The sequence below is a fragment of the Polaromonas sp. CT11-55 genome (assembly GCF_047303325.1).
GTDB lineage: Bacteria > Pseudomonadota > Gammaproteobacteria > Burkholderiales > Burkholderiaceae_C > Polaromonas.
Map to the genome: position 1 here is coordinate 226,266 of NZ_JBKBEX010000003.1, position 56,704 is coordinate 282,969.

The window sequence follows — 56,704 nt, forward strand, 5'->3', positions numbered from 1 at the left end:
TGTAAGTTGCCGTCCACTTGCCATATACCCGCTCGTCGTAAACGCCCAGGTAGCGGTAGTGATATGCCACGCTGGCATCGATGCGGACCTTGCCGCCGCCGACATCGACCGAACTCCATGTGATCTCGCCGGGCGAGGGCCATCCTGCGTCCAGCCGCTCGATGCGGGCCTCTCCTCTGGCTCCGGCTTTGACGGGCAGCGTCCAGAGTGAGCCCGATATGACTTTCACCACCACATCGCCAACCCGCAATTGCTCGATACGGCCACCGCTGGCAACGATGTCACCCGATGAATACACGGTGCGCTCACCGCTGCGCTGGCTGACCGTGACGGCAACCGAGTTCTTCTGGCCATAAGCCAGGTCGGTGCTCACCAGCGTGCCGACAAGTTCAGGCACGCCGGGCGACGGCACCTTGGCCGATTCGGTGACCGGGCGGGCCGTCTTCAGCTGCAAAAGCCGGCTTTTTGCCAGGCTGGCAAACACACCGTCGGGGAATTGCGTGAGGTAGGCCTGCAGGTCGGCCGGGGAATTGCTGGACTTGACGCTTTCCCAGTAAGCCAGCTCCATCGCGGCGGTATCAGGACGCACCGGCGCTGGCCGGCCTCGAAAGAAGAACTCGCCTTCGAGTGCGGTGTTTTCCCAGGGAATCTGCTGGTTGTTGCTTTGTTTGCGCACTGCGGTGCGCACCTGCTTGAAGACCTCCTCGACCGGCAGGCCCGGCTGGCGTATCACCCTGGCCAGGTTTTCGGTGTAAAGCCCGTTGCGGCCCGGGCCGTCCGAGGCGACCGAGCCGGGGGCGGTGGCATACGCCACCAGCGAACCGCCAGGCGCGCGCATGCCGGCCAGCCCATCGAGGGCCGAGCGTGACTTCGACGGGAAAGGGTTGTTGCGGCAGGCATCCAGGATCACGAGATTGACGCGGTTGCCGGCGGTCTGCATTTTCTCCAGTACCGTGCTGGCGTTCAGGCCGTCATCTGCGACCTCGTCTTCGTTTCGTATGTCCGAGTCGATCGAGATCAGGAAGTTTTCACCGCGCACCTGCACGCCATGGCCCGCGAAGTAAAACAAACCAACGCCGCCTTCGGCCTTGAGCTTGTCGCCGAACTCGCGCACCAGGCGCCGCATTTCCCGCATGGACGCGTTCTCTGCCTTGATGACGGTGAAGCCGGACTCCTTGAGCACGGACTCCATCAACCGGACATCGTTGACCGGGTTGCGCAAAGGAGAGGCTTTGTAAGCCGCGTTGCCGATCAGCAGGGCCAGTTTCGGCTCGGGAGCTCCTTGTGCCGTCGCGGCCTGGCCCCAAAGAAGCATCGCCATCAGGAGCAAGAGCAGGCGTGGGGTCATGATGAAAAAGTGTGAAGTGAAGACTTGCGGGCTGCGTCCAGTTACCGAAACCTAAGCTCCGTTGCGGCCACATTTTTGGTCGAGGACGTGGGACTGAAGTTTCGCAGTTGCGCGGTCGAAGAGTCCGCCAGTTCCCGACCTGCGCTGTAGGTGGACGTCCATTTGCCATAGATATTGACTGGAGTGGCGTTGAGGGGAGACGGCGAGGTATACCACACCGTCGCATCCACGCGAACCTTTCCCTGGCCAAGGGGCGCGGCCGTCCAGTGGAATGCCCCCTTGACGCTGTAACCGACATCGACTTGTTCCACCGACGCCTGGCCGGAGGCTGCCTGGTCCTTGAGCGGCACGGTCCACAAGGCGCCACCAGTCACGCGCAGCACATGTTCGCCAACACGCAACTGAAGCACCTCGCCCTTGGCGGAGATCACGTCACCGGTGGAGTAAGTTTTGGTGCCGTTGGCCTCGACGGCAGTGGTTGTCACGTCCAGCTTGCGCTTCAGCCCGGAAAAGCTGTCGATCAGGTCCAGCGTGCCCAGCACATTGCCGCCCGCCGTGCCCGGACCGGCCGCCTTTAGCTGTGCAAGCCGGGCTTGTGCCAGGCTGGCAAACAAGCCCGCAGGGTGTTGTGACAGGTAGGCCTGCAGGTCGGCCGGGGAATTGCTGGACTTGACGCTTTCCCAGAAAGCCAGGTCAATGGCGGCCGGGTCCGGTTTGCCGCCCGGGGACTGTCCCCTGAAGAAGAACTCGCCTTCAAGCGCGGTGTTCTCCCAGGGCGTCTGCTTGTTGCCGGTCTCCTTGCGCACTGCGGTGCGCACCTGCTTGAAGACTTCCTCGATGGGCAAACCGGGCTGGCGGATGACTCTGGCCAGGTTTGCGGTGTAGGGGCTGTTGCGGCCGCTGCCGTCCGCCGCGACCGCCCCCGGTGCGGTCGCATAGGCCACCAGCGAACCGCTGGGCGCCTGCATGCCGGCCAACCCCGAAGAGGAGGCTCGCGACTTGACGGGGAAAGGGTTGTTGCGGCAGGCGTCCAGGATCAGGATGTTGACCCGATTGCCGGCGCTTTGCATCTTCTCAAGCACCAGGTTGCCGTTGAGCGCATCGTCCGGCACTTCGTCTTCATTGCGGATGTCCGAGTCGATGGAGACCAGGTAGTTGTCGCCGCGCACCTGCACGCCATGGCCGGAGAAATAGAACAGGCCGATCCCGCCTTCGGCCTTGAGCCGGTCACCGAATTCTCGTACCAGGCGGCGCATCTCGCGCATGGAAGCGTTCTCCGCCTTGATCACGGTAAAGCCCGACTCCTTGAGCACCGACTCCATCAACCGGACGTCGTTGACCGGGTTGCGCAGGGGGGAGGCTTTGTAGGTCGCATTGCCGATCAGCAGGGCCAGGCGCGGCTCGGCTGCGGCCTGCGCGATCGCGGTTTGGCCACAAAGGAGCATGGCCGCCAGGGATAGGAACAGACGCAAGATCATGGCGAAAAAGCTTGAAGTGAGAACCTGCGGGTGGTGGCCGGGGCCTAAGCGAGCCCTAACGAAACTTGAGTTCCGTGGTCATGATGTTGGTGAAAATCGGATACTCGCTTCGCAGCTGTGAGACCGAGGAGTCCGCCAGTTCGCGCCCGGCGCTATAGGTGGATGACCACTTTCCATACATATAGACGCGCGCCGCATTGTGGGGGCTTGGCGAGGAATACCACACCGTTGCGTCCACGCGGACCCTCCCCTGGCCGACGGGTGTGGCCGTCCAACTGAATGTCCCGTAGGCGCTATAGCCGATGTCGATCTGTTCCACCGATGCCTGCCCGGAGGAGGCTTGGTCCTTGAGCGGCACTGTCCACAAGGCGCCGCTTGTCACGCGCAACACGTGTTCGCCAACACGCACCTGGAGAACTTCCCCCTTGTCAGAGATCACGTCACCTGTTGAGTACACCCTTTTGGCGCCACTGGCCCCGGTGGCAGTCACATCCAGCTTGCGCTTCAACCCGCTGAAGCTGTCGGTCAGGTCCAGCGTGCCCAGCAGGTTGCTGCCCGATGCCGATGCGGTGAGCGGGCCGGCCGTCTTCAGCTGTACGAGCCGGCCTTTTGCCAGGTTGGCGAACAGGCCGTTGGGGTACTGCGACAGGTAGGCCTGGAAGTCGGCCGGGTAATTGCTGGTTTTGATGCTTTCCCAGAAAGCCAGGTCCAGCGTCGCGATGTCAGGACGGCTCGACGACGCAGGCTGGCCGTTGAAGGCGAATTGCCCTTCCAGGGCCGTGTTCTCCCAGGGGGTCTGCTGGTTGTTGCTCTGTTTGCGCACCGCGGTGCGCACCTGCTTGAAGACCTCTTCGACCGGCAGGCCGGGCTGGCGTATCGCCCTGGCCAGGTTTTCGGTGTACAGGCCGTTGCGGCCAGGGCCGTCCGAGGCGACCGAGCCGGGCGCGGTGGCATATGCCACCAGCGAGCCGCCGGGCGCGCGCATGCCGGCCAGCCCATCGGGAGCTGCGCGTGACTTCGACGGGAAAGGGTTGTTGCGGCAAGCGTCCAGGATCACGAGGTTGACGCGGTTGCCTGCTGTCTGCATTTTTTCCAGGACCATGCTCGCGTTGAGCCCGTCGTCGGCAACCTCGTCTTCGTTGCGGATGTCGGAGTCGGTGGAGATCAGGAAGTTTTCGCCGCGCACCTGCACGCCATGGCCCGCAAAGTAAAACAGGCCGACGCCGCCGCTTTCCTTGAGCCTGTCGCCGAACTCGCGCACCAGCCGGCGCATGTCGCGCATGGACGCGTTTTCCGCCTTCATTACGGTGAAGCCGGACTCCTTGAGCACGGACTCCATCAACCGGACATCGTTGACCGGATTGCGCAAAGGGGAAGATTTATAAGCGGCGTTACCGATCAGCAAGGCCAGGCGCGGCTCGGGAGTGCCTTGTGCCATGGCGGCCTGGCCCCAAAAAAACATCGCAACCAGGAGCAGGAAGAGGCGTGGGGTCATGTGAAAGGCGTGGAGTGAAAACTTTCGGGCCGCAGGCCGGGTCTCCTGCATTTTCACACAGCTCTTTTGTTTTTGGCGGGGGCTTTGTCGGGTTGGCGCCATCTCTGAGAATCAGCCTCCTCTGATTGGAGGAGGCCTGACCGGCTTCAAGCGCCATACCTACATGCCTGCCTGTCGTCGCGCCCATTCCTAGCGCAACTTGAATTCGGCCGACATGATATTGTTGTTATAAAGAAATTGCCCCTTGAGCTCGGCGGCAGAGGAATCCGGCAACTCCCGTCCGGCGCTGTAGGTGGCCGTCCAGCTGCCGTAAAGATCAGTACGCCTGCCGGATACCGGATTGGGTGTCATGTAGCCCACCTTCGCATCTATCCTGATTTTCCCCTGCGGTAGCGGCGTAGCGACCCAGTTCAATACGCCGGGGGCGCTGAAGCCGGTATCCACCTGCTCCACCGTGGCGCTGCCCGAGCCTTGCCCCTTCAGCGGCACGGTCCACAGCGCGCCCGCGGTAACCCGCAAAACATGTTCACCTACGCGAATCTGGCGAACCTCGCCGGTTCGGGTGATCAGGTCGCCCGATGAGAATGCGATCTGGTTGGGGTCGGGTTGGGTGGCCACAATCGGCGAGCTGTGCTTGGCACCGGTGCGCGTATCCGTCAGCTCCAGAATGCCGAGGATATTGCCCTGCGCCGCCACTGCGCCCACAGACTTCAGTTGTTCGAAGCGGGCCCTGGCCAGTCCGGCAAATGTTCCATCGGGAAATTGCGTCAGGTAGGCCTGCACTTCCGCCGCGTTGTTGCTGTTTTTGACGTTATCCCAGAAGGCCAGGTCAAGGGCCGCCGGATCCGGCTTGCTGCCCACGGACTGTCCCCTGAAGAAGAATTCGCCTTCGAGCGCCGTGTTTTCCCAGGGAATCTGCTGGTTGTTGCTTTGCTTGCGAACCGCGGTGCGCACCTGCTTGAAGACCTCCTCGACCGGCAGGCCCGGCTGGCGGATCGCCCTGGCCAGGTTCTCGGTGTAGAGCCCGTTGCGGCTCGTGCCGTCCGAGGCGACCGAGCCGGGGGCGGTGGCATACGCCACCAGCGAGCCGCCGGGCGCACGCATGCCGGCCAACCCATCGAGCGCCGAGCGCGACTTCGATGCGAAGGGATTGTTGCGGCAGGCATCCAGAATAACGAAGTTGACGCGGTTGCCCGCGGTCTGCATCTTTTCCAGGACGATGTTGGCGTTCAGCGAGTCGTCAGCGACCTCGTCTTCATTGCGTATGTCGGAGTCGGTGGAGACCAGGAAATTCTCGCCACGCACTTGCACGCCATGGCCCGCAAAGTAGAACAAACCGACGCCGCCTTCGGCCTTGAGCTTGTCGCCGAACTCGCGCACCAGGCGCCGCATCTCCCGCATGGACGCGTTTTCCGCCTTCATCACCGTGAAGCCGGACTCCTTGAGCACGGACTCCATCAGCCGGACATCATTGACCGGATTGCGCAAAGGGGAAGACTTATAAGCGGCGTTACCGATCAGCAAGGCCAGGCGCGGCTCAGCCGCATGCGCACCGGCGCCGGCCAGCACTGCCAGGAGCAATACAACCCAAAATTTGTTGAAAGACATGAAAGATCTTGCAATGATGAATGGAGGATGTGCGTGCAGCCTGCTCTGCCAGTCGGTATTTTCACCTCGGCCGCCTGAAACACTCGGGTGAATTTGCGCCTCTGTACTTCGATTGGAGGAGAAGCCCTGGCCATGCGACTCGGCTAATGGTAACGGCGGTGCGTATGGCGCGCAGGCTACGCGTGTGACGGCACCGCGGCCACGGCGCCATCCGGCCCGGCCGGCGCCTGCATGGCGGCGCCGTTGGCGCGAAAGCTGTGCGCGCTGGCCAGCGGCCAGTAGTAGCTGAACACGGTATTCTGTTTTTCCAGCGAGCCCAGCAGCGCGCCGGGCTCCACCTGCATGATGAGGTTGCTGAGCAGACGCACCTCGGTGTCGGTCAGGCGGCGCACGATGTGATGGGCGTTGACTTCGCGCGGATGGCACAGGCCCGCGGCCTGCACCAGCTCCTGCAGCGCATGCAGCGTGCTGCGGTGGAAGTTGCGCACGCGCTCGGCCTTGTCGGGCACCACCAGGGCCTGCTGGCGCACCGGGTCCTGCGTGGTGACGCCCGTCGGACATTTGCCGGTGTGGCAGCTCTGCGCCTGGATGCAGCCCAGCGCCATCATGAAGCCGCGCCCGGCGTTGCACCAGTCGGCGCCCAGCGCCATGAGGCGCACCATGTCGAAGGCGCTGACGACCTTGCCGGCCGCGCCTATGGAGATGCGGCTGCGCAGGTTCACGCCGATCAGCGTGTTGTGCACCAGCAGCAGGCCTTCCTGCAGCGGTGCGCCCACGTGGTCGGTGAACTCCACCGGCGCGGCGCCCGTGCCACCCTCGGCGCCGTCTACCACGATGAAGTCGGGCGTGATGCCGGTCTCCAGCATGGCCTTGACGATGGCAAACCATTCCCAGGGATGGCCTATGCAGAATTTGAAACCTGTGGGCTTGCCACCCGAGAGCTTTCGCAGCCTGGCGATGAAATGCATCATCTCCACCGGCGTGGAAAACGCGCTGTGGCTGGAGGGCGAGATGCAGTCCTTGCCTTGCGGCACGCCGCGCGCCGCGGCGATCTCCGCGGTGACCTTGGGGCCGGGCAGTATGCCGCCGTGGCCGGGCTTGGCGCCCTGGCTCATCTTGAGCTCAACCAGCTTGACCTGCGGGTCGCGCGCGTTGGCGGCGAAACGCTCTTCGCTGAAGCTGCCGTCCTCGTTGCGGCAGCCGAAGTAGCCCGAGCCGATTTCCCAGATCAGGTCGCCGCCGTGCAGCCGGTGGTGCTGCGAGATCGAGCCCTCACCCGTGTCGTGCGCGAAGCCACCCAGCTTGGCGCCCTTGTTGAGCGCCATGATGGCGTTGGCCGAAAGCGAGCCGAAGCTCAGCGCCGAGATGTTGAAGACGCTGGCATGGTAGGGCTGGGTGCAGGGCTCGACCGAAGGCGAGGGGTGGCCGGGCGAGCCACCTATCCAGACGCGGAAGTCGTGCGAGGCCAGTTTGGTCGGCGACATCGAATGGTTGACCCATTCATAACCTTGCGCGCCCACGTCGAGCTGCGTGCCGAAGGGCCGGTTGTCGGGCTCGCCCTTGGCGCGCTGGTAGACCAGCGAACGCTGGGCGCGCGAAAACGGTGTGGCCTCGCTGTCGCTTTCAATGAAGTACTGGCGCATCTCGGGCCGTATGAACTCGAACAGAAAGCGCATATGGCCTATGACCGGGTAGTTGCGCAGCACCGCGTGCCGGGTTTGCCGCAGGTCATGCACGCCCACGCCAACCAGCGCGATGCAGGCCAGCAGGGCCAGCAGGGTCAGCCGGCCCACGCCGAAGAGCGCCAGGCTGAGCAGCGCCAGCAGCACGCCCAGCGCGCACAAGGCCATGAAGGAGTAACGAACCGGGAACCGGGCATCCAGACGCTGGAGGAACATGGTGGCGCTTCCGTGGGGGAGGGCAGAATAACCGCGATGCGGCAGATACACTTTGCATCATAAGAGCCTCGCGTGAGGCTCAGGACTGTTTTTCATGAAGCCCACCCCCAAATCCGCCACCCCTTCAACGGCTTTCCTCGAAGCGGAAGACTTCGACGAACTCGATGCCATCCTCGACGACTTGCGCACCCGCTACGACGAAACGCCGCAGTGGGAGTTTTGCGAAGGTTTTATGGCCGCCGTGATCTGCTCGCGCCGGCCCATCGCCGCCGACGAATACCTGCCCGTGCTGCTGGCCGTGCCCGCCAACGGCGAGGCGCCGGACCCGGAAGGCGGCTCCTTCGCGGACGATGGCCAACGTGAGCGCTTCCTCACGCTGTGGAACCGGCGCTGGCAGGAAGTTGTCGTCGCGCTGGACTCGGAAGTCGACTCGCTGGAAGACGACAACTGCTACCACCCCGAGGTGATGGACATACGCGGCGCCGTGGTCGAGATGGCGCCCGAGGAACGCGCCGCCTTCAAGGGCGAGGACCTGCCGGCTTTTGCCCAGGTCTGGGCGCTGGGCTTTATGTTCGCGGTCGAAAGCTGGCCCGACGAATGGATGGCCCCGCGCGACAAGGACGCTGCCAAATGGCTGGACGGCGCGCTGCAGGCCGTGGTGGCCATGACCGAAGACGACACGGCCGCGCCCGAAGTCTCACCGCTGAGCGAAGACGGCGCGCCCAGCACCAGCATCGCCCGCCTCAATGCTTTTGGCGAGGCCATCTGGGCGGTGTACGACCTGCGCGAGCTGTGGAAGACGCTGGGACCGAAAGTGGAGACCGTGCGCGCCGAGGCTACGCCGGGACGCAACGACCTGTGCCATTGCGGCAGCGGGAAAAAATACAAGAAGTGCCACGGCGCGGGCTGAGGCTTCCCCGCCGCGGTCAAGGCTGCAGCGATAGCAGCAGCTTCTCCACAATCGCATGCGCATAGCGGCTTGCCACTTCCTCGATGAAGCGCGGGAAGTCCACATGCGCGCTGTCGTCCGCGCGGTCCGAGATGGTGCGCACGGCGGCAAAGGGCACACCGTAGTCGTGGCAGACCTGCGCCACGGCCGCGCCCTCCATCTCGACCGCGAGCACCTCATGGCCCGCGCCCGTGAGCGCGGCATGCAGGTCGCGCGACTCGCCGGCGCCTGAGACAAACCGGTCGCCGCTGGCAATCAGTCCAAGGTGCGCGCGCGAGCCCGCAAATGCCGCGCCGGCCCCGCCAATGCCACCATCACCGAGCGCCGCGGACGCCGCGCTGAACAGCAAGGCCGTGAGGGCCGCGTCGCCCTCGAAGCGGCTACGGCCGTACAGCGGCACCTCGTAGCGCGGAAACAGCGGGGAGGCATCGAGGTCGTGCTGCACAAAATCGCTGGCCACCACGACGTCGCCCACATTCACGCCCGCGCCCAGGCCGCCGGCCACACCGGTGAACACCATGCGGCGCACGCCGAAGCGCTCGATCAGCGCGGTCGCCGTGGTGGCGGCCGCCACCTTGCCGATTTTCGACAAGGCCAGCACCACGGGCCGGCCGTGCAGCTCGCCCAGCCAGAAGTCGCGACCGGCGTGCGTCACCTTGCGCGGCCGGTGCAACAACTCCATCAGCCCTTGCTGCTCCTGCAGCAGGGCGCTGAGGATGGCGATGGGGGTTGGGGAGTTTGAGGCGGTCGTGGACGTTGGCATGGCAGGATTGTGCCCACAAAACCCGGACGCAAAAAAGGGCGACTTGCGCCGCCCTTAGAAAACCTTTGCAGGCTCTAAAAAAATTTGCTGGTTGGCTACTTCTTGTAGCTCCGGCATAACAAGCCCTGCAAGCAGGGCAGTTGTAAGCCTTCGCTGAAAGAAATGAAGCCGTGCTTCATTTCTTGTCCCGCAGCTCGCGGCGCAGAATCTTGCCGACCGGTGTCTTGGGCAGCTCGGTGCGGAATTCCACCACCTTGGGCTGCTTGTAGCCGGTCAGGTTGGTCTTGCAGTATTCGCGCACCTGGGCTTCGGTGAGGTCCGGGTTTTTCTTGACGATCACCAGCTTGACGGCTTCGCCGGATTTTTCGTCGGCCACGCCCACGCAGGCGCACTCCATCACGCCGGCCAGCTTGGCCACCACGTCCTCGATCTCATTCGGGTAGACGTTGAAGCCGCTCACCAGGATCATGTCCTTCTTGCGGTCGACGATCCTGAAGAAGCCGTTTTCATCAAGCACACCGATGTCGCCCGACTTGAAGTAGCCGTCCGGCGTCATGACCTTGGCGGTTTCGTCGGGGCGCTGCCAGTAGCCGGCCATGACCTGCGGGCCCTTGATGGCGATCTCGCCGGGCTGGCCCTGCGGCACTTCGTTGCCGTCATCGTCAAGCAGCTTGAACCAGGTGCCGGGAATCGGCACGCCTATGGTGCCGGTGAAGGCCTTGCTGTTGGTCGGGTTGCAACTGGCCGACGGCGAGGTTTCCGAAAGGCCATAACCCTCGCAGATCGGGCAGCCGGTCTTCTCGAGCCAGAGCTTGGCGACCGCGCTTTGCACGGCCATGCCACCGCCCAGCGAGATCTTCAGGTGCGACCAGTCCACCGTATTGAAGTCCGGGTGGTTGGCCAGGCCATTGAACAGCGTGTTGACGGCCGGAAAGCTGTTGACCTTGTGTTTGGAGAGTTCCTTGAGTACCGCGGGCAGGTCGCGCGGATTGGGGATCAGGATGTTCTTGCCGCCGGTGCGCATGCCCAGCATCATGTTCACGGTGAAGGCGAAGATGTGGTACAGCGGCAGTGCGCAGACATAGGTAGGCTGGTTGCCGGCCTGCATGCTGGCCATGGCCGGGCCGTTCCAGGCTTCGGACTGCAGCACGTTGGCGATCACGTTGCGGTGCAGCAGCACCGCGCCCTTGGACACGCCGGTGGTGCCGCCGGTGTATTGCAGCACGGCCACGTCGTCGGGCTTGATGTCGGGGCGCTTGAGTGTCAGGCGCGTGCCCTGTGCCACCGCGTCGTTGAAGCGCACGGCGCCCGGCAGGTTGAATGCCGGCACCATTTTTTTGACGTTGCGCACCACGTAGTTGACCAGCGCGCCCTTGAGCATGCCGAGCTGGTCGCCCATGGCGCACAGCACCACGTGCTTGACCGGGGTGGCTGCGATGCATTGCTCCAGGGTGTTGGCGAAGTTCTCGATGATGACGATGGCCTTGGAGCCCGAATCCTTGAGCTGATGCTCAAGCTCGCGCGGGGTGTACAGCGGATTGACGTTGACCACGACGTAGCCTGCGCGCAGGATGGCCGCCACGGCCACCGGGTATTGCGGCACGTTGGGCATCATGATGGCGACGCGGTCGCCCTTGGCCAGGCCCAGGCTTTGCAGGTAGGCGCCGAAGGCCTGCGAGAGGCTGTCGGTCTGGCCGAAGGTGATGTCCTTGCCCATGAAGCTGTAGGCGACGCGGCTGCCGTGCTTTTTGAAGCTTTCCTCCATCAAGGCCACCAGCGACGGGTACTGCGACGCGTCGATGTCGGTGGGAACGCCCGGCGGGTAGGCCTTGAGCCACGGGCGGTCAATGGTCGCTGCATTCATGTTTGTCTTCTCCATTACGTTTTGCTTACAGCCATGAATTCTCACGGCGCGCCCTCTTCGTGGCTATTGCGTTTTCCCTAGGAATTCCGGGAAATCAGAAGGGGAGTCCCTCTAAAGTGAAAGGGCCCGCGGCACCCGGCCGCGGAAAAGCCCCGGCATCCCGCGTTTTACTCGACGGCCTTGCCCATGTCTTCGATCACCTTCTTGGCATCGCCGAACACCATCATGGTTTTGTCCATGTAGAAGAGTTCGTTGTCCAGGCCCGCGTAGCCGGCTGCCATGGAGCGCTTGTTGACGATGACCGTCTTGGCCTTGTAGGCCTCCAGGATGGGCATGCCGTAAATGGGGCTGCCCTTGACGTGCGCCGCAGGGTTCACCACGTCGTTGGCACCCAGGATGATGGCCACGTCGGCCTGGCCGAACTCGGCATTGATGTCTTCCATTTCATGCACCTGGTCGTAGGGCACTTCGGCCTCGGCCAGCAACACGTTCATGTGGCCCGGCATGCGGCCGGCCACCGGATGGATGGCGTACTTGACGTTGACGCCCTTGTCGATGAGCTTTTGCGCCAGTTCCTTGACCGAGTGCTGCGCGCGCGCCACCGCCAGGCCGTAGCCCGGCACGATGATGACGGTTTCTGCGTTGCCCAGGATGAAGGCCGCATCGTCGGCAGAGCCCGACTTGACGGGACGCTGCTCCTTGGCGCCCGCGGCGGCCGCGCCGGCCTCGCCGCCGAAACCGCCCAGGATCACGTTGAAGAAGGAGCGGTTCATCGCCTTGCACATGATGTACGAGAGGATGGCGCCGGATGAGCCGACCAGCGAGCCGGCAATGATCAGCATGGAATTGTTCAGCGAAAAACCGATACCGGCCGCGGCCCAGCCCGAGTAGCTGTTAAGCATGGAGACCACCACCGGCATGTCGGCACCGCCGATTGGGATGATGATCAGCACGCCCATCACGAAGCTCAGCGCCAGCATCGCGAAAAACGCTGGCCAGCTGCCCGTGAACATGAACACCAGCCCCAGGCCAATGGTCAGCAGTCCCAGCACCAGGTTCAGTTTGTGCTGGCCGGCAAACTGCACCGGCGCGCCCTGGAACAGGCGGAACTTGTAGGTGCCCGACAGCTTGCCGAAGGCGATCACCGAGCCGCTGAAGGTGATGGCGCCGATGGCGGCGCCGAGGAAGAGCTCCAGCCGGTTGCCTGTGGGAATGGCGCTGCCTTTGGCCGCGATGCCAAAGGCATAGGGCTCTGCCACGGCGGCCACGGCGATAAAGACCGCGGCCAGGCCGATCATGCTGTGGAAGAAGGCCACCAGCTCGGGCATCTTGGTCATCTCGACGGTCTTGGCGCGCCAGGCGCCATAGCCCCCGCCGACCACCAGGCCCACCAGGACATAGACCATGCCCAGGGCCTTTCCGCCCGAAATTTCGACGATCAGCGCGGCCGTGGTCAGCATGGCAATGGCCATGCCCACCATGCCGAACAGGTTGCCGCGTATCGAGCTGGTGGGATGCGACAGTCCCTTGAGCGCCTGAATGAAACAAACGGAGGCCACCAGGTACAGCAGCGTGACGAGGTTCATGCTCATTTGGCGGCTCCTTCAGCGGGCGCGGCGGCTTTCTTTTCTTTCTTGCGGAACATCTCCAGCATGCGGCGCGTCACCAGGAAGCCGCCGAAGATGTTGACGGCCGCCAGTGCCACGGCCAGCACGCCCATGGTCTTGCCCAGCGGCGTTTCGGTCAGCGCGGCCGCGAGCATGGCGCCCACGATCACGATGGCCGAAATCGCGTTGGTCACCGCCATCAGCGGCGTGTGCAGGGCCGGCGTGACGGTCCACACCACGTGGTAGCCCACGTAGATGGCCAGTACAAAAATAATCAGGTTGATGAGGGTGGGTGACACTGCTTCCATGATCGCCTATTGAGGAGTTGATGAAGTAACGCGGGGGGTGGCAAAGGCCACTGGAGGGAGCGTCATGTTGCCGCTCATGGAGTAGACACTGCCCTTGACCGCTGTCGCCAGCTGACGCGCCCATGCAACCTGGCCGGGTTTGAGGCGCGCGGGAAGCGTTGAAGCTTCCTCGCCTTGCAAGCCGATAAAGCTTGGCACCACAACCAAATTGACGCTCAAGCTCGTACCACTGGAGCTGCCTACCGCCGCACTGATGGTTTGCATTGCCGAAGGCACAACAAGGCCGTTGCTTTCCAGGGCGGTCAATACGTCGGGCATAGTGCGCTTGAGATAAGGTTCCGCTACCACGGGGACGGACGCCTGGATGCATTCGAGTGCATTAGGGTCTTGCGTCAGGTTTATGGCATGGGACAGCGAGTTACTCGTGCACGTATTGGTCCAATTGATGCGCAACCCACCGCCTTTTGATGAATTCACCTTCAGAATAGCCATGGGTCGACCATCCGACACCAAAACAAAAGTGCGGGTTTCGACAGGTAGCGCACCAGTGTTAATGCCGTTCACCGGATTCTGGCTATCGCTGTTCGTCAGCGCCTTCCAGTTTCCTTCCGGCAGTTCGATGCTGGCCCTGCCCACCTTTACGGTTTCGGCATGCGCGGGAAAAACTGCCGTTGCGGCTGTCAAAACCGCCAGCGAAAGCAGCTTGCGGATCATTTTTTCCTGACCTCGCCGCCTTGCGTCATCAGGCAGGCCGCGACGATGTCGTCTTCCAGGTCGATCTTGAGCTCACCCTCCTTGGTGATGATGAGCTTGAGGAAGTCGAGCAGGTTGCGCGCATAGAGCGCGCTGGCGTCGGCCGCGACCAGGGCCGGCACATTGGTTTCGCCGATCAGCGTCACGCCGTGCTTGACCACGGTCTTGCCGGCTTCGGTCAGCGGGCAGTTGCCGCCTTGCGGCGCGGCCAGGTCAACGATCACGCTGCCGGGCTTCATGGCCTTGACCATCTCTTCGGTGACCAGCACCGGAGCCGCGCGGCCCGGGATCAGTGCCGTGGTGATGACCACGTCGGCCTGCGCCACGCGTTTGGCGACCTCGGCCTTTTGCCGCTCCAGCCAGCTGGGCGGCATGGGCTTGGCATAACCGCCCACGCCGACGGCGGCTTCGCGCTCTTCGTCGGTTTCATAGGGCACGTCGATGAATTTGCCGCCCAGCGACTCGACTTGCTCCTTCACGCTGGGGCGCACGTCGCTGGCCTCGATGACCGCGCCCAGGCGCTTGGCCGTGGCGATGGCCTGCAGGCCGGCGACGCCGACGCCCAGGATCACCACGCGCGCGGCCTTGACCGTGCCGGCCGCCGTCATCAGCATGGGGAAAAAGCGCTGGTAACGGTCGGCGGCCATCATGACGGCCTTGTAGCCGGCGATGTTGGCCTGCGAGGACAGCACGTCCATGCTTTGCGCGCGGCTGGTGCGCGGCGCGGCTTCGAGGGCAAAAGAGGTCAGCTTGCCGGCGGCCAGGCGCTGCAGGCCGGCGGCGTCAAAAGGATTGAGCATGCCGACCAGCACGCCGCCGGCTTTGACCAGTCCCATTTCGCTGTCCAGCGGGCAACGCACCTTGAGCACGATGTCGGCGCTGTAGGCGCCTGCCGCGTCGGTGATCTCGGCGCCGACGGCCGTGTAGGCCTCGTCGGGAACGCTGGCGGCGACGCCGGCGCCCGATTGCACACGGATGGTGTGCCCCTGGGCTTTGAGTTTTTTGGCCGTCTCGGGCGTGATGGCGACGCGTGTTTCTCCGGCCGTGATTTCGGCGGGTACCCCAATCAGCATGGGTCTCTCCTCAGTACGTTGGTATGGGCTTGGTGGACGTCAGCCCGTGGGTGGGCTTGTGCGTGATCTGTCTTCTGCGTGTCTGTATTTGTACCTGTCATGAAGCTTACATGAGATTTTTGCGATTTTTTGTCAGGGCAGTCTATAGTTTTTGCGTGACCCGCGGCCGCCCATAAGAAAAGCCCCGCCAGCCGCCATGCGGCCGACGGGGCTTTCGCAGCCCTTCGTACCCTGTGCTACTTGGCCGTCGGCATCACGAACTCGGCGCCTTTGCCTATGCTTTCGGGCCAGCGCTGCATGATGGATTTCTGCTTGGTGTAAAAGCGCACGCCCTCTTCGCCATAGGCGTGCATATCGCCAAAGAGGCTCTTTTTCCAGCCGCCGAAGCCGTGCCAGGCCATGGGCACGGGAATAGGCACGTTAATGCCGACCATGCCGACCTGGATTCGGCGGCTGAATTCGCGCGCCACATGGCCGTCGCGGGTGAAGCAGCTCACGCCGTTGCCGAACTCATGCGCATTGATGAGCTCCACCGCCTCGGCGAAGTCCTTCACGCGCACGCAGCCCAGCACCGGGCCGAAGATTTCTTCCTTGTAGATACGCATACCGGGCGTGACGTGGTCGAACAGCGTGCCGCCCATCCAGAAGCCCTTGTCGCAGCCGGCACCGGCCTGGGCGCCCTTGAAGCCGCGGCCGTCGACCAGCAGTTTCGCGCCTTCCTTCACGCCGGTGTCGATATAGCCGGTGATGCGCTGGTGCGCGGCCGCGGTGACGATGGGGCCCATCTCGGCGTCGAGCTCCACGCCGTTCTTGACCACCAGCGTTTTGGCGCGCGCCTCCAGCATGGGCACCAGCTTGTCGGCCACATTGCCGACCAGCACCGCCACCGAGATCGCCATGCAGCGCTCGCCGGCCGAGCCGTAGCCCGCGCCTACCAGCGCGTCCACCGCCTGCTCGAGGTCGGCGTCGGGCATGACCACCATGTGGTTCTTCGCGCCGCCCAGGGCCTGCACACGCTTGCCGTGGCGGGCGCCGGTTTCGTAGATGTAGTTGGCGATCGGCGTGGAGCCGACAAAGGACACGGCCTTGACGTCGGGGTGCACCAGCAGCGCGTCGACCGCCTCCTTGTCGCCCTGCACCACGTTGAAGACGCCGTCGGGCAGGCCCGCCTGCTTGAGCAGGTCGGCCATGAACAGGCTGGGGCTGGGATCTATGGGGCTGGGCTTGAGCACAAAACAGTTGCCGGCGGCAATCGCCACCGGGAACATCCACATCGGCACCATCACCGGGAAGTTGAAAGGCGTGATGCCGGCCACCACGCCCAGGGGTTGGCGCAGCGTCCAGTTGTCGATGCCGGTGGAGACCTGGTCGGTGAAGCCGCCCTTGAGCAGCTGCGGGATGCCGCAGGCGAATTCCACGATGTCGATGCCGCGCGAGACCTCGCCCTGCGCGTCGGTGAAGACTTTGCCGTGCTCGGCGGTGATCATGTGGGCCAGCTTGTCCTTGTTCTGGTTGAGCAGCTCCAGGAACTTGAACAGCACGCGCGCGCGGCGCAGCGGCGGCGTGTCGGCCCAGGCCGGGAAGGCCGCCTGCGCGGACGCCACGGCGGCGTCGACCTCGGCCGTGCTGGCCAGTGCGACGTGGCCCGACACCGCGCCGGTCGCGGGGTTGAAGACCTCCTGGCTGCGGCCAGAGGTCGGTGCGGCGACACGGCCGTTGAGGTAGTGGCCAATAGTGGCCTGAGGGGCGGTGGCGGAGGGGGATAAAGACATGGGGAGATCCTCTGGAGGTGGCCTGGCGGCCGGCAGGAGCCCGAAAGGGGCGGCTTGCTGGCAGTCTAGGCCTGCAGGGCCGGATTGATAACTCCCTTGTTTGTGATTACATTGTTCATATTTTTGAACAATTGAAAGCCGGGGCGACCCGGCGCCGATACCCCTGCAACATGTCCTCCGACCAGCTCTCCCCTCTTGTGGCCGACCTGCACCTGCTCACCGTGCTGGCGGCCACCCGCAGCTTCACCGAGACGGCGCGCCGCCTGGGCGTCTCCAAGGCCTCGGCCAGCATGCGCATCAGCGAGCTGGAGCGCGCCGCCGGCGTGATGCTGGTGCGGCGCACCACGCGCTCGGTGGGCCTGACGGAAGCCGGCCAGCAGTTGGTCAACGGCATGCAGCCGGCCTTTGCCCGCATCAGCGAAAGTTATTCGGCCGTGAAGGACCTGGTGGGCACGCCGCGCGGGCTGATACGCGTGACGGCGCCGGTGGCGCTGGGGCGCCAGCACCTGGCGCCCTGCGTGGCGGCCTTCCTCAAGCGCTTTCCCGAGATCCACATCGAGCTCGAGCTGACCGACCGCTTTGTGAATCTGGCCAACGAAGGCTTCGACCTCGCGATACGCCACACCAACACGCCGCCCGACACCCATGTGGCCTGGGTGCTGTGCGAAACGCGCTCCATCCTGCTGGCCAGCCCCGATTACCTGGCGCGGCGCGGCGTGCCCACCCAGCCCGCGGAACTCGCCGGTCACGACTGCCTGCTCTACCTGGGCAACCACAACACGGCCAGCTGGACCTTTATGCGCAACGGCAAACGCAAGTCGCGCGAGCAGGTCGGCGTCAACATCAGCGGCTCGCTCAAGGCCAACAACAGCGAGGTGCTGCGCGAGGCGCTGGTGGCCGGCCTGGGCATAGGACTGCTGCCGGACTTCAGCGTGCCCCCGGGCGGCGGCCCGCAACCGCCCCTGGTCCATGTGCTGCCCGACTGGCAGGTGCAGGGCTTCTTCGGCGAGCGCATCTATGCCCTCAGGCCCTGGTCGGCCCAGGTGCCCAAGGCCGTGCAGTGTTTTGTCGAGCACCTGCGCGAGAGTTTTGCCCGCGGCTTAGGCGCCGCGCAGCCGGCCCCGGCGCCGTGACAACCCGGACGGGGAAAAACACCCGGGAGAACCGTCACGCGCGCCACGGATAATCACCGCCATGAACAATCGATGGAAGCCCAGCGTTACGGTCGCTGCGGTCATAGAAAAAATAATCGACGGCGTCCCCAGATTCCTGCTGGTGGAAGAGGAAACCCGCGACGGCCTCAAGCTCAACAATCCCGCCGGCCACCTGGACCCGGGTGAAAGCCCGGTGCAAGGCTGCGCCCGTGAGACGCTGGAAGAAACCGCCTTCCACTTCAAGCCGATGGCCATCGTCGGCGTCTACTTGTCGCGCTTCGAGCGGGCCGTGCCCGGCCAGGACGAGCCCATGGACATCACCTATTTGCGCTTCGCGTTTTGCGGCGAACTGGGCGACCACGTCCCCGGCCAGGCGCTGGACGAAGGCATTGTGCGCACTGTCTGGCTGACGGCCGACGAGATCCGCGCCAGCGTCCCCATGCACCGCAGCCCCCTGCTGCTGACCTGCCTGGAAGACTACCTGGCCGGCAAGCGCTACCCGCTGGAGCTGGTGACAACGGACCCCAGCGTGCATGCGCCGCCGGGCCAGCGCGGGGCTCAGTAAAGAATCCGTTGCGCCACAGGCGGCGGCGTCCATTGGTACAGCCAGGTTTCCGTCAATGGCTGGCCGTCGATCTGCAAATGCATGCGCAGGTTGATGGGTGCCGTGCTGTCGCCGTCGGGGCGCAGGTCGAACATGGCGCGCCAGCCCTTGATGGCCTCGAGCGGCCGGGCTGATGTCAATTCAACCGTGCCGCGCGAGGCGGTGATCACGGCCTTGACCTGGGCTGCGGCGTTCAGCAAGGCAAAGTCGCCGCCCGCAAAATCGACCGCAAAACGCCGTGAGTAGGCGGTGCGCTTTTGCCCCACCACGCCGCCCAGTCCGGTGCGTGTGGCCACGCAGCGCGCCAGCGGCCCTTGCGCGGCGGGCGGCTGGCCACCCCAGTGCAGCCGGTAGGAAAACAGCAACTCCTGCCCGGGCTGCGGCTTGTCCTTGGGGTTCCAGAAGGCCACGATGTTGTCAAAGGTTTCGTCCACGGTAGGAATCTCCACCAGTTGCACCGCGCCCGCGCCCCAGCCCGCCTTGGGCTCGACCCACAGGCTGGGGCGTTTTTCGTAGAACACGCCGTCGTCCTGGTAGTGGTCAAAGTTCCGGTCGCGCTGCATCAGGCCGAAGCCGCGCGGGTTGTCGTCCTGGAAGGCGTTGAACTGCAGCTGCGCCGGGTTGGTCAAGGGGCGCCACAGCCATTCGCCCGTGCCGCTGTGCATGGCCAGGCCGTCGGTGTCATGGATTTCGCCGCGCCAGTCCCAGCCCATGCGCCTGTCGTTTTCGCCGGTCTGGAACATGCTGGTGCACGGCGCGATGCCCAGGCGGTCTATGGTTTTGCGCGGGTACAGCGCCACGTCCAGGTCCATGATCTGCGTGTCGCCCGGCGTGATCACAAAGCGGTAGGCACCGCTGACGCTCGGCGAGTCCAGCAGGGCGTAGACGGTCAGTGAAGCCGCTCTCGGGTCCGGCTTTTCGAGCCAGTAGCTGATGAAATCAGGAAACTCTTCCGGGAAAGTTTGCGCCGTGTCGATGGCCAGGCCCCGCGCCGACTGGCCGTACTGCCATTCGCCGCCCACCGCGCGAAAGTAGCTCGCGCCCAGGAAGGCCGCCACGTCACGCACCGGATCGGTGTGGAAATTGAGGCGAAAGCCGGCAAAACCGAGGTCGGCGGGCAGTTTGTCGCCGCGCACGCCGCTTTTCCCGTAGTCGAACATGGCCGGGTCATAAGCCAGTTCCTGTGCCTGGCCGTTGCTCACTTCGTGCATGCGCACCGGCGTCTTGAAATACAGGCCCAGGTGGAAAAATTTGGCCACAAAGCGCAGCTTGTCATCGCCCCACAAGGCATGGTCGTCCCGAAAGCGAATGGCCTGGTGCTGGTCCCAGTTCAGGTCCGCAATACCGGACGGCAAGGCCACAGCCCGGGTCTGGTAGGGTTTGGCGGCCAGGTCGCGCGCCTGGCCCTTGAGCGCCGCGTAGTCGAAGGCCTGGGCCTTGCCCACGGGTTTGAGGCCTGCGGCCTGGGCCAGCGACGAAAGCCATGGCAGCCCGGCGACCATGCCGGCAGCCGCGGCGGCCCGTCCGGTGCGGGAAAGAAATTGACGTCGTTGCAAAGTGGCAGCTCCTGCAAGAAGGGGCTTTCCATTGTGCTGGAAACATCCTCGGCGACGCGCTGCGGCCATCGACATTAGTCCGAATGGCTCAGCGAAGCCGGTGGTTTGCCCCCGGCGGGCGCCAGCCTCCCGCCTGCAGCCGTATGGCCAGCAGGGCCGTAAGGCCCGAAACAGACGCAAAAGCTTTCGCCTTTTTACAATGGGGCCATGGGCAACCCGCAAATCAACACACACAGCCACGGCGGCAATCGGCAACGCATCGTCGTCGGCCTGAGCGGCGGCGTGGACTCCGCGGTGACGGCGCACCTGCTCAAGCAGCAGGGCCACGAGGTCATAGGCATCTTCATGAAGAACTGGGAAGATGACGACGACAGCGAGTACTGCTCGTCCAACATCGACTTCGTGGACGCCGCCGCGGTGGCCGACGTGATCGGCATCGAGATAGAGCACGTCAATTTCGCGGCCGACTACAAGGACCGCGTGTTCGCCGAATTCCTTCGCGAATACCAGGCCGGCCGCACGCCCAACCCCGACATCCTGTGCAATGCCGAAATCAAGTTCAAGGCCTTTCTGGACCATGCCATGCGCCTGGGCGCCGAAAAAATCGCCACAGGTCACTATGCACGGGTGCGCAGGAACGAAAGCACCGGCCTGCATGAGCTGCTCAAAGGCCTGGACCCGGCCAAGGACCAGAGCTACTTCCTGCACCGCCTGAACCAGGCGCAGCTGTCAAAGACGCTGTTCCCGGTGGGCGAGCTGCACAAGACCGAGGTGCGCCGCATCGCCGACGAAATCGGCCTGCCCAACGCGAAGAAAAAAGACTCCACCGGCATCTGCTTTATCGGCGAGCGCCCCTTCCGCGATTTCCTCAACCGCTACATCGCCAAGGCGCCCGGTCCCATCAAAAACGACAAGGGCCGCGTGCTCGGCGAACACGTGGGCCTGTCCTTCTACACGCTGGGCCAGCGCCAGGGCCTGGGCATAGGCGGCGTCAAAGCCAAGGGCGCCGACCTCAAGGCCGCGCAGGCGCGCGGGCTGCGCGGCGTGGGCGAACACGAACCCTGGTTTGTGGCACGCAAGGACCTGGAGACCAACACGCTGTGGGTGGTGCAAGGCCATGACCACCCCTGGCTGCAATCGACGGTGCTGACGGCGCAGGACTGCAGCTGGGTGGCCGGCCATGCGCCCGCGCCTGGCGCCATGGCCGCCAAGACGCGCTACCGCCAGGCCGACGCCGCCTGCGAGCTGCGCCAGGCCTTGAGCGACAGCTGCGAGCTGGCGTTTGCCGATGCGCAATGGGCGGTCACGCCCGGGCAGTCGGCCGTGCTCTACCAGGGCGAGGTCTGCCTGGGCGGCGGCGTGATCACCGCCAGCAATGTGCAGAACCAGCCCGCGGCCCCCGTGTCACCCTCCGCCGGTGCGGCGCGTCACAGAGCCGTTTCGACGTAGGTATAGATGTAGTTCGAGCCGCCGTTGACATTGCCCAGCAGGCGCGACGAGCCGAAGATGCCCGAGCGGTGCGATACGCCAAAGCCGATATAGGTTTCCTTGAGCGGCCGGTAGCCGATCAAATCACCCAGGCTCACGTCCAGGGTCGGGTCCAGGAAGTTGAGCATGCGCGAGGCCTGCTTGCCGTTGGCCGCCAGGCTGGAGGACTCGATGTAAGGGGCGCGCTGCGCCATGGATACTCCCACGCCCAGGCCCAGCCGGGTCTTCACGCGGTCGCTCCAGGGGAAGCCTGAATACACGGCCTTCATGAACAAATCGAGCTGCACGCCGTTGGCCTGCAGGCCGCGCTCGTTGTGCTGCGTCAGGCCCACATAGCCGATGAAGTCCAGCGGCCAGCCGTTCACGTTGTTGATAAAAGGCTTGCCGACCTGGATGCCGGTGATGCTGGTGGCATTGGTCTTGGCCGTCGACAGGCACTGCGCCGTGATGATCTTGGCCAGGTGGCAACCGTCCTCGGTGGACTTGCCGTACAGCACCTTGAAGTAGGTGGGTGTGTCGTTCTCGGCCCATTCGCGCTTGTGGCCGCCGAAGTCGTAGGCCGCACCCACATAGACCGCAGGCAGCACGCTTTTTTGCACGATGGGGCTGTCCTTGACCTTGTTGCCCAGGAAGGTTGCCGACACGCCGGCCAGCAGGCGCCAGCGCTCCGTCAGGTCATAAGAGCCGTAAAGGCCCAGGGAAGTCTGCACGCCCGCACCCGGCGCATAGGCGGGACGGCTGGCCGTGGCCTCGCCGGCCTGTACGCCGTAGTAATAGTTGTTGAGCTTGGCGTCGCGAAACGCCACCGTCAGGCTGGGGCGCAGCATCCAGGGGCCGGAGCGCCAGTCATAGGTATAGCCGAGGCGGAGCTCATTGCCCTTGTAGGTGTTGCCGATGTCGTGCACCAGCTCGGCCTGCAGCGTGCCCCAGGGCTGGCGCCAGCGGTAGGCCAGGCCCAGGTCGATGGCGGAGTCGCGCGCCGACATGCCTGCCAGGCTGGCCGGCAGGCGCTCGGTGGGAAAGCCTTCCAGGCGCTGCTCCACAAAAAGGTCCAGCCGCCGCTCGTCGCCATTGAGCAGCTTCACGCCGCCGCGGTTGGCATGCAGGAACAGCCGCTCGCCTTCGTAAAGATAGAGCGGCAGCAAGTCGTAGCGGCTGCCCGCGTCCTTGTAGGGCGAGCGCTCGACACGCATCACAACGCCGAGCCCGGCGCTGCCCGTCGCCGGGAGAATGTCGGTGATCGGCTCGGTATTGCCGCCGGCCAGGGCCGGCGCGGCAGCGCACAGCCCGCCCAGCACAAAGGCGAAACCGCGCAGAGTGCCGCGCGGCAAAGAAGGCAAAGGGAAACGATTTATCATTTTTTTGACGGTATTGGATGACGGCAGCACCCAGGCAGGCGCGGCAAACACTCCGATGCTATCCACGAACAACGCATTTCCCCCGGCCGATTTGTAAGAAAACAGGCACAGATCGGATAGGCCGATGTCTTCATGCGGGGCTTTATCCTCACACGCCGGCTCACACGTACACTGCCTATCGTCGGGTCTCCATTCACTCAACGGAGACTGTTATGCCCAAATTCGTGATCGAACGTGCCATCCCCGGACTCGGCGCCCTCAAGCCAGCCGAGCTGCACTCCATTTCCCAGAAATCGTGCGGCGTGCTGCGCGAACTCGGCCCCGACGTGCAGTGGGTGCAGAGCTACCTGACGGGAGGCAAGATGTACTGCGTCTACAACGCGGCCAGCGAAGAACTCGTGAGGGAACATGCGCGCAGGGGCGGCTTCCCGGCGGACTCCGTCGCGCGGGTCACCGGCGTCATAGACCCCACCACCGCCGAAGCCTGAGGCCCGCCTGTGGACCCGCAAGCCCCGAACGAGATGCCGCCTTTGGGGCTTGCCATCCACCTGCTCGGCCCGCCCCGGGTGGAACGGGACGGCAAGCCCCTGCCGGCGCCGCGCGGCCACAAGGTCTGGGGCCTGCTGGCCTACCTGGTCCGCAGCGAGTCGCCGGTCAGCCGCAAGCAGCTGGCGGGACTGCTGTTCGAGGATGCCGAAGACCCGCTGGCCGCCTTGCGCTGGAACCTCAGTGAACTGCGGCGGCTGCTGGGCAGCGTGGATTTGCGCGGCGACCTGCTGGCGCTTGCGCTGCCGCCCGCGACCTACATCGACCTCGGGGCCGTGCTGTCGGGAAGCTGGGCGCAAGCCTTGTGCGTGCCCGGCCTGGACCGCGAGCTGCTCGAAGGCATGAATTTTTCAGGCAGCCCGGCCTTCGAGGTCTGGCTCGCCACGGAACGCCGCCACCTTCAGGCGGCCGCCGAAGCCGTGCTGCGTGAGTCCGCGCTGGCCCGCATGGCGGCGGGCGCCATGGCCGAAGCCGCCACACTGGCCGGCCGGCTGGTGCGCCATAACCCGCTGGACGAAAACTACCAGGCGCTGCTGGTGCGCAGCCTCGCCGCTTGCGGCGACGGTGTGGGCGCGGCGCGCCAGGCCGCCGCCTGCCGTGAATTGTTCCAGCGCGAACTCGGCGTGCAGCCGGGCGCCACACTGGATGCCGCCCTGCGCACGGCCACCGCGACACCCACCGCGCGGCCGGCAACCGGGCGCGCCGCGGCACTGGCGCAGCTGGAAGCCGGAGAGGCGGCCATAGGCGCAGGCGCGCTCGACGCCGGCCTGCAATGCCTGCGCCGCGCCATCGTCGAGGCCGACGCCACCGGCGACACGGCGCTGCGCGCGCGTGCCCGCGTGGCCCTGGGCGGCGCGTTGGTGCATGCCGCCCGCGGCCGCGACGAGGAGGGCGCCACGGCGCTTCACGAAGCTCTGGAGGTGGGCCGGGACGCCTCGCCGGCAATCGCCGCGGCGGCTTGCCGCGAGCTCGGTTATGTCGAATTCCTGCGCGGCCGCTACGAGCGCACGCTGGCCTGGCTGCAGCGCGCCGCGCCGCTGGCCGGCGGCGACCGCGCCGAGCAGGCGCGCATCGCCACCGTGCACGGCAGTGCGCTCAGCGACACCGCGCATTACGCGGCCGCCATCAACCTGCTGCGCGAAGCCGAGGCGCTGGGCGCCGCGGCCGGCGACCACAAGCAGCTTGCCTATGCGCTGTCCATGCTGGGACGCGCGCTGCTGCTGCACGGTGAGCTGGACGCCGCCGCCGACGCACTGGACCGCTCGGTGGCCCTGGCCCAGCCGGGCTGGACCGCTTTTGTGCCCTGGCCGCAATCGCTGCGGGCCGAGGTCGACCTGCTGCGCGGCGACGTGGAGGCCGCCGCGAACCGTTTCGAACATGCCTTTGCGCTCGGCTGCCAGATCGGCGACCCCTGCTGGGAAGGCATTGCCGGGCGCGGCCTGGGGCGGGTGGCCATGGCGCGCGGAGAACCCCGGCGCGCGGCCGAAATCCTGGTCGACGCGCTGGCGCGCTGCGTTCGCCTGCCCGACGCCTACCTGTGGGGCAAGGGCTATGCGCTCGATGCGCTGTGCGGCGTCGCGGTGGCCGAGGCCATGCCCCAGGCCTCAGCCTGGATTAACGAGTTGCAGGACCTGGCCGCGCGCAGCGGCATGCGAGAGCTCACGGTGCGCGCCTGCCTGCACCGCGGTGCACTGGGCGACGGCGGAAGCACGGCCGCGGCCGGCTTGCTCGCCGGCCAGATCGACAACCCCGCGCTGCACGCCCTCGCCGGGCTTTGACAGCGGCGACGACACACCCCAAGAGCTTGATGATGAATACGAAACCCAAAGAAGCCGTGTTTCACGGCGGAACCCGGCGCTTGCTGCCCGGCCAGGCGCTGCGCCTGCCTCGGCGCGGTGGCGAATTGACGGTGCTGCGCGGCCGGCTCTGGCTCACGCGGGACAAAGATCCCGGCGACCACTTCATCTCTGCCGGCCAGCGCGTTCGCCTTGGCGACCATGAGAACGCGGTGATCGAGCCCGCGCAAAGCACGCGGGGCGTGAGCCTGCACTGGGAGCCCCGCCGCCCGGCCCTGGCCGGCGCCCTGCTGGCCCGGCCCTTGAATGGCGCGGCCTTCCTGGCTTTTGTGGCGGCCCGCGGCTTCGCGGCACTGGCGCGCCAGGCGGCTGCGGCTGCCCGGCGCGCGCGCGGTCATGGCGAAATCAGTGACGGCCATGCCTTGTTCGTCGCGCTGGAAGGTGGCAGGGCGCGGGAGCCGGGCCGGCGCTGCTGAAACTCAGCCTTCCTTGGCCTCGCTGACGGCTTGCCGTTGCGCTTCCCTGTCCGCCAGCAGGTCTACAAAGGCGCGGACCTTGGCGGGACGAAAGCGCGCGGCCGGAAATACCGCGTGGATGCCGCCCGAAGGCAGCTGCCACTGCGGCAAGACCTCGATGAGACGGCCGGCCGCAAGGTCGTCTGCAACCGAATAGTCCGGCAGCACCGAAAGCCCCGCGCCCTGGCATACGGCCTCGCGCACGGCCAGTGTGGCGTCGAGAAAAATCGAAGCCTGCACATTCACGGCCTCGCGATCTGTCTCGTTGAGTGAAAAATTCCAGGCGAGGTGGTCGCGCAAGGCGGTGTTGGCGACGAAGGGGAGACCGGCGATGTCTTGCGGACGCGTGAGCCGCGCTACTTGCGCCTTCATGGCCGGTGGCGCCACAAGCAGCTGCCGGAAAGAGCCGATTTTTCGGGCCTGCAAGCTGGTTTCCGCGAGCCAGCCGACACGGATCGCCAGCTCGAAGTTGCCGGACATCAGGTCCATGGTCTGGTCGCTCAGGACCGCATCGACCTTGCACGCGGGGTAGCGCCGGGTAAAGGCGGCGATGGCCGGCACCACAACGCCGACGCCATAGTCGAAGGGAGCGGTGAGCCGCAGCATGCCGGAGGGCTCCGCCGAAGTTTCGGCCAGGTCGTCGAAGGCATCCCCGGCCTCGCGCAGGATCAACGCGCAACGCAGGTAAAAGGCCTGGCCCAGTTCGGTGGGCTGCACCTTGCGCGTGGTGCGCACCAGCAGCGACGTGCGGAACTCGCGCTCCAGCCGCGCGACCTGCTGGCTGACCACGGCCTTGGTGATGCCCAGCCGATCCGCCGCCGCGGTGAAGGAGCCGGTTTCCACCACCGCCGCGAAGTAGGCCAGGCGTCTCAGGTTTCCCAGCCCTGCGAGGCCGTTGTCGTCGTGATTGTTTGCTTTAAACATACATTGTGTTTATCAGAGATACCTTTAACAGTCAATTGATAGTGCCTACGATCACAACCAGTGAGCCAACAACCCATGACCAAGACCCTGCATTACCTGTTCGACCCGCTGTGCGGCTGGTGCTACGGCGCCACACCGGCGCTCTCGGCATTGAGCGAAGTCCCCGCTGTCCATATCGAATTGCTGCCCACCGGTCTGTTCGCCGGCGAGGGCGCACGGCCCATGAACAGTGAGTTCGCCGCCTATGCCTGGTCCAACGACCAGCGCATTGAGCGCCTGACGGGGCAGCGCTTCAGCGAGCTGTACTGTGAGCGGGTTCTCGGTAATCGCCAGCGGCTGTTTGACAGCGGCCCGGCCACGGTAGCGCTGACTGCGGTGTCATTGACAGCGCCGGACCGGGAACTGGAAGCCCTCAAGGCGATACAAAGTGCGCGCTACGTGGACGGCAAGGACACGACCTCGTTGGCAACGCTGGCCGGCCTTCTGCGCGGGCTCGGCCTTGAACAGGCTGCCGCAAGGGTGGCGCAACCCGATGAGGATCTTCTCCTGGCCAACCGGGCGCGCATCAGCCGCGCACAGGCCTTGATGCGGGAGTTCGGTGCGCGCGGCGTGCCCACCCTGGTGGCCGAATCGGGCGCCAAGCGCTGGGTCGTGAATCACGCCGATTTTTATTCCAACCCAGGCGCGCTGGCCAGCGCGCTCGAGGCGGCCTGAGCCCCATCGCCTTCCCCGCAATCCCTTTCAGTTAACTGTCCAAGAAGAAGGAAAAAACCATGACCACACGAAGAGAAGCAATCAAAACTGTAGCCGGCGCGGCTGTCGCGACGGCCATCCTAGGAGTGAAAGACGCTATGGCTGCCAATACCAATCTGACCTGGAAACACTTTCCCGCCGGAGAGCATGGATTCTTCCGCGCCCCGGTCCTCATCTCCGGCGAGCGTGAGGCCGTCTTGATCGACGGGGGCTTTACGCTTCCCGACGGCAAGGCACTGGCCGAGGCCATCAAGGCCACCGGCAAAAAGCTCACGACCATTTACATCAGCCAGAGCGACCCTGACTACTACTTCAGCCTGGCGCCCATCAAGGCGGCGTTTCCCGAAGCCAAGGTGATTGCCGCACCGGCCACGATCGCGGCCATCAAGGGCAATGTGGAAAAGAAACTGGCGACCTGGGGCCCCCAGCTCAAGGAAAACGGCCCGCAAGCCCTGGCCGACATCGTGATGCCCGAAGCCTTCGACGGCCGGACCCTCACCCTCGAAGGCCAGGCCCTGGAGATCGTCGACGTCGACGGCCTGGCGAATCGCCGCTATATCTGGGTGCCTTCGCTGAATGCCATCTTCGGCGGCGTGCTGCTGTTCTCCGGCGTTCACGTGTGGACCGCCGACACGCAGGGCGCGGAGGCCCGCGCCGCATGGGTGAAGGCACTTGACGCCATGGCCGCGCGCAAACCCGCCGTGGTCGTCCCCGGCCACATGGCTGTCACGGCGGCGGTGGACGCAAGCGCGATCCAATACACACGCGACTACCTCGTGGCTTTCGAGGAAGTGCTGGCCAAGGCCGCCGACAGCGGCGCCCTGATCGCGGCCATGACCCGGCGCTACCCGAACGCCGGCATGGGCGTGGCGCTGCAAATCGGCGCCAAGGTCGCCAAGGGCGAAATGAAGTGGGGTTGAGCCATGATGTCGAACATCGACATCGTCCGCGCACACTATGCCGCATCGGCGAAGGGAAACATCCACGCAATGATGGCCCATGTGTCGCCGCAGGTGCGCTGGACCGAGATGGCGGGCTTTCCCTGCGCGGGCACCTGGGTCGGGCCGCAAGCGGTTGCCGAGAACGTCTTTGCCGTACTGGGCAGGGACTGGATCGGCTACCGCTTCGAACTGCAAAGCCTCATCGACGCTGGCGAGCACATCGTCGGGGTGGGGAGCTACCACGGCACTTACCGCGCCACGGGAAAGGACATGCAGGCCCGTGTCGCCCACATCTGGCATCTGCGGGACGGCAAGGTTGTGGCCTTCGAGCAGTTCACGGACACGCTGCTGGTCCGCCAGGCCATGGGCAGCAACTAGGAAAAAAGAAAAGAAAAAGCCCGCCCTCCTTTCGGAGCGCGGGCTTTAATCAAAAGAACTTTCCGTAGCCAGATCAGAACGGAATGTCGTCATCCATGTCGTCAAAACCGCTGGCCTGCTTGGAGGCCGCTGGGGCCTGGCGCGGTGCGGCTGCTGCCGGCGCGCGCGCGGGGGCCGACTGGCGCGGAGCTTCGTAGCCGCCGCCACCGCCGTCGTCAGCGCCGGGGCCGCCCATGCCCTGGCGGCTGCCCAACATCTGCATCTGGTCTGCGCGGATTTCGGTGGTGTATTTTTCGATGCCGTCCTTGTCGGTCCACTTGCGGGTGCGCAGCGAGCCTTCCACATAAACCTGCGAGCCCTTGCGCAGGTACTGGCCGACGATTTCGGCCAGGCGGCCGTTGAACACCACGCGGTGCCATTCGGTGGCTTCCTTCATTTCGCCGGTCTGCTTGTCTTTCCACCTGTCGGTGGTGGCGATGGTGACGTTGGCGACCTGGTCGCCGCTCGGGAAGCTGCGCATTTCGGGGTCGCGGCCCAGATTGCCGACGACGATGACTTTATTGACGGATGCCATGAGGGGTTCTCCTGAGCTGATCTACAGGGCGGGGCCCTGCTATTTATGAATACCTCACAGTTTAACTGGCCGGCCCGGCAAGGCTTCCTCGCCAGTGGCCGTAACGGGTGCATGGCGCCCGGGCGCCCGCATGGGCCAGGCCACCAGCAGCCAGGCCAGCATCAGGCCGCCACACAGCATAAAAAGCCCCGCCGCGCCATGGGTTTTGGTGACCCAGCCGCCGACCGCGCCGCCGGCAAAAAAGCCCAGCGACTGCAGGGTGTTGTACACCCCCAGCGCAGCGCCGCGCGCATGGGGGGGCGCGACGCGGGAGGCCAGGCTGGGCTGGGTAGCCTCCAGCACATTGAAGCCGCAGAAAAACAGGAACAGCAACGCCGCCAGCAGGCCCAGGCCCTGCGGCGCCGGGCTTGAGGACACCACCCACAGCAGGCCCAGCTGCACCACAAAAACCAGGCCCACAGCCCCCAGGAACACGGCGCGCAGGTAGCCGCGCCGCTCCAGCGGGAACAGTGTCATTCCCATCACCAGGAAGGACGCCAGCACCGCCGGCAGGTAGACCTGCCAGTGGCGGGCCTTGTCGAGGCCGGCCGCCACCAGCAGTGCCGGTATCGCCACCCACATGGCCAGCTGGACCGCATGCAGCACAAAAACGCCGAAGTCCAGCCGCAGCAGGGCCGGGTCCTGGAGGACTTCGAGCACACTGCCGCGCGGACGGTCCGCGTGCTCCACCGGCTCGGGCGGCACCCACCACAGGACCACCGCGATGCCGCCCAAGGCCAGCGCGCCGGTCAGGGAAAACAGGCCGTGCAGGCCGATGGAGGCTGCCAACAGAGGCGCGACGAGCAGCGAGAGGGCGAACATCAGCGCGATGCTGCTGCCCACCAGCGCCATGGCCTTGGTGCGCACCTCATCGCGCGTGGAATCGGCCAGCAGCGCGGTAACGGCCGCCGAAATCGCGCCCGCACCCTGCAGCGCCCGGCCGGCGATCAGCCAGTTCAGGTCGGGCGCCCAGGCCGCGATAAAGCTGCCCAGGGCAAATATGAGCAGGCCGGAAATAATCACCGGTTTGCGGCCCCACCAGTCCGAGGCGATGCCGAAGGGAATCTGCAGCAGGCCCTGGGTCAGTCCGTAAATGCCCATGGCCAGGCCGACGCGCGCCGGGTCGTCGCCGCCCGGGTACCTGGCCGCTTCCAGCGCGAACACCGGCAGTACCAGGAACAGGCCCAGCATGCGCAGCGCAAAAATCGATGCCAGCGAGGCGCTGGCGCGGCGCTCGGTGGCAGTCATGGGATAAGACGGGAGGACGGAGGGCTCGGACAAGGGATAAACAGGCAAAAAAGGCTCAAAACCGGACAAAAGACGGCCCAATCGAGGGCAACCCGGGGCAAATCGGGAATTCGGCCGCCGTGGGTGCGGCAAGCCCCGTTTAGACCGTGAATAGGTTCTAAACGGCTATTGTGCTTGAAACGGTGCTTCGGTCTATGATGGAGAGTTTTGCGGCTGCCACATCTTGAACTCTCCCGACGACAGCAAATACCTCGCCTCCCAGGCCGCAGAAGGCCGTCACGTGGCTGAGCCCCCGGCCCGCTACCTGGCCCAGGTCCTGGCGGCGCAGCGCATCAGCATCCGCGGCGCGCGTACGCACAACCTCAAGAACATCGACCTGGACATCCCGCGCAACCAGCTGGTGGTGATCACCGGGTTGAGCGGCTCGGGCAAATCGTCGCTGGCCTTCGACACGCTGTACGCCGAAGGCCAGCGCCGTTACGTTGAAAGCCTGTCCACCTACGCACGCCAGTTTTTGCAGCTGATGGACAAGCCCGACGTGGACATGATTGAGGGCCTGTCGCCCGCGATCTCCATCGAGCAGAAGGCCACCTCGCACAACCCGCGCTCCACCGTGGGCACGGTGACCGAAATCCACGACTACCTGCGCCTGCTGTTCGCGCGCGCCGGCACGCCGTTCTGCCCTATCCACGACCTGCCGCTGCAGGCGCAAAGCGTCAGCGAGATGGTCGACACCGTGCTGGCCCTGCCGGAAGACACCAAGCTGATGATCCTGGCGCCGGTGGCGCGCGACCGCAAGGGCGAGTTCGTGGACCTGTTCGCCGAAATGCAGTCCCAAGGTTATGTGCGCTTTCGCGTCGACGGCACGGCCTATGAGTTCGACGAACTGCCCAAGCTCAAGAAAACCGAGAAGCACAACATCGACGTGGTGATAGACCGCGTCAAGGTGCGGGCCGACCTGCAGCAGCGCCTGGCCGAAAGCTTCGAGGCCGCGCTGCGCCTGGCCGACGGCAAAGCCATTGGGCTGGAGATGGACACCGGCAAGGAGCATCTGTTCAGCGCGAAGTTCTCCTGCCCGGTCTGCGACTACTCGCTCAGCGAGATGGAGCCGCGGCTGTTCTCCTTCAACTCGCCGGTGGGCGCCTGCCCCACCTGCGACGGCCTGGGCCACATGGAGTTTTTCGACCCGGCGCGCGTCGTGGCCTTCCCTTCGCTCAGCCTGGCCAGCGGCGCCGTCAAGGGCTGGGACAGGCGCAACGGCTATTACTTCTCCATGCTGGAGAGCCTGGCCAAGCACTACAAGTTCAACATCGACACGGCCTTTGAAGACCTGCCCGAGAACGTGCAGCAGGTCGTGCTGCACGGCTCGGGCGACGAGGAAATCAAGTTCAGCTATGTGATGGACTCGGGCAATTTCGCGGGCAAGAAGATCAGCAAGAAGCACCCCTTCGAAGGGGTGATCACCAACTTCGAGCGCCGCTACCGCGAGACCGACTCCGCCGCCGTGCGCGAGGAACTGGCCCGCTACCGCAGCGTGCAGCCCTGCCCCGAGTGCGAAGGCACCCGGCTGCGCACCGAGGCACGCCATGTCTACCTGGTCAGCGCGCCCGAGGGCGGTTCCCAGCCGCAGCGCAAGGCGATCTTCGAGATCAGCCATGCGACGCTGCGCGAGAGTTTTGAGTATTTCAATGTCCTCAAGATGGAGGGCGCCAAGGCCGAAATCGCGGCCAAGGTGGTGCGCGAGATCGGCCTGCGCCTGAAGTTTCTCAACGACGTGGGCCTCAACTACCTGAGCCTGGACCGCAGCGCCGAAACGTTGTCGGGCGGCGAATCGCAGCGCATACGCCTGGCCTCGCAAATAGGCTCGGGCCTGACCGGCGTGATGTATGTGCTGGACGAGCCCAGCATAGGCCTGCACCAGCGCGACAACGACCGCCTGATCGGCACGCTCAAGCATTTGCGCGATATCGGCAACAGCGTGCTGGTGGTCGAGCATGACGAGGACATGATCCGCGCGGCCGACCACGTCATCGACATGGGGCCTGGCGCCGGCATCCACGGCGGGCGCGTCATGGCCCAGGGCACGTTTGACGAGGTCAAAAACAACCCCGACTCGCTGACCGGCAAATACCTGGCGCAGACCTTGAAGATCGCCGTGCCCAAACGCCGCACGCCCTGGTTGCCGACCACCAAGGCGGTGGAAGCCGCCGAGAAGAAAAAAGTCTCGCGCTTTCCGCAAAGCCCGGCCGCCGAACGCCGCGCCGCGCGCGAAGCCATTCACCAGGCCACGCTGGGCGACATGCAGGCGCTGCGTGTCATCAACGCGACCGGCCACAACCTCAAGGGCGTGAGCGTCGAGTTTCCGGTAGGCCTCTTGACCTGCGTGACCGGTGTCTCCGGCTCGGGCAAGTCCACGCTGGTCAACGACACGCTGTATGCCGCCGTGGCCCGCACGCTGTACCGCGCGCATGAAGAGCCCGCCGCACACGAGTCCATCGAAGGCATAGAACACTTCGACAAGGTCATCAACGTCGACCAGTCGCCCATAGGCCGCACGCCGCGCAGCAACCCGGCCACCTACACGGGCCTGTTCACGCCGATACGCGAGCTGATGGCCGAGATGAACACCGCCCGCGAACGCGGCTACGGCGCGGGACGCTTTTCCTTCAACGTCGCCGGCGGGCGCTGCGAAGCCTGCCAGGGCGACGGTGTGGTCAAGGTCGAGATGCACTTTTTGCCCGACGTGTACGTGCCCTGCGACGTCTGCAAGGGCATGCGCTACAACCGCGAGACGCTGGAAGTCCAGTACAAGGGCAAAAACATCGCGCAGATCCTGGACCTCACGGTGGAAGTCGCGGCCGAGTTCTTCAAGGCCGTGCCCACCATCGCGCGCAAGCTGCAGACTTTGCTGGACGTGGGCCTGTCCTACATCAAGCTGGGCCAGGCCGCGACCACACTCTCGGGCGGCGAGGCGCAACGCGTCAAGCTCGCGCTGGAACTGAGCAAACGCGACACCGGCCGCACGCTGTACATCCTCGACGAGCCGACAACAGGCCTGCATTTCGCCGACATCGACCTGTTGCTCAAGGTGCTGCACCAGCTGCGCGACGCGGGCAACACCATTGTCGTGATCGAGCACAACCTGGACGTCATCAAGACCGCCGACTGGCTGGTCGACATGGGCCCCGAGGGAGGGGCCGGCGGCGGCACCGTGGTGGGCGTGGGTACGCCGGAAGACATCGCGGCCAACCCGGCCAGCCATACCGGGCGCTACCTGGCACGCCTGCTCTAGGCTTTTTGTTTGCCATGCTTGGGCGCCTGTAGCGCTCAGGCCGCGCCTTTTTTCTTTTCAACGGATTCCGGTTTTGAACAGCTCCACCTTCTTCACGCAGCGCAAAATCGTTTTCCTGCTGGCCTCGCTGTGCTGCCTGCTCTGGGGCAGCGCCTACCCAGCGATCAAGAACGGCTATGCGCTGTTCCACATCGCCGCCGACGATATTCCCTCCAAGCTGGTGTTCGCGGGCTGGCGCTTTATTTTTGCCGGCCTGGTGCTGCTGGTGTTCGCCCTCATCAGCCGCAAGCCGGTGTTCCAGCTGGATCGCCGGACCTTCGGCCAGGTCACGCTCGTGGGCCTCACGCAGACCAGCCTGCAGTATGTGTTCTTCTACATAGGCCTGGCCTATGCCACCGGCGTGAAGAGTTCCATCATGAACGCGACCGGCACTTTTTTCAGCGTGCTGCTGGCGCACTACATCTACAAAAACGACAGGCTCAGCTTCAACAAGGTACTGGGCTGCCTGGTGGGTTTTGCGGGCGTGATGGTGGTGAACTTCAGCGAAAGCCTCCTGAGCTTCGACTTCACGCTGCTGGGCGAGGGCTTTGTCGTGATCGCCGCCTTTGTGCTCTCGGCCGCCAGCATTTACGGCAAAAAGGTTTCGCAGCGCGTGGACTCGGTGGTGCTGACCGGCTGGCAACTGGCCGTAGGCGGCCTGGCCCTGCTATTGATCGGTTTTGCCACCGGCGGTTCGCTGGCCGGCTTTACCCTCAAGTCCACCTTGCTGATGGTTTACCTCGTGGTGCTGTCGTCGGCCGCGTTTTCTCTGTGGACGATTTTGCTGAAGTACAACCGTGTGAGCATGATCACCGTCTTTAACTTCATGGTGCCGGTTTTCGGGACCCTGTTGTCGGCGGTGTTTTTGGAAGAACGGTTTCTGGAGTGGAAGAATGGAGTCGCGCTGGGCTTGGTTTGCTATGGAATCTGGTTGGTGACCAAGGAGGAGAAAGCCGTTGGCTGACTTGGGTTCTTGCTGCGGCGGTGTGACTTCTTTTTGGTTCTGCCGGCCAAGGCTTGCCCGCCGGGGCGAAACCCGGCCGGCGAGCCTTGGTAAAAACCACTAACGCCCAAGCCGGCGCAAGGCCTGCGCCGCACAGGCCTTAATGGGCGTGATGATGTGATCTCCAGACCTTGAACTTGTCGTAGAGCACGCGCTCCAGGGCCCAGCCCGAGGTCAGGGCTACCACCAAGCCCATGAGCAGCGCATTGAGCAGGGCGTTGTCATGCCCGCTGTAGCCCCAGACCCAGGGCGAGATCATCAGGCCCACGCCCAGCAGGACATTGGCCCAGTCGTCCATGTGGTTGGGCAGGAAGAGATCCTGGGATGCGAGGACGATGACGGCGGCGCCTACGACCACCGAGCACCACGCCGCCGCCGTGGGCAACGCCAGCGCCCATGGCGCGATGCACAGCCAGAGCCCCGCAAAAATCTCCAGCCTGTCCTGCCAACGATTGAGGGTATCCATGACAACCTCCGCAAGTAAAGCCAAGGGAATTTCAGTGTAGAACTCCGGTGGAAATACGCAATGGACGCGGGCAGACCCTGGGAACGTAGATGTCTTTACCCTCCTGGCGCGATCTCCCGCGATGACGCCTGCATCGCCCTCACATCCTCTTGCCCAACATGAAGCTTTCAAGTTCCCCGATGGGAAGCGCCTTGCAAAACAGGTAGCCCTGGTAGCAACCGCAGCCATGGCGAGCCAGGAACTCGCGCTGGGCTTCGGTCTCCACGCCTTCGGCCATGACGCCCAGGCCCAGGCTTTGCGCCAGGCCGATGATGGTGCGGGCGATGGCGGCGTCGTTGGGGTCCGTCAGGACGTCCTTCACAAAACTGCGGTCGATTTTCAGCTGGTCCAGCGGCAGGTGCTTGAGGTAGGAAAGGGCCGAATAGCCCATGCCGAAATCATCAATCGACAGGGTGACGCCGGCTCGTTTGAGAATGCCCATCTTGGCGATCGTGACCTCGATATTCGAGGCCAGCAGGCTTTCGGTCAGTTCCAGTTTCAGCCTGTGGGCGCTGATGCCCGCTTCACTGATCGCGGCCATCACCAGCTCCACAAAATCGGGGTGCCGGAACTGGCGCACGCTCACGTTGACGGCAATGCTGAGGCTGGCGGTCTCCGCGCGCCCGGCCCAGGCGGCCAGCTGCGCGCAGGCCGTTTCCAATACCCATTTTCCGAGCGGCAGGATGAGGCCGCTTTCCTCCGCCTGCGAGATGAATGCATCGGGCGGCACTAGTCCGCGCTGCGGATGCCGCCAACGGACCAGCGCCTCCACGCCGACCATATGGCCTTGGCTGCCCACCTGGGGCTGGTAGTGCAACAGGAATTCCCGGTTGCGCAGGCCCTGGCGCAGTTGCACATTGGTGGCGGCGTTGGCGGTCGCTGCCGCCTGCATCTGCGGGTCAAAAAAGCACAGGGTGTTGCGGCTCGCCGCCTTGGCGCCGTACATCGCCAGATCGGCCTGCTTGAGCAGGTCGCCTATGCTTTCCTGCTGCTGGCTGAAGAAGGTGATGCCGATGCTGCAGGTGGCATGGTGCTCGTGGCCCGCCAGGTCATAGGGTTCGCTCAGTGCCGCCAGGATTTTTTCGCCGACCACCCGGGTTCCCGCGATGGCGGTTGCGGATTTTTCGCCCTGGTCTTCGAGCAGGACCACAAATTCATCACCCCCGAGCCGGGCCACCGTGTCGTTGTGCCGCACGCATGCCTGCAGGCGCGAGGCCACCTTCTGGAGCAGCAGGTCGCCCTTGGCGTGGCCCAGCGTGTCGTTAAGGACCTTGAAGTGGTCGAGGTCAATGAACATCAGCGCGCCTATCCGCGAGTGGCCCGAGCCGCTTGCCAGCGAACTCTGGAGCCTGTCCATCAGCAGCTGGCGGTTGGGTAGTTGGGTCAGCGCGTCATAGAAGGCCAGGTGTTCGATCTCGTCTTTGGCCGCCTTGCGTTCGGTGATGTCGCGAAAGTACACGGCAAGCCCTTCCTCAAAGGGGTAGGCGCGCAACTCCAGCCACTTGCCGAATTCCGCGTAGAACTCTTCAAACTCCACCGGCTGGCCGTTGGCCAGCGCTCGGCTGAGCTCCCGCCGCAGGCGCCCGCCGCGATTCGCGTGGACCGCCTGCCAAAGCGTTTGCCCCAGCAAGTCCCGGCTTTTGCGGCGCAACAGGCGTTCGCTCTCGGGATTCACATAGGTAAAGCGGCCCTCCATGTCCAGTGTGGCAAAGGCATCCGTGATGCTGGCCAGGGTGGTGCTCAGGCGCATGGTCAAGCGCAGGGAGTCCTGCTCGGCGCTTTTTTTGTCGGTGAGATCATGCAGGATTCCCTGTATGCGCACGACCCGGCCGGATGTGTCACGCAGCGCTTCGCCCAGGGAACGCATCCACAGCAGCCGCCCGCCTGCCGCAATCACCTGGGCTTCTTCGTCGAAGGGTGTGCCGTGTTCCATGCACGCCTCGAACGCGCCGGCCATCAGCACGCGGGATTCCGGCGCGTAGAAAGCAAGCGCATCCTCGAACGACGGCACCGCCGCGGGCGCAATCCCAAGCAGGGTTGCCAGTTGGGCGGTCCATGTGAAGCGGCGCGCGGGCAAGTCCACCGCCCACGCGCCGGCCTTCGCGGCCCGTTCGAGCAAGTCCAGCATCTGCGCTGCCGCGTCCGCGGGGTTGTAGCCCAGCTGCACCGGAAGCAGTGAGAGGCGTTTGTCCATGGATCAGCCGGCCCGCCGCGCGGCGGCCCCAAGCGAGTCTTTCTTTTCGATGTGTTTGTTTGCTGCCAGGTGAGCGATGAATGCCATGGGGGTTCCGGTTGTTGCGCCGGTTGCCCTCCAGGACAAATCGACCCAAATATCACAACAGCCTGGCGCGCCCGCGGCTGACATCTATTGACGCCCAACGCGGTAGGACAAGCGCAGCTCAACCCAAGCCCCGCAGCAAAAGTCCCGCGATTCCGGCTTGTTGGTTCGCTGGCGCACAGACGGCGGGAATGCGCAAGGCGCATCTTTGGGCCGCGGTGAAAGTGGCTGAAGTTGGCGAATTGCCAAGCCAAGCGGGCGGCGGGGGCTCGTCCTACAGCCGCCGGCGGCTTTCCCTCAGTGTTTCCTCTGGAATCGCTTCTTACATTGACATTTGTACTTAAGTTTTCAATTAAGGCTGACTGAAAACGAAAGCAGCTCAATATTTAGCAGGAAGTAAACATGGATACAACCCTAGACCAACTCAACGGCTACCCGGACATAGGCGCTTTGCGGCCCGTGCTGCTCTCTATCTGTTCCCGGTTCGGCTCTATCGCCAGGCTGGACATTCTTGCCGCGGGACACGCCGGCAAACGCCAGGCCTTGTGCTTTCTGCGCATGGATTCCGCCGAGCAGGAGCAGCAGCTGATCAGCGAACTCGGCGTCGGCCGTTTTGGCGGAGACCTGGTAGTGATCGTGGACCTTCACGGCCAAGAGACTGCAAGCAACGCGAGCATTGTGGCCCACGCGGCGTGAGCTTCGGGCTTTGCCCGGCCTCCTTCTTTTCTCCCCTTCTTTTTCGTTTGCCGCCTTCAGGCCGATGAACCCATTCATTCCCGTTCAAAAGCAAAAGCAGGCATATGCACAACATCCTCATCGTCTCGGGAACACGCCCCGAAATCATCAAGCTCGCACCGGTCTACCACGCGCTGCGTGAAGCCCCCTGGGCCCGCGTGCAATGGCTGCACACCGGCCAGCACGCGGAAATGGCCCGCCAGATATTTGACTGCTTTGACGTGACACCGGACATCTCGCTCAGGCGCATCGGTGCCAGCCTGGTCGAATTCAGCACGGGCTGCCGGCAACAACTCGACATGGTGATGCAGCAGCAAGCCTGGTCTCTCGTGATCGTGCAGGGCGACACCGAAAGCGCCTTCCAGGGCGGGCTTGCTGCCTTCTACCATCGCGTTCCGCTGGCGCATGTCGAGGCGGGACTTCGCACTTACAACCTGAACCGTCCTTTTCCCGAGGAAGGTTTGAGGCAGATGATCAGCCGCCTCGCGCAGTTCCACTTCGCGCCCACTCAGGGCGCCGAGGCGGCGCTGCAGGCCGAGGGCATTGCCGATTCGAAAATCCATCTCACAGGCAACACCGTGATCGACGCCCAGCGCTGGGCCTGCAAACGCCACGGCATCCGCCGGTCGGTGCCGGGGCGTGGCCATCTGCTGGTGACGGTTCACCGGCGCGAGAACTGGGGTGACGATGTGGCCGAAATCTGCCATGCCGTCGCCGAGATCGCCCGGCAGCGGCCTGAACTGGAAGTGCTGTTTCCGGTGCACCTGAACCCGGTGATCCAGAAGCCCGTCAACGCCATCCTGGGCGGCCTGCCCAATGTCAGGCTGGTGCCGCCGCTGGATTACACGCAGATGCAGCAGGCGCTTGTCGATGCCTGCCTGTTGCTGACCGACTCGGGCGGCCTTCAGGAAGAGGCGCCTACCTTCGGTGTTCCGGTACTGGTATTGCGAGAGGAAACGGAGCGGCCCGAAGCGGTTCAAGCCGGTTGCGCCCTGCTGATCGGTGCGGCGCGCCCGGTGATTGTGCGGGAGACCCTTCGTCTTTTGACGGACACGGCAGCCTACACGCGGATGTCGCAGGCCGGAAACCCCTTCGGCGACGGCAGCGCGTCGCAGCGCATCGTTGCAGCACTGGCGCGCAGCCTGGCTGATGAAGCCGTCGCCCTGCCTGAATTGGCCTGAGCGGCTGTGAATGGAACAAGCCTCATGAAACACTTCCTCTCGCGTACCAGCCTGGCTATTTTTATCAGCCTGGCGGCCGCATTGCCGGCTTTCGCGCAACCGGAAGACGCGCAGGCCCTGGTGCCCGCATTCAAGACCTACCCGGTCGCCGCCGTGATGGCGTCGCTGCTGTTTCTGATCGTGCTGGTCATGATGCTGTACGGCCTGCGGCATTTCATGTTCACCATGAATCGCCTGACCGGCGTGCAGCGCCATCCCTACATCGATATCAGCGTGGCCTCGTGGCCGATGATCACCGTGTTCATCGCGGCCCACAACGAGGAAAAGGTGATCGCAGGCTGCATGGAAGCCTTGCTCAATACCGATTACCCGCACGAGCGGCTCAAGATCATTCCCGTCAACGACCGCTCCCAGGACGGAACGGCCGGCATCATCGACGACTACGTGGAGCGCCACCCTTCGCGCATCTGGCCGTTTCACCGCGTCGGCGGCAAGGCCGGGAAATCCGCGGCGCTGAAGGACGCACTGGCTTTCGCGCAAGGCGACATCGCCATTATTTTTGATGCCGATTACGTGCCCGGCCGGGGCCTGCTCAAACAGTTGGTGGCGCCGTTTTTCGACCCCGAGATTGGCGCCGTGATGGGGCGTGTGGTTCCCGCCAACAGCGGCGTCAATTTGCTGACGCGGCTGCTCGACCTTGAGCGATCGGGCGGCTACCAGGTGGACCAGCAGGCGCGCATGAACATGAACCTGATGCCGCAGTACGGCGGCACCGTGGGCGGGGTGCGCCTGTCGGCCGTGGCGGCCGTGGGCGGCTGGCACGACGACACGCTGGCCGAAGACACCGACATCACCTACCGCCTGATGTTCAACGGCTGGAAAACGGTTTACACCAATCGGTCCGAATGCTACGAGGAGGTGCCGCAGGATTGGAGCGTGCGCATCAAGCAGGTGACGCGATGGGCCAAGGGGCACAACCAGGTGATGTCCCGCTACTGGTGGAAGTTTGCCACCAGCACCTACCTGACCGGTGCCCAGCGCCTCGACGGATTGCTGCTGCTGTTTGTGTTCGTGGTACCGCTCGTGATGCTGTTGGGCTGGTGCCTGGCCCTGGGCCTTTATTTCCTGAATGCGGGTTCCCTGCTGTCGGTCTTGATCCCGGTTTTTGCGCTGATGGTTTACGGCACCCTGGGGAATTTCGCGGCCTTCTTTGAAATCGTGATCGCCGTGCTGATCGACGGCAACCGCAGGCGTCTTCGCCTGCTGCCTTTCAACATGCTGGGTTTCCTGGTGAGCCTGTTCGCGATCTCCGGTGCCGTCTGGAGCCTGCTGCTCGACCGTGTCCTCAGCCGTGAAATGGTCTGGGACAAAACCATCCGCTATCGCGAGGCCCCTCTGAAATGACACCCAATTACCTGACCTACGCCGCTTTCACGGTGGTATGCCTGCTGCTGTTGACCCTGCCGTTTGTTCCGGCATTTCGCGAGTGGCTTTACCCGTCGGATGCGGAGCCGCTGCCGGTGTCCGCCCACTACACCAGCGACATCGACCACTTCGCGCGCCGCCTGCGCGCGGATGCCATGGCAAAACTCGGGGCCGGTCCTTCCACGGGTTATGAGGAATTCGATTTTGTAGCCGACTCGGCGATCGACATGGACTGGCGCCGGGCGGAAAAGCGGTTGATCTCGCGCACCGGTATCGACAGCGCGCAAGCTGTTCAAAGCACGCAGCCGGTCTACGTGGACGGCAATCTGCGGGCCGGGGCCGAGTCCGCTTTTGCGGCCCTGTATGCCTCGGGCGATATCGTGCTGGGGCCGAACAGCGAGATCGGTGACTGGGCGCATGCGGGCGGCGTTGTCCGCCTCGGGGCGAACAGCATAGGGCTCAGGAGAATATCCGCGGGAGGCGCCATTGAACTGGGGACCGAAACCTGGTTCGAACGCCTGCATGCACCGGTGCTGCGTTTTGGCTCGCATGTCAGCACCGTGCCGCAGCCGCAGACTTATGAACAGTCGCCGGCGGGCTACGCCGACCTGCCGGGCGCCATCCGCCAGACGCCCGAGCTCTATCTCATTCGAGGTGACTGCGCGCTGCCTCCCGGCAAGACCTACCAGGGCTCGCTGGTGGTGACCGGGTTTCTCACGGTAGGCGCGGCGACCACCATTTTTGGCGACGTCAAGGCGCGTGACGGCGTGAGCATTGGTCCGCGGGCATCCGTGCGGGGCGCCCTGACCTGCGAGAAGCGGATTTACGTTTTTGCGGATGCGCGTGTCTGGGGTCCGCTTATTTCCGAGAGCGATGTGCTGATAGGCGCCGGTGCCGTGATTGGGCAGCCGCATGCGCAGACGACCGTGAGTGCCGCCAACCTCATTGTGGAAGACGGTGTGACCGTGTACGGAACCTTGTGGGCGCACGAGATCGGCATGGTCAAACCGCTATGAGCTTCAAAAGCTTTTTATGCTCAGGCGCCCTGGTGCTGCTGGCCGGTGCCGCAAGCCTTGCCGCGGCCGCGCCTGCGCTGGTTTTGCAGGGCTACGCCGATGAGGCCGGTGCCATCACCGTCTTGAACGGCGGAAACTCCGTCGATCCCTATTTCGCGATGCAGGCGCTGCTGCTGGCGCATGACAACGGCATGGACGTTTCCGCGCCTGCCGAGAGGTTTGCCGACTGGCTGGTATCCAGGCAAAAGCCCGATGGCACTTTCGACCGGTTTTGCCGGGACGGCGCCGGGCGCTGGGCATCGTGCAACGCGGCGGACGCTGACGACTCCCTGCTTGCCATGTGGATGCGCCTGTTGGAGACCATGCCGGAGAAGCTGGGCAAAAATCCCCTGTGGCTGAAGAGCCACGCTACCAGCAAGGCCGCGCTGGAGCATCTGTTCCAGCCTTCGCGCGGCATCTACATGGTGTCTCCGCTGGTGCTGCACGGGCTGTTCATGGACAACCTGGAAGTCTGGTCGCTCAAGGCGCAGCGCAAGCCAGCCGCGCAGCCCGAGGCGGACAGGCTGGCCAAGGCGATACGCGACACCTTCTGGAATCCCGTTGACAAGCACTTTTTGGTGTCAACCCAGCTGGAACAGCGCTCCGAAAAGCAGGCCTTCTACCCCCACCAGGTGGCGCAGATATTTCCTTTGCTGCTGGACTTTCCGCTGCTGCCGGCCGAGGCCGGCCCCTACTACCGCGCGTGGATGGCGGCGCACCGCGCCGAATGGCTCAGCCAGGGCAAGGCGGACTACCCATGGGGCCTGCTCGCCGTACTCGCGATGCGGCAGGGCGACACCGCCAGCGCGCGCTGCTGGTTGCGGGAGGCGGCGCCTCTGCGCCACTCTTCACGATGGGCTGTGACCGACGAGGCGGCCCTGCAGATAGTGCTCAGCAAAGGCCTCAAGCCGGCGGCCCAAGAAGCCAGCTGCGGGTGACAGCCGTACAAGCTTGCAGACGCTACGGCCAGCCTTTTTTCTTTTCCCTTTTCGAGAGGAGCAAGCATGCTCAACAAGACCCTTTATCTCCCGCTGTGCGCGATGCTTTGTGCCGCACCGGCCTTTTCTCAATCGTTTCCAGCCGGCCAGCAAGGCGCCGCCCCCGTGCTTGCGGCGCCGGTGCCCGCTGACCCCGTGCGAAGCCTGGAGCTGAGCACCGGCGCGCAAAGCCTCAGTGGCGGCTACGGCAACTGGAATGACGTCACCTTGCGAGGCGCCTACGGCGTGTCGCGCCACACGTTTCAGGCCGAAGCCTCCGTCCAGCGCCGCTTCAATGAAGACGGCGCTTTCCTCGGGCTCGGCGACACCTATACCTTCAATGAAGACTGGTACGGCTCGCTTGCCGTGGGCGCGGGCGACGGTGCTTTCTACCTGCCGCGTTACCGGGCCGATGCAACGCTTTACCGCAAATTCCCGCCAGGGCGAAATCTCGTCGGCAACATCGGCATCGGTTACTACAAGGCGCCGGACGGCCACAGCGACCGCAGCGTCTCCCTGGGCGCGGCTTACTACTTCGAGTCCCCCTGGATTGTTGAAGGCGGCGTGCGGCTGAACAGCAGCAACCCCGGCGCTGTGCGGACGCAGCAGCAATTTGCCGCGGTGACCTACGGACGCGACAAGCAGGACCTGGTCACCGCGCGCTATGCCTGGGGTGGCGAGGGCTATCTTGCGATCGGGCCCAACACACAGCTGGTGAACTTTGACAGCCGTGAGGCCAGCATTGCCTGGCGGCACTGGTTGAACCCGCGTACCGGCATATTGGTGGGGGCGAACCGCTATAGCAATCCGCTGTATCGCCGCACCGGCCTGAATGTCGGAATCTTCCACAACTTCTGAAGGCCGCCATGAGCACCCGAGCAAATTCCGTATCGGCCCAGGCCCGCGAGCACGACCGCGTCTTCCATAAAACCTTTGATGCCGCACGCCGAGCGCGAGCGCTTCGGGTCAAGGTGCGGCCGCACCGGGCCATCACGCCGCTGCGGGTGACTCCGTATCTGGCGGCGCAGGCCGTTGTGCTGCCGATACTGCTGTGCGGATTTTTGCTGTGGGCCAAGCCGCTGCTGCTGGATTTCTGGCGCAACTGCATCCTGTTCTGGTCCGCCAGGCTGGATTTGCCGTTCAGCCTGACGGCCCGCGCCAATGAGGCGGGACAGCACCCTTTGCTCATGGGCGTGGTGCCGGAAGGTGCCCCCATGCCCGGCCAGGCCACGCTGGTGGTGACCGCCCTGGTGACGCTTGCCGCGTTCGCACTTTCGCTGAACATGAAGGACGCGAAGCTGCCGCTCAAATACCCGCTGCGCATCGTCTGTGTGCTGCAGTTCATTGCGCTGGCCTATTTCTGGTTCTCGCCGTCCAGCTTTCCCTACAGCATAGGCCGCCATAGCGAGGAGCTCATGACCATAGGATACGGCGTCATGGTGGCGACGCCGGTGATGCTGGCGATGGGCTACTACATCCTGAACCAGAGCCTGCTGACCAAGCTGCTGCATACCGCGCTCATCCTGGCATTCTTCGCGATCCTGGTTCCCCACCAGGTGCTGGCCCAGGCCTTCATCATGCAGCACCTGTCCGTGCTGTTCATGCCCGTGCTCTACATCTGTTTCGGCGCGGTGTTTGACGCACTGATATTTGTGGCGCTGTATTCATGGGCCGTCAGCAACGCGCCCATGAAAGCCACCACTTGATGGCCCGCGCCTAGCCGCCCTTGCCGCGCATGATGGCCGCCGCCACGTCGGACGTGGTTTCGGCATAGCGTTTGAATTCCATGGTGTAGGTCGCGCGGCCCTGGGTCAGCGAGCGCAGGGTGGTGGAATAGCCGAACATCTCCGACAGCGGCACCTCGGCGCGCACCAGCTTGCCGCCGCCGCCCGCGATGTCTTCCATGCCCTGCACCATGCCGCGCCGCGACGAGAGGTCGCCCATCACATTGCCCATGAAGTCCTCGGGCGTTTCCACTTCCACCGCCATCACCGGTTCCAGCAGTACCGGCTTGGCGCGGCGCATGGCCTCCTTGAAAGCCAGCGAGCCGGCCATGCGGAAGGCGTTTTCGTTGGAGTCCACGTCATGGTAGGAGCCGAACACCAGCGTGGCCTTCACATCCACCACTGGGTAACCTGCCAGCACGCCGGCTTTGAGCGTTTCCTGTATGCCTTTGTTGACGGCGGGAATGTACTCGCGCGGGATCACGCCGCCCTTGATGGCGTCGACGAACTCATAACCCTTGCCCGAGGGCTGTGGCTCCAGGTTGAGCACCGCGTGGCCGTACTGCCCGCGTCCGCCCGACTGCTTGATGAACTTGCCTTCGACGTCGTTCACCGCCTGCCGTATGGTTTCGCGGTAGGCGACCTGCGGCTTGCCGACATTGGCCTCGACGCCGAACTCGCGCTTCATGCGGTCCACCAGGATTTCCAGGTGCAGCTCGCCCATGCCCGAGATGATGGTCTGGCCCGACTCCTCGTCCGTGTGCACACGGAAGGACGGGTCCTCCTGCGCCAGGCGGTTCAGCGCGATGCCCATTTTTTCCTGGTCGGCCTGGGTCTTGGGCTCCACTGCCTGCGAGATCACCGGCTCGGGGAACACCATCTTCTCGAGGATGATCACATGGGCCGGGTCGCACAGCGTGTCGCCGGTGGTCGCGTCCTTCAGGCCCACGGCGGCCGCGATGTCGCCGGCGCGCACTTCCTTGACCTCGTTGCGTTCATTGGCGTGCATTTGCAGGATGCGGCCCAGGCGCTCGCGCTTGCCCTTGACGGGGTTGTAGACCGTATCGCCGGCTTTGACCACACCCGAATACACGCGAAAGAAAATCAGCTGCCCGACGTAAGGGTCGGTCATGATCTTGAAGGCCAGCGCCGAGAAGGGCTCGTCGTCGTTCGGGTGGCGCTCGGCCTCGCCCACGTCATCCTCGGTGTGGCCCAAGATGGCGGGCACGTCCGCCGGCGAAGGCATGTAGTCGATCACCGCGTCCAGCATGGCCTGCACGCCCTTGTTCTTGAAGGCGCTGCCGCAGAGCATGGGCACGATCTCGTTGGCGATGGTGCGCTGGCGCAGGCCTTGTTTGATCTCGTCCTCGCTCAGGGGCTCGCCTGCCAGGTATTTGTTCAGGAGGTCGTCGTTGGCTTCAGCGGCCGCCTCGATCATTTTGGTGCGCCATTCATTGGCGGTTTCCAGCAACTCAGCCGGGATGTCGCCGTACTCGAATTTCACGCCCTGGCTGGTGTCGTCCCAGATGATGGCCTTCATCTTGACGAGGTCCACCACGCCCTGGAAATGCTCTTCCGCGCCCACCGGGATCTGCACCGGCACGGCCACACCTTTGAGGCGCTCGCTGATCTGGCGCTGCACGCGGAAAAAGTCGGCGCCCACGCGGTCCATCTTGTTGACGAAGGCCAGGCGCGGCACTTTGTATTTGTTGGCCTGGCGCCAGACGGTTTCCGACTGCGGTTGCACGCCGCCCACGGCGTCGTAGACCATGACGGCACCGTCGAGCACGCGCATGGAGCGCTCAACCTCGATGGTGAAGTCCACGTGGCCGGGCGTGTCGATGATGTTGATGCGGTGCTCGGGGTAGTTGCCCGCCATGCCTTTCCAGAAGGCGGTGGTCGCGGCCGAGGTGATGGTGATGCCGCGCTCCTGCTCCTGCTCCATCCAGTCCATGGTGGCCGTGCCTTCATGGACCTCGCCGATCTTGTAGTTCACACCCGTGTAAAACAGGATGCGCTCGGTCGTGGTGGTCTTGCCGGCGTCGATGTGCGCGCTGATGCCGATATTGCGGTAGCGCTCTATGGGGGTATGGCGGGGCATGGCGGACTCCTTTTTTGCCGGCCCGCATATTGGGAGGGAGTTGTAGCGTGGCCGGGCCGCCAGTTTGCGCCAAAGCGGCGCTTTTTGCATGGCTCATTTGCAGCAGCCATGCTGATGGCAGGCCTGAAACTCAGTCGCCGTGCAGCATTTTCGCCAGGAAGGCAGGCAAAGGTCGGCCATGCCCGTCGATCAGCAGGTATTCGGCCATGGGCCGCACCACCTGCCGCACCGAGGCGCGCGCGCTCATTCTGTCGCGCCAAGCCAGCAGCCGCGGCGTCTCGGCCGTGAGAGGGGCGCTCATGCGCTCGCCGAACAGCATGGCCATGTAGAGCGCGATGTCGGCATTGGAAAAATCCCCGAGCATGTAGTCCTGCGCACCCAGCAGCGGCTCGAGGTAGCGGTAAAAGTCCCGCGCGCCCTGCAGCGCCGCGACGGCCATCGGGTCGTCCAGCCTGTCCTGCAGGCTCATCAATTTGATGACGTGCGGAAAGTAGACCTCGTCCGAGCGATGCTCCAACTGGCGCGCCCGGGCACGCTTGTTGATGCCAGCGAGCCACAGCGCCGGCTCGGGCTTGAGGTCTTCGAGGTATTCCAGGATCTGCGTCGAGTCGAAGATCTCCACGTCGCCGTGCACCAGCACCGGCACCTGATTTTTGGGATTGATGCGCACCACCTCGGGGTCTTTGGGCGAATAGCCCTGTGCCTGCGAGAAAGGCACCATGACGACGTCCAGGCTTATGCCTTTTTCAATGGCGGCGATCTGCACCTTGGCGCCGAACATGCTGAGGCGGGCCGAGTACAGGCGTATGGATGGCGATGCGGAGTTGGGTGTGGAGGGCATGGGTGTGGATGTTTTGTGTGAGGCTAAAAAATTCAGTGCGCGGAAGGCGGCGGCTCACGGTCAAACAGGCCGGGCGCGCCGCCTATTTCGGCGCCTTCGATCAGCAGCATGCGCAGCTTGGTCGACACGCCGCCGGGCGCCGAAAAGCCGCCCGAGCGCGCACCTGAAGCCAGCACGCGGTGGCAGGGCACGATGATCGGAAAAGGGTTGTGGCCCAGCGCCTGGCCCACGGCGCGTGACGCGCCGGGCTCGCCCAGCAGGGTGGCGATCTCGCCGTAGGTCTTGGTCTTGCCTGGCGGGATGTCCTGCGCGGCCGCATAGACGCGCCGGTGGAAGGGCGTCTCGCGGCGCAGGTCCAGCACGCAAAACCGCAGGTCGCGGGCCTTGCCTTCGAACAGTGCCACCATGGCGTCTATGGCTTGCTGCATGGCGGGCGGCGGCGTAGCGGTCTCCAGCAAAGGAAACTGCCTGTGCAGGCGCGACAGCATGCGGCCTTCGGTCTGCTCGGGCAGGCGCACGGCGGCGATGCCGTGTTCGTTCCACACCAGCGCGCACTGCCCTATGGCGGTGGCGAAAAGCGTGAAGCCGTGAGGTTCGCTGTTGGTGGTCATGGGGCGCAAGGAGTCTGCCGCGCAGATTCCTGGATGCTACACGCGCGGGCCGTTCCCAGGACATCTGAGGGGGAATGTAAGAATTAATTTCGTTACCTCTCTTGCATGCTGCTCAAGCTTTTAATTTTTCGCAGACGTACCATGCCTTCTTTTTTGAAGGAACTCACATGGCAACACCGTTCTTCGGCAAGCGAGAAAACGAGACACCGACGGGCCTGCGCAACAGCCCCGGAAACGGCTACAGCAACACCGGCTCGGCCAGCACGCTGCATTCGGCCCCGCTGTCCGGCCAGCAGAACAATGCCGCCAAAGCTGTGAACGAAGTCGCGCCGTCCACCACCGCCGCCAAGGAAGGCGGCAGCAAGCTGACGGTGGGGCCCAACATCAAGCTCAAGGGCGTGGAGATCACCGACTGCGACACCCTCGTCGTCGAAGGCCTGGTGGAGGCCACCATGGATTCGCGCGTGATCCAGATCTCCGAGCAGGGCGCCTTCAAGGGCTCGGCGGAAATCGACGTGGCGGAAATCCGCGGCGAGTTCAACGGCAACCTCACGGTGCGCCAGAAGCTGGTGATTTACTCGACCGGCAAGGTCACGGGCATCATCCGCTACGGCAAGCTGGTGATTGAAGAAGGCGGCCAGCTTTCGGGCGAGATTTTGTTCGGCGCACTGGCTGCGGCAAAACCCGCCAGCGTGGTAAAGCCGGGTTTGCAGGCGGTGTAGGAGACATTTAAACCAAGGACAAGGCCCGGTTCAACCGCGCTATCGAAAAGCCACATCATCTTCGTGCCGTTCGCGGCGGAAGGTGATGCGGCGTTTTCGCGTTCGACCTTCGCTTATAGCCAGCGGAAGGCCAGCGGTATCAGCGCCGAGGCTAGCACCACCTGCAGGCCCAGCGCCAGGCCGGCATAGGCGCCCGCGTCGGCGTTGACCTGCAGCGCGCGCGCCGCCCCCAGGCCGTGTGAGGTCGTGCCCAGCGCGAAACCGCGCGCGGCCCAGCCCGATCTATCACGCGGGATACGCAGCGCATCAAACAGGTATTTGCCGCAGAGCGCGCCAACCAGCCCAGTGATCACGGCAAACACGGCCGCCAGCGCCGGGATGCCGCCTATCTTTTCGGCAATGCCCATGGCCACCGGAGCGGTGACTGACTTGGGCGCGAGTGACAAGGTCACTTCCGACGGCAGGCCCAGCGCCCAGCCCATCAGCAATGCGGAGCCGCTGGCCGCGATGCCGCCGGCCAGCGCCGCCAGCAAGAGCCGGCCCCAGCGCCGCCGCAACTCCTCGCGGCGCAGCCACAGCGGCCAGGCCAGCGCCACTACCGCGGGCCCCAGCAGGAAATGGATGAACTGCGCACCTGCGAAGTAGGTGGGGTAGGGCACGCCGGTGGCCAGCAGCGTGCCAGCCAGGCTCACCACCGTCCACAGTACCGGGTTGGCCCAGGGTGGTTGGCCCAGGCGCGCATAAACCGCTTGCGCCAGCACATAGACCACCAAAGTGGCCGTCAGGCCGAACAGCGGTGTGGCCGACAGGTAGACCCAGAGTTCGACGAATTTAGGCATTTGGCGGCTCCTCCGAAGCCGCGTCACTGCGGTCCCGCAGCAAATGCAGGGTCAGTACGGTGACCAGCAAACCGGCCAATGTGGACACCACCACGGCCAACAAAATGCGCGCGCCGTACTGGCTGACCAGCGAAAGATGGGTCATGACCCCCACGCCGACAGGCACAAAGAGTAACGAAAGGTGCGAGAGCAGAAAGTCTGCGCACACTGACACAGGGCCTCGCACCAGCTCTGAACGCAGGCCCATCAGCAGCAAAACCATGCCGATCACCGGCCCTGGAAACGGCAGGGAAAAGCCGCGCGACAACAGTTCCCCCATGGATTGAAAAACCAGTAACCAGGCCAATCCGCGCAGCGCTGTCATCGCGTCAAACCTTTACGGGGTGTTGGCAAACAGGTCTCCTTGCGGCCATTCCTTGACCGCATTGGCCGCGCCCCACAGCGCCTGGTCTATGTCCTTGAAGAAGGCGCGGCGCTCGGCATGCTCGGGCCTGGAATTGAAGGCCACCACCCAGGCATAACCTTGCCGTGTCCTCAGCGCCAGGGTTTGCAGGCCCGGCTGGCTGCCCGTGTGCCACCAGTTGTCGCCCTTGTCGCTTCTGACCACATGGATGCCCGCCCCGTAGAAGGCGCGCGGGTTGCCTTCTTTGGCGAGCACGGGCTCGCTGCGCATGGCCCGCAGCGATTCCTCATTGAGCAGGCGCTTTCCGCGGGCGCCGTCTATCGCCAGGAAAAATTTCAGGACCTCCGTCGGCGTCGCAAGCCATGCGCCCAGTGCATCCATGTTTTCGACCGAATAGGAGCCGTAGGGGCTGGGCACGTTCGCGTTCGAGACGCCGGGTGCGCCGCGCTGCAGTGGCTCGCCGGGAAATGGGTAGTACTTGGTCTCGCCGGGCCGGCTTTCGGTGCTGCTGGCGGCCTGGAAGCCTTTGCCGATGACGGGCTGCAGAAACTCCCGGCTGCTGAAAGCCCGGTAGGACTCGCCGCTGACGATCTCCACCACCCTCCCCAGCATGCAGTAGCCGGTGTTCGAATAGGCAAAGCGCTCGCCGGGCGTGAAGTCCAGTTTCTCCTGCAGCGAATCGCGGATGATGGCGTCGCAGCTGACGGGCGATACGCCTTGCCGGCGAGCAATCTCCCCCAGCCGCGGCTGGAAGAACGGGTCACCCGAGCGCTCGCGGTCAAAGCCGCCCGAATGCTGCAGCAGGTGGCGGATGCGGATGTCCTTTGCGCGCGGGTCGGCGGGCGAAGCGGGGGCTATACCGGCTTTCTCGAACAGGGGCAGCACCGGGTCGTCCAGTTTCAGTTTTCCGTCCTCCGCGAGCTTGAGCACCATGACGGCCGTCAAGGTCTTGTTGATGCTGCCCATGCGGGTGAGGGTTTGCGGCGTCATGGCCTCCTGTTTGTCCTTGTCGGCATAACCGTAGCCTTTGGCGAGCAGCAGCCTGCCGTCCTTGGCCACGGCCAGGCTGGCGCCGGGAATGTCGTGTTTCCTCATGACCTCCAGCACGGCCTTGTCGAAAGGCTCGAGGTTGGGCAATGAAGAACCTTGTTGGCAAAGCCCCGATTGCGGAAGCCACGCGAGCAAGATGCCTGCGAGGCCGTAAAGAAGCCGTCCAGGTGTGGTGAAAGAAGTGCTGGCGCCGCTGGACCGTGTTGTGTGCATGACCTTGCCCCGGGGTTTTTCGCGCAGTCTACGTGATCCCGATCCGGCCGTGCCCCGGCCCTTGTTTAGAACCGCGGCAAGTCAGGATGCTTGATCTGCCCGGCCCGCACCAGCATTTTTCCGTATTCGGCGCAGCGGTTCAGCGTGGGGATCACCTTGCCTGGGTTGAGCAGGCCCTTGGTGTCGAAGGCGCGCTTGATGCCGAACATCTGCTCATTCTCTTCGGCGGAAAACTGCACGCACATGGAGTTGAGTTTTTCCACGCCCACGCCGTGCTCGCCTGTCACCGTGCCGCCCATGGCGACGCTGGTTTCCAGGATGTCGGCGCCGAAGAGTTCGCAGCGGTGCAGCTGGTCGGGGTCGTTGGCGTCAAACAAAATCAGCGGATGCAGGTTGCCGTCGCCCGCATGGAACACATTGGCGCAGCGCAGCCGGTATTTTTTCTCCATCTCCGCGATCGCGAGCAGGATGTCGGCCAGGCGCTTGCGCGGGATCGTGGAGTCCATGCACATGTAGTCGGGGCTGATGCGGCCGGAGGCCGGGAAGGCGTTCTTGCGGCCGCTCCAGAAGCGCAGGCGTTCGGCCTCGTCGCGGCTCACGGCGATGGCGGTGGCGCCGCAGCGGCACAGCACCTCGCTCATGCGACCAATCTCTTCCTCGACCTCCTCCGGCGTTCCGTCGCTTTCACACAGCAAAATCGCTTCGGCGCTGAGGTCATAACCGGCGTGCACAAAATCCTCCACGGCGGCCGTCATGGGTTTGTCCATCATTTCCAGGCCGGCGGGAATGATGCCGGCGGCAATCACGGCGGCCACCGCATCGCCGGCCTTGCGCAGGTCGTCAAAGCTGGCCATGATGCAGCGCGCCAGCCGGGGTTTGGGCACCAGCTTCACGGTGACTTCGGTGGTCACGGCCAGCATGCCTTCGCTGCCGATGATGATGCTCAGCAAATCGTAGCCGGGGGCGTCGAGCGCGTCGCCGCCGAACTCGACCTCCTCGCCTTCAATCGTGAAGCCTTTGACCTTGAGCACGTTGTGCACCGTCAGGCCGTACTTGAGGCAGTGCACGCCGCCCGAGTTTTCGGCGACGTTGCCGCCTATGGTGCAGGCGATCTGGCTTGAAGGGTCTGGCGCGTAATACAGGCCCAGCGGCGCGGCCGCCTCGGAGATCGCAAGGTTGCGCACACCGCCCTGCACCACGGCAGTACGGCTGGCGGCGTCGAGCTTCAGGATCTTGTTGAATTTGGCCAGCGACAGCGTGACACCCAACTTGTGCGGCATGGCGCCGCCGGAAAGCCCGGTGCCGGCGCCGCGCGCGACCACCGGCACGTCCAGCGCGTGGCAGGCCTTGAGCACGGCTTGCACCTGCGCGTAGGTCTCAGGCAGGGCCACCACCAGCGGCCGCTGGCGGTAGGCGGTCAGGCCGTCGCATTCGTAGGGTGTGGTGTCCTCGTTGTTCCAGAGCAGCGCGTGGGCCGGCAGCACCGCCTGCAGCGCGCGCACCACCTGCGATTGCCGCTCTGACCGCTCAAGCAGGCTGTGTTGTTCGGGTAAGGCGGGGGCGTTCATCGTCTGGCTCCAGGGGTGAAATCAGACTGTAGGGCAAGCGGTCCCCGCCGGGTTGAAGAAATTTAAAGCGGAATGTGAAATGCCGCTGGCTAGGCACCGATCTCAGGATTTGGTGCCTGGGGCCTTGCTGGCGCCGGGAGTGTCGTAGAACTTGACCTTGCCGGTCTTCACGTCGTACATGGCGCCCACGATCATGATCTCGCCCTTTTGCTCCATCTCGCGCAGGATGGGGCTCTTCTCGCGGATGGTCTCCACCGTGAGACGCACATTGCTCTCGGCCACCATCTCGACAAAGGCATAGTTTTTGGAGGTGCGGTCCTTGATGTCGGCGGAGATCAGGTCTGCGGCCGGCTTGATCTTGCCGATAAGGCCGGTCAGGTTGCCGAGCTGGGCGTCGTCGCACGCGCCCTTGATGGCGCCGCAGCTGGTGTGGCCCATGACCACCAGCAGCTTGGCACCCACGACCTTGTGCGCGAATTCCAGGCTGCCCAGGATGTCTTCGTTGACGATGTTGCCCGCCACGCGCGCATTGAAGAGGTCGCCTATGCCCTGGTCGAACACGATTTCGGCCGGCGCGCGCGAGTCGATGCAGGACACCACGCTGGCCAGCGGGAACTGGCCGTCGGCCGTCGCCTTCATTTCCTTGAGGTAGTTCTGGTGGCGCGGCTTGCCGGAGACGAAGCGCGCATTGCCGGCCTTGAAGCGCGACAGGATTTGCGCGGGCGTCACAGCGTCCTGGCAGGCCTTGGCATCCTGGATGGTGCAGAAGGTGCCGGGTTTGACGGATTTGCCGGCCGCTTTGCCCTCGGCGTGAGCCAGGGGTGAAATGGCGAGCATGGAGAGCAGGATGCCGGCCAGACCGGCGGCTAATTGATTTTTTCTCATGAGAATTCCCCTCGTTGAACAAGTTGATTTTTTGACCATGCGCCGCTGGCCGGGTCCTCGTACGGTGCCACGGCCAGCCCATCATAGGCGTGAGCCGGTATGGGCGCAAAACCACTTGTCGGACGCATGGGGTCCGTTAACGCTATCGGCGTACGCAAAATGCGCTACAAGTCAAAAAGGGTTTGCACGCCGGGTAGAGGTGTTCTCATTTATACGCTTTTGGGGCCCTAGTACTGCAACCCGGAAGTATCGAAACATGAAAGCACGTCTTCGCACCCGTGGCCACGTTGCAATCCTTGTGAAGGCGTCCAGCCTTCGCTGCGGCTTGCGCCGTGCCCTGGGCGCGAATCCATCACTTTCATTGCGTTCGCTACTTCCGGGTTGCAGTACTAGCCCAGGCTTTTGCGCAGCCAGTCGGCAAACGCCGCGCATTCCCAGCGGTCCATGGTGCCGGTGCGCCAGCACAGGTAGTGCGCATGCGGGCTGGGGACATTGCCGGCGAAGACGGCGTTGCTGCCCAGCCGCACCAGCGAGCCGTTTTCCAGCCAGGGCGCGCCCAGCTTGAGGCGTATCAGCGCGATACCCATACCGGCCGCGGCAGCGTCGCACATCAGGCCTATGTCGTTGAACTGGGAGCCGTCGGCGGGCTCGGGCCAGTCGAGTTTGTGGGCGGCAAACCAGGTGCGCCAGGGCTCCAGCGGCGAACGCAGCAGGCTTTCGCCTTCCAGGTCTTCGGCCGCCTCAAAAGGACCGTGCTCGCGCACAAAAGCGGGCGAGGCCAGTGGCGCGACTTCGTCCCTGCTCAGGCAGACGTGCTCGAGGTCCGCATAGCGGCCGGTGCCGAAGCGCACGATGAGGTCGGCATCCTCGGCCACCACGTCGAGCAATGGAATGGACACTTGCAGCGTGAGGTCGATCTCGGGATAGGCATCGGTGAACTGGCGCAGGCGTGGAATCAGGATGGAGCGTGCAAAGGTCGGCGTGACCGCCAGGCGCAGCTTGCGCTTGCCGGGCGTGCTGCTTTGGCCGGCCGCACCCGGGAATTTCTGCAGGGTGGCCAGGCCTTCGCGCACATGGGCCAGGTATTCGCTGCCCTCGGTCGTCAGCGAGAAATCCGCGCGCCCGAACAGCTTGGTGCCAATGATCTGCTCGAGCTGCTTGACGCGGTGGCTGACCGCGCTGGGCGTGACGCACAGTTCTTCGGCTGCCTGCGTCACGCTGCGCAGCCGCGCCAGCGCCTCGAAGGTCAGAAGACACTGGATCGGAGGAATACGCGCCGGCGTGGCCATGGTGCTTATTTAAAAATCACGGTCTTGTGGCCGTTGAGCAGCACGCGGTGCTCGCTGTGCCATTTGACGGCGCGCGCCAGCACCTGGCTTTCGGTGTCGCGGCCCATGGCGGTCAGGTCTTCCACGGTCTTGCTGTGGTCGGCGCGCGCCACGTCCTGCTCGATGATGGGGCCTTCGTCGAGGTCGGCCGTCACATAGTGGGCGGTGGCGCCTATCAGCTTCACGCCGCGGTCATGCGCCTGGTAGTAAGGCTTGGCGCCTTTGAAGCTGGGCAGGAAGGAGTGATGGATGTTGATGGCGCGGCCCGAGAGCTTCTGGCACAGCTCGTTGGAGAGCACCTGCATGTAGCGCGCCAGCACCACGAGCTCAGCGCCTTCGGATTCGATGATCTCCAGTTGCTTCGCCTCGGCCTGGGCCTTGGTGGCCGCCGCGACCGGGATGTGGTGAAAGGGGATGTTGTAGCTGGCCGCCAGCTGGTAGAACTCGCGGTGGTTGGAGATGATGGCGCGCACGTCGACCGGCAGCAGGCCCGACTTGCAGCGAAACAGCAGGTCGTTGAGGCAGTGGCCTTCCTTGCTGACCATGATGACGGTGCGCATGGGCTGGGTGGTGGCGTGCAGCTTCCAGTTCATGCCGAAGGGCTGGGCAAAAGCCTTGAGCTGGCTGGAGAGTTCCTCATGGCTCAGCTTGTCGCAAGCAAACTGCACCCGCATGAAAAACAGGCCCGTGTCGTGGTCGTTGTACTGCGCGGCTTCTTCGATGTTGCCGCCGTTGTCCAGCAGAAAGCCGGACACGGCATGAACAATGCCCATACGGTCCGGGCAGGACAGGGTGAGGATATAAGCGTGATTCATAGGGGATGAATTGTCGCAGGTGAGGCCGGCGCCCGCCCCGGTGGGCCGCAATGGCCGCTGTGACGGGGTGTCAACAGTGCCAGAATGCAAGAACTCCCTTTTCAGATGCAGGAAATACGCCATGGCCTATCAGGATTTCAACATGGAGCACCACTGGCTCCCCTTCACGCCCAACCGCAGCTTCAAAAAGGACCCGCGCGTGTTCGTGGCCGCCGACGGCATGCACTTCACCACGCACGACGGCCGGCAGGTCATAGACGGTATTTCCAGCCTGTGGTGCGTGGGCGCCGGCCACAACCGCAAGCCCATCAACGACGCCATCAA

Annotated in this window: 50 protein-coding genes (2 of these 50 only partly in view); 21 read left to right on the forward strand and 29 right to left on the reverse strand. The window is 64.4% G+C overall.

Annotated elements, in window-relative coordinates; genetic code table 11:
* The 5 genes from ACEN8I_RS04645 to ACEN8I_RS04665 form a co-directional block, all read right to left on the reverse strand.
* Window positions 1-1,348: the 5' portion of a caspase family protein gene (locus ACEN8I_RS04645; protein ID WP_413326780.1), read on the reverse strand. Its footprint begins 95 nt before the window's first position; 1,348 of the gene's 1,443 nt are visible here — the first part of the coding sequence; it begins with the start codon at window positions 1,346-1,348; its stop codon lies beyond the left edge, outside the window.
* Between the two features lie 41 nt (window positions 1,349-1,389).
* Window positions 1,390-2,826: a caspase family protein gene (locus ACEN8I_RS04650; RefSeq protein ID WP_413326782.1), complete on the reverse strand. Its 1,437-nt coding sequence runs from the start codon at window positions 2,824-2,826 to the stop codon at window positions 1,390-1,392.
* A 55-nt stretch (window positions 2,827-2,881) separates the two neighbouring features.
* On the reverse strand, window positions 2,882-4,321 hold the full coding sequence (locus ACEN8I_RS04655) for a caspase family protein (protein ID WP_413326784.1): 1,440 nt from the start codon (window positions 4,319-4,321) through the stop codon (window positions 2,882-2,884).
* A 189-nt stretch (window positions 4,322-4,510) separates the two neighbouring features.
* Window positions 4,511-5,890: a caspase family protein gene (locus ACEN8I_RS04660; RefSeq protein WP_413326786.1), complete on the reverse strand. Its 1,380-nt coding sequence runs from the start codon at window positions 5,888-5,890 to the stop codon at window positions 4,511-4,513.
* A gap of 215 nt (window positions 5,891-6,105) precedes the next feature.
* Window positions 6,106-7,827, reverse strand: a complete 1,722-nt coding sequence (locus ACEN8I_RS04665) for an FMN-binding glutamate synthase family protein (RefSeq protein ID WP_413326789.1) — start codon at window positions 7,825-7,827, stop codon at window positions 6,106-6,108.
* A gap of 94 nt (window positions 7,828-7,921) precedes the next feature.
* On the opposite strand from ACEN8I_RS04665, the gene ACEN8I_RS04670 reads away from it, so the two are divergent.
* A complete protein-coding gene (locus ACEN8I_RS04670) occupies window positions 7,922-8,737 on the forward strand; it encodes a UPF0149 family protein (protein ID WP_413326791.1) in 816 nt (271 codons plus the stop codon).
* Window positions 8,738-8,753: 16 nt separating this feature from the next.
* Here ACEN8I_RS04670 and ACEN8I_RS04675 read toward each other — a convergent pair whose 3' ends face one another.
* The 7 genes from ACEN8I_RS04675 to ACEN8I_RS04705 form a co-directional block, all read right to left on the reverse strand.
* Entirely contained in the window at window positions 8,754-9,539 is a 786-nt protein-coding gene (locus tag ACEN8I_RS04675; protein ID WP_413326793.1) for a 5'-methylthioadenosine/adenosylhomocysteine nucleosidase, read from the reverse strand.
* A gap of 175 nt (window positions 9,540-9,714) precedes the next feature.
* The gene (locus ACEN8I_RS04680; RefSeq protein WP_413326795.1) at window positions 9,715-11,403 is read right to left on the reverse strand and encodes a long-chain-fatty-acid--CoA ligase; all 1,689 of its coding nucleotides are present in this window, start codon (window positions 11,401-11,403) and stop codon (window positions 9,715-9,717) included.
* Between the two features lie 167 nt (window positions 11,404-11,570).
* Entirely contained in the window at window positions 11,571-12,995 is a 1,425-nt protein-coding gene (locus ACEN8I_RS04685) for an NAD(P)(+) transhydrogenase (Re/Si-specific) subunit beta (protein WP_413326797.1), read from the reverse strand.
* On the reverse strand, window positions 12,992-13,318 hold the full coding sequence (locus ACEN8I_RS04690) for an NAD(P) transhydrogenase subunit alpha (protein ID WP_413326799.1): 327 nt from the start codon (window positions 13,316-13,318) through the stop codon (window positions 12,992-12,994). The genes ACEN8I_RS04685 and ACEN8I_RS04690 overlap by 4 nt, the downstream gene beginning before the upstream one ends.
* Before the next feature lie 6 nt (window positions 13,319-13,324).
* Complete coding sequence (locus ACEN8I_RS04695; RefSeq protein ID WP_413326801.1) at window positions 13,325-14,032, reverse strand: hypothetical protein; 708 nt, start codon at window positions 14,030-14,032, stop codon at window positions 13,325-13,327.
* A complete protein-coding gene (locus ACEN8I_RS04700) occupies window positions 14,029-15,144 on the reverse strand; it encodes a Re/Si-specific NAD(P)(+) transhydrogenase subunit alpha (RefSeq protein ID WP_413326803.1) in 1,116 nt (371 codons plus the stop codon). Before ACEN8I_RS04700 ends, ACEN8I_RS04695 begins: the two co-directional genes overlap by 4 nt.
* 236 nt (window positions 15,145-15,380) lie before the next feature.
* Window positions 15,381-16,916 carry a CoA-acylating methylmalonate-semialdehyde dehydrogenase gene (locus tag ACEN8I_RS04705; RefSeq protein ID WP_413326805.1) on the reverse strand — a complete coding sequence of 512 codons (1,536 nt, stop codon included), beginning with the start codon at window positions 16,914-16,916 and terminating at the stop codon, window positions 15,381-15,383.
* Window positions 16,917-17,086: 170 nt separating this feature from the next.
* Here ACEN8I_RS04705 and ACEN8I_RS04710 point away from each other — a divergent pair, with 170 nt between their 5' ends.
* Together ACEN8I_RS04710 and ACEN8I_RS04715 are read left to right on the forward strand one after the other, a co-directional pair.
* Window positions 17,087-18,049, forward strand: coding sequence for a LysR family transcriptional regulator (locus ACEN8I_RS04710; RefSeq protein ID WP_413326807.1), 963 nt, complete (start codon window positions 17,087-17,089; stop codon window positions 18,047-18,049).
* A gap of 61 nt (window positions 18,050-18,110) precedes the next feature.
* Window positions 18,111-18,635 (forward strand): NUDIX hydrolase, encoded by a 525-nt coding sequence (locus tag ACEN8I_RS04715; RefSeq protein WP_413326809.1) that lies wholly within the window; start codon window positions 18,111-18,113, stop codon window positions 18,633-18,635.
* On the opposite strand, the gene ACEN8I_RS04720 is transcribed toward ACEN8I_RS04715, so the two are convergent.
* Window positions 18,629-20,230 (reverse strand): glucan biosynthesis protein, encoded by a 1,602-nt coding sequence (locus ACEN8I_RS04720; protein WP_413326811.1) that lies wholly within the window; start codon window positions 20,228-20,230, stop codon window positions 18,629-18,631. The two genes, ACEN8I_RS04715 and ACEN8I_RS04720, sit on opposite strands and share 7 nt — an antisense overlap.
* 207 nt (window positions 20,231-20,437) lie before the next feature.
* Between ACEN8I_RS04720 and mnmA the strand changes: the two genes are divergently transcribed.
* Window positions 20,438-21,679: a tRNA 2-thiouridine(34) synthase MnmA gene (gene mnmA / locus ACEN8I_RS04725; protein ID WP_413326813.1), complete on the forward strand. Its 1,242-nt coding sequence runs from the start codon at window positions 20,438-20,440 to the stop codon at window positions 21,677-21,679.
* Here mnmA and ACEN8I_RS04730 read toward each other — a convergent pair.
* Window positions 21,658-23,142 (reverse strand): MipA/OmpV family protein, encoded by a 1,485-nt coding sequence (locus tag ACEN8I_RS04730; RefSeq protein ID WP_413326815.1) that lies wholly within the window; start codon window positions 23,140-23,142, stop codon window positions 21,658-21,660. The two genes, mnmA and ACEN8I_RS04730, sit on opposite strands and share 22 nt — an antisense overlap.
* A 146-nt stretch (window positions 23,143-23,288) precedes the next feature.
* Here ACEN8I_RS04730 and ACEN8I_RS04735 point away from each other — a divergent pair, with 146 nt between their 5' ends.
* From ACEN8I_RS04735 to ACEN8I_RS04745, 3 genes are read left to right on the forward strand one after another with little or no spacing between them, the layout of a single operon-like run.
* Complete coding sequence (locus ACEN8I_RS04735; protein WP_007869951.1) at window positions 23,289-23,564, forward strand: DUF4242 domain-containing protein; 276 nt, start codon at window positions 23,289-23,291, stop codon at window positions 23,562-23,564.
* 9 nt (window positions 23,565-23,573) lie between these two features.
* Window positions 23,574-25,400 (forward strand): BTAD domain-containing putative transcriptional regulator, encoded by a 1,827-nt coding sequence (locus ACEN8I_RS04740; protein ID WP_413326819.1) that lies wholly within the window; start codon window positions 23,574-23,576, stop codon window positions 25,398-25,400.
* A 32-nt stretch (window positions 25,401-25,432) separates the two neighbouring features.
* Window positions 25,433-25,894 (forward strand): DUF2917 domain-containing protein, encoded by a 462-nt coding sequence (locus ACEN8I_RS04745; RefSeq protein ID WP_413326821.1) that lies wholly within the window; start codon window positions 25,433-25,435, stop codon window positions 25,892-25,894.
* Window positions 25,895-25,897: 3 nt separating this feature from the next.
* On the opposite strand, the gene ACEN8I_RS04750 is transcribed toward ACEN8I_RS04745, so the two are convergent.
* Complete coding sequence (locus tag ACEN8I_RS04750; protein WP_413326822.1) at window positions 25,898-26,857, reverse strand: LysR family transcriptional regulator; 960 nt, start codon at window positions 26,855-26,857, stop codon at window positions 25,898-25,900.
* A gap of 75 nt (window positions 26,858-26,932) precedes the next feature.
* On the opposite strand from ACEN8I_RS04750, the gene ACEN8I_RS04755 reads away from it, so the two are divergent.
* The 3 genes from ACEN8I_RS04755 to ACEN8I_RS04765 are packed head-to-tail and all read left to right on the forward strand — an operon-like array spanning window position 26,933 to window position 28,929.
* A complete protein-coding gene (locus tag ACEN8I_RS04755; RefSeq protein ID WP_413326823.1) occupies window positions 26,933-27,571 on the forward strand; it encodes a DsbA family protein in 639 nt (212 codons plus the stop codon).
* A 59-nt stretch (window positions 27,572-27,630) separates the two neighbouring features.
* The gene (locus tag ACEN8I_RS04760; RefSeq protein WP_413326825.1) at window positions 27,631-28,530 is read left to right on the forward strand and encodes an MBL fold metallo-hydrolase; all 900 of its coding nucleotides are present in this window, start codon (window positions 27,631-27,633) and stop codon (window positions 28,528-28,530) included.
* Between the two features lie 3 nt (window positions 28,531-28,533).
* Window positions 28,534-28,929, forward strand: a complete 396-nt coding sequence (locus ACEN8I_RS04765; RefSeq protein ID WP_413326827.1) for a nuclear transport factor 2 family protein — start codon at window positions 28,534-28,536, stop codon at window positions 28,927-28,929.
* Between the two features lie 73 nt (window positions 28,930-29,002).
* Here ACEN8I_RS04765 and ssb read toward each other — a convergent pair whose 3' ends face one another.
* The gene (gene ssb / locus ACEN8I_RS04770) at window positions 29,003-29,503 is read right to left on the reverse strand and encodes a single-stranded DNA-binding protein (RefSeq protein ID WP_007869915.1); all 501 of its coding nucleotides are present in this window, start codon (window positions 29,501-29,503) and stop codon (window positions 29,003-29,005) included.
* Between the two features lie 54 nt (window positions 29,504-29,557).
* Entirely contained in the window at window positions 29,558-30,790 is a 1,233-nt protein-coding gene (locus ACEN8I_RS04775) for an MFS transporter (RefSeq protein ID WP_413326829.1), read from the reverse strand.
* Window positions 30,791-31,070: 280 nt separating this feature from the next.
* Here ACEN8I_RS04775 and uvrA point away from each other — a divergent pair, with 280 nt between their 5' ends.
* Window positions 31,071-34,082 (forward strand): excinuclease ABC subunit UvrA, encoded by a 3,012-nt coding sequence (gene uvrA, locus ACEN8I_RS04780; RefSeq protein WP_413327071.1) that lies wholly within the window; start codon window positions 31,071-31,073, stop codon window positions 34,080-34,082.
* Window positions 34,083-34,155: 73 nt separating this feature from the next.
* Window positions 34,156-35,085 (forward strand): DMT family transporter, encoded by a 930-nt coding sequence (locus ACEN8I_RS04785; RefSeq protein ID WP_413326831.1) that lies wholly within the window; start codon window positions 34,156-34,158, stop codon window positions 35,083-35,085.
* 139 nt (window positions 35,086-35,224) lie between these two features.
* Here ACEN8I_RS04785 and ACEN8I_RS04790 read toward each other — a convergent pair whose 3' ends face one another.
* Both ACEN8I_RS04790 and ACEN8I_RS04795 read right to left on the reverse strand, forming a co-directional pair.
* Window positions 35,225-35,590, reverse strand: a complete 366-nt coding sequence (locus tag ACEN8I_RS04790) for an SPW repeat protein (protein ID WP_413326833.1) — start codon at window positions 35,588-35,590, stop codon at window positions 35,225-35,227.
* A gap of 139 nt (window positions 35,591-35,729) precedes the next feature.
* Entirely contained in the window at window positions 35,730-37,823 is a 2,094-nt protein-coding gene (locus ACEN8I_RS04795; protein WP_413326835.1) for a putative bifunctional diguanylate cyclase/phosphodiesterase, read from the reverse strand.
* 486 nt (window positions 37,824-38,309) lie between these two features.
* On the opposite strand from ACEN8I_RS04795, the gene ACEN8I_RS04800 reads away from it, so the two are divergent.
* The 7 genes from ACEN8I_RS04800 to ACEN8I_RS04830 all read left to right on the forward strand — a co-directional run bounded on the left by ACEN8I_RS04800 (window position 38,310) and on the right by ACEN8I_RS04830 (window position 44,986).
* On the forward strand, window positions 38,310-38,603 hold the full coding sequence (locus ACEN8I_RS04800; RefSeq protein ID WP_413326837.1) for a hypothetical protein: 294 nt from the start codon (window positions 38,310-38,312) through the stop codon (window positions 38,601-38,603).
* A gap of 104 nt (window positions 38,604-38,707) precedes the next feature.
* On the forward strand, window positions 38,708-39,823 hold the full coding sequence (gene wecB / locus ACEN8I_RS04805; RefSeq protein WP_413326839.1) for a non-hydrolyzing UDP-N-acetylglucosamine 2-epimerase: 1,116 nt from the start codon (window positions 38,708-38,710) through the stop codon (window positions 39,821-39,823).
* A 24-nt stretch (window positions 39,824-39,847) separates the two neighbouring features.
* Window positions 39,848-41,227, forward strand: a complete 1,380-nt coding sequence (locus ACEN8I_RS04810; protein ID WP_413326842.1) for a glycosyltransferase family 2 protein — start codon at window positions 39,848-39,850, stop codon at window positions 41,225-41,227.
* Window positions 41,224-42,264, forward strand: a complete 1,041-nt coding sequence (locus ACEN8I_RS04815; protein ID WP_413326844.1) for a polymer-forming cytoskeletal protein — start codon at window positions 41,224-41,226, stop codon at window positions 42,262-42,264. Before ACEN8I_RS04810 ends, ACEN8I_RS04815 begins: the two co-directional genes overlap by 4 nt.
* Window positions 42,261-43,241 carry a hypothetical protein gene (locus ACEN8I_RS04820; protein ID WP_413326846.1) on the forward strand — a complete coding sequence of 327 codons (981 nt, stop codon included), beginning with the start codon at window positions 42,261-42,263 and terminating at the stop codon, window positions 43,239-43,241. The genes ACEN8I_RS04815 and ACEN8I_RS04820 overlap by 4 nt, the downstream gene beginning before the upstream one ends.
* A gap of 66 nt (window positions 43,242-43,307) precedes the next feature.
* Window positions 43,308-44,138, forward strand: coding sequence for a YaiO family outer membrane beta-barrel protein (locus ACEN8I_RS04825; protein WP_413326848.1), 831 nt, complete (start codon window positions 43,308-43,310; stop codon window positions 44,136-44,138).
* Window positions 44,139-44,146: 8 nt separating this feature from the next.
* The gene (locus tag ACEN8I_RS04830; protein ID WP_413326850.1) at window positions 44,147-44,986 is read left to right on the forward strand and encodes a hypothetical protein; all 840 of its coding nucleotides are present in this window, start codon (window positions 44,147-44,149) and stop codon (window positions 44,984-44,986) included.
* A gap of 10 nt (window positions 44,987-44,996) precedes the next feature.
* Here the strand turns inward: ACEN8I_RS04830 and fusA are convergent, their stop codons facing one another.
* The 3 genes from fusA to ACEN8I_RS04845 form a co-directional block, all read right to left on the reverse strand.
* A complete protein-coding gene (fusA, locus tag ACEN8I_RS04835; protein WP_413326852.1) occupies window positions 44,997-47,105 on the reverse strand; it encodes an elongation factor G in 2,109 nt (702 codons plus the stop codon).
* Window positions 47,106-47,235: 130 nt separating this feature from the next.
* The gene (locus ACEN8I_RS04840; RefSeq protein ID WP_413326854.1) at window positions 47,236-47,946 is read right to left on the reverse strand and encodes a glutathione S-transferase family protein; all 711 of its coding nucleotides are present in this window, start codon (window positions 47,944-47,946) and stop codon (window positions 47,236-47,238) included.
* Between the two features lie 32 nt (window positions 47,947-47,978).
* Window positions 47,979-48,557 (reverse strand): methylated-DNA--[protein]-cysteine S-methyltransferase, encoded by a 579-nt coding sequence (locus ACEN8I_RS04845; RefSeq protein WP_413326856.1) that lies wholly within the window; start codon window positions 48,555-48,557, stop codon window positions 47,979-47,981.
* A 167-nt stretch (window positions 48,558-48,724) separates the two neighbouring features.
* Here ACEN8I_RS04845 and ACEN8I_RS04850 point away from each other — a divergent pair, with 167 nt between their 5' ends.
* Window positions 48,725-49,279 (forward strand): bactofilin family protein, encoded by a 555-nt coding sequence (locus tag ACEN8I_RS04850; RefSeq protein ID WP_413326858.1) that lies wholly within the window; start codon window positions 48,725-48,727, stop codon window positions 49,277-49,279.
* 113 nt (window positions 49,280-49,392) lie between these two features.
* Here ACEN8I_RS04850 and ACEN8I_RS04855 read toward each other — a convergent pair whose 3' ends face one another.
* From ACEN8I_RS04855 to purU, 7 genes are all read right to left on the reverse strand, one after another.
* Entirely contained in the window at window positions 49,393-50,118 is a 726-nt protein-coding gene (locus tag ACEN8I_RS04855) for an LrgB family protein (RefSeq protein WP_413326860.1), read from the reverse strand.
* A complete protein-coding gene (locus ACEN8I_RS04860) occupies window positions 50,111-50,482 on the reverse strand; it encodes a CidA/LrgA family protein (protein WP_413326863.1) in 372 nt (123 codons plus the stop codon). Before ACEN8I_RS04860 ends, ACEN8I_RS04855 begins: the two co-directional genes overlap by 8 nt.
* 12 nt (window positions 50,483-50,494) lie before the next feature.
* Window positions 50,495-51,658, reverse strand: coding sequence for a serine hydrolase domain-containing protein (locus ACEN8I_RS04865; RefSeq protein ID WP_413326866.1), 1,164 nt, complete (start codon window positions 51,656-51,658; stop codon window positions 50,495-50,497).
* Between the two features lie 191 nt (window positions 51,659-51,849).
* Entirely contained in the window at window positions 51,850-53,352 is a 1,503-nt protein-coding gene (locus ACEN8I_RS04870) for an FAD-linked oxidase C-terminal domain-containing protein (RefSeq protein ID WP_413326868.1), read from the reverse strand.
* Between the two features lie 102 nt (window positions 53,353-53,454).
* Entirely contained in the window at window positions 53,455-54,237 is a 783-nt protein-coding gene (locus ACEN8I_RS04875) for a carbonic anhydrase family protein (protein ID WP_413326870.1), read from the reverse strand.
* A gap of 389 nt (window positions 54,238-54,626) precedes the next feature.
* The gene (locus ACEN8I_RS04880) at window positions 54,627-55,526 is read right to left on the reverse strand and encodes a LysR substrate-binding domain-containing protein (RefSeq protein WP_413326872.1); all 900 of its coding nucleotides are present in this window, start codon (window positions 55,524-55,526) and stop codon (window positions 54,627-54,629) included.
* A 5-nt stretch (window positions 55,527-55,531) separates the two neighbouring features.
* Window positions 55,532-56,380 carry a formyltetrahydrofolate deformylase gene (gene purU / locus ACEN8I_RS04885; protein ID WP_413326874.1) on the reverse strand — a complete coding sequence of 283 codons (849 nt, stop codon included), beginning with the start codon at window positions 56,378-56,380 and terminating at the stop codon, window positions 55,532-55,534.
* A gap of 121 nt (window positions 56,381-56,501) precedes the next feature.
* On the opposite strand from purU, the gene ACEN8I_RS04890 reads away from it, so the two are divergent.
* Window positions 56,502-56,704, forward strand: the beginning of a protein-coding gene (locus ACEN8I_RS04890) for an aminotransferase class III-fold pyridoxal phosphate-dependent enzyme (protein WP_413326876.1). The gene runs 1,138 nt beyond the window's last position; 203 of the gene's 1,341 nt are visible here — the first part of the coding sequence; the start codon lies at window positions 56,502-56,504; its stop codon lies beyond the right edge, outside the window.

Coding starts and splice junctions, on each gene's coding strand:
- ACEN8I_RS04650 (WP_413326782.1), bottom strand. CDS start 2,826: ATGATCTTGCGTCTGTTCCTATCCCTGGCGGCCATGCTCCTTTGTGGC.
- ACEN8I_RS04655 (WP_413326784.1), bottom strand. CDS start 4,321: ATGACCCCACGCCTCTTCCTGCTCCTGGTTGCGATGTTTTTTTGGGGC.
- ACEN8I_RS04665 (WP_413326789.1), bottom strand. CDS start 7,827: ATGTTCCTCCAGCGTCTGGATGCCCGGTTCCCGGTTCGTTACTCCTTC.
- ACEN8I_RS04670 (WP_413326791.1), top strand. CDS start 7,922: ATGAAGCCCACCCCCAAATCCGCCACCCCTTCAACGGCTTTCCTCGAA.
- ACEN8I_RS04675 (WP_413326793.1), bottom strand. CDS start 9,539: ATGCCAACGTCCACGACCGCCTCAAACTCCCCAACCCCCATCGCCATC.
- ACEN8I_RS04680 (WP_413326795.1), bottom strand. CDS start 11,403: ATGAATGCAGCGACCATTGACCGCCCGTGGCTCAAGGCCTACCCGCCG.
- ACEN8I_RS04685 (WP_413326797.1), bottom strand. CDS start 12,995: ATGAGCATGAACCTCGTCACGCTGCTGTACCTGGTGGCCTCCGTTTGT.
- ACEN8I_RS04690 (WP_413326799.1), bottom strand. CDS start 13,318: ATGGAAGCAGTGTCACCCACCCTCATCAACCTGATTATTTTTGTACTG.
- ACEN8I_RS04695 (WP_413326801.1), bottom strand. CDS start 14,032: ATGATCCGCAAGCTGCTTTCGCTGGCGGTTTTGACAGCCGCAACGGCA.
- ACEN8I_RS04700 (WP_413326803.1), bottom strand. CDS start 15,144: ATGCTGATTGGGGTACCCGCCGAAATCACGGCCGGAGAAACACGCGTC.
- ACEN8I_RS04705 (WP_413326805.1), bottom strand. CDS start 16,916: ATGTCTTTATCCCCCTCCGCCACCGCCCCTCAGGCCACTATTGGCCAC.
- ACEN8I_RS04710 (WP_413326807.1), top strand. CDS start 17,087: ATGTCCTCCGACCAGCTCTCCCCTCTTGTGGCCGACCTGCACCTGCTC.
- ACEN8I_RS04715 (WP_413326809.1), top strand. CDS start 18,111: ATGAACAATCGATGGAAGCCCAGCGTTACGGTCGCTGCGGTCATAGAA.
- mnmA (WP_413326813.1), top strand. CDS start 20,438: ATGGGCAACCCGCAAATCAACACACACAGCCACGGCGGCAATCGGCAA.
- ACEN8I_RS04735 (WP_007869951.1), top strand. CDS start 23,289: ATGCCCAAATTCGTGATCGAACGTGCCATCCCCGGACTCGGCGCCCTC.
- ACEN8I_RS04745 (WP_413326821.1), top strand. CDS start 25,433: ATGAATACGAAACCCAAAGAAGCCGTGTTTCACGGCGGAACCCGGCGC.
- ACEN8I_RS04750 (WP_413326822.1), bottom strand. CDS start 26,857: ATGTTTAAAGCAAACAATCACGACGACAACGGCCTCGCAGGGCTGGGA.
- ACEN8I_RS04755 (WP_413326823.1), top strand. CDS start 26,933: ATGACCAAGACCCTGCATTACCTGTTCGACCCGCTGTGCGGCTGGTGC.
- ACEN8I_RS04760 (WP_413326825.1), top strand. CDS start 27,631: ATGACCACACGAAGAGAAGCAATCAAAACTGTAGCCGGCGCGGCTGTC.
- ACEN8I_RS04765 (WP_413326827.1), top strand. CDS start 28,534: ATGATGTCGAACATCGACATCGTCCGCGCACACTATGCCGCATCGGCG.
- ssb (WP_007869915.1), bottom strand. CDS start 29,503: ATGGCATCCGTCAATAAAGTCATCGTCGTCGGCAATCTGGGCCGCGAC.
- ACEN8I_RS04775 (WP_413326829.1), bottom strand. CDS start 30,790: ATGACTGCCACCGAGCGCCGCGCCAGCGCCTCGCTGGCATCGATTTTT.
- ACEN8I_RS04790 (WP_413326833.1), bottom strand. CDS start 35,590: ATGGATACCCTCAATCGTTGGCAGGACAGGCTGGAGATTTTTGCGGGG.
- ACEN8I_RS04795 (WP_413326835.1), bottom strand. CDS start 37,823: ATGGACAAACGCCTCTCACTGCTTCCGGTGCAGCTGGGCTACAACCCC.
- ACEN8I_RS04800 (WP_413326837.1), top strand. CDS start 38,310: ATGGATACAACCCTAGACCAACTCAACGGCTACCCGGACATAGGCGCT.
- wecB (WP_413326839.1), top strand. CDS start 38,708: ATGCACAACATCCTCATCGTCTCGGGAACACGCCCCGAAATCATCAAG.
- ACEN8I_RS04810 (WP_413326842.1), top strand. CDS start 39,848: ATGAAACACTTCCTCTCGCGTACCAGCCTGGCTATTTTTATCAGCCTG.
- ACEN8I_RS04815 (WP_413326844.1), top strand. CDS start 41,224: ATGACACCCAATTACCTGACCTACGCCGCTTTCACGGTGGTATGCCTG.
- ACEN8I_RS04820 (WP_413326846.1), top strand. CDS start 42,261: ATGAGCTTCAAAAGCTTTTTATGCTCAGGCGCCCTGGTGCTGCTGGCC.
- ACEN8I_RS04825 (WP_413326848.1), top strand. CDS start 43,308: ATGCTCAACAAGACCCTTTATCTCCCGCTGTGCGCGATGCTTTGTGCC.
- ACEN8I_RS04830 (WP_413326850.1), top strand. CDS start 44,147: ATGAGCACCCGAGCAAATTCCGTATCGGCCCAGGCCCGCGAGCACGAC.
- fusA (WP_413326852.1), bottom strand. CDS start 47,105: ATGCCCCGCCATACCCCCATAGAGCGCTACCGCAATATCGGCATCAGC.
- ACEN8I_RS04840 (WP_413326854.1), bottom strand. CDS start 47,946: ATGCCCTCCACACCCAACTCCGCATCGCCATCCATACGCCTGTACTCG.
- ACEN8I_RS04845 (WP_413326856.1), bottom strand. CDS start 48,557: ATGACCACCAACAGCGAACCTCACGGCTTCACGCTTTTCGCCACCGCC.
- ACEN8I_RS04850 (WP_413326858.1), top strand. CDS start 48,725: ATGGCAACACCGTTCTTCGGCAAGCGAGAAAACGAGACACCGACGGGC.
- ACEN8I_RS04855 (WP_413326860.1), bottom strand. CDS start 50,118: ATGCCTAAATTCGTCGAACTCTGGGTCTACCTGTCGGCCACACCGCTG.
- ACEN8I_RS04860 (WP_413326863.1), bottom strand. CDS start 50,482: ATGACAGCGCTGCGCGGATTGGCCTGGTTACTGGTTTTTCAATCCATG.
- ACEN8I_RS04870 (WP_413326868.1), bottom strand. CDS start 53,352: ATGAACGCCCCCGCCTTACCCGAACAACACAGCCTGCTTGAGCGGTCA.
- ACEN8I_RS04875 (WP_413326870.1), bottom strand. CDS start 54,237: ATGAGAAAAAATCAATTAGCCGCCGGTCTGGCCGGCATCCTGCTCTCC.
- ACEN8I_RS04880 (WP_413326872.1), bottom strand. CDS start 55,526: ATGGCCACGCCGGCGCGTATTCCTCCGATCCAGTGTCTTCTGACCTTC.
- purU (WP_413326874.1), bottom strand. CDS start 56,380: ATGAATCACGCTTATATCCTCACCCTGTCCTGCCCGGACCGTATGGGC.